Origin of the sequence: Bacillus sp. TH30, assembly GCF_016650875.1 — a bacterium.
Classification (GTDB): domain Bacteria; phylum Bacillota; class Bacilli; order Bacillales; family Bacillaceae_G; genus Bacillus_A; species Bacillus_A mycoides.
In genome coordinates, this window is sequence record NZ_JAEKEY010000002.1 from 3,779,568 (window position 1) to 3,836,528 (window position 56,961).

The following is a 56,961-nucleotide window of genomic DNA, read 5'->3' on the forward strand; positions in this document are numbered from 1 at the left end:
ATATGTTTATTTTCCGTATGGTAGCAGTTCTCGTATTTTTCTACCGGAAGAGCCTCGCCTGTTAAGGAAGACTGATTAACAAATAAATCTTTAGCCGATAAAATACGCACATCAGCTGGAACGATGTCACCGGCTGAAAGTGAAATAATATCGCCAGGTACAAGTTCTTCAATTGGAATTTCTATTGTATAATTTCGATTTAAATTCGTTACGTTTTTTGTTTCGTGTACAAATCCATCTATTCTAAAGACGCTCGCGGTTGTTCGAACCATAGCCTTTAACTTATCCGCGGCTTTTTGAGAGCGGAATTCTTGTAAAAAGCGAATTGTTGAACTTAGCAGTACCATTACAGATACGACAATTGTTCCTTGCATGTCATCTGTGAAAAAAGAGAGCGCTCCAAGAGCTAATAAAACAAAAATAAATGGATTTTTAAATGCCAGTAGAAATTGAATGTACCACGGCAATGTTTTATTATGAGCAATTTCGTTCGGACCGTATAAAGAAAGTCTACGAGACGCTTCTTGCTTAGAGAGTCCATCTTGTGTTGTTTGTAGAAGTTTTAACGCAGAGTTTACATCTTGTGTTGCAACTTCCACTAATAATTCGTTATTTGCTTTCATACTATCTTGATCGTAAGCATGCTTCGTTTCTTGTCTTTGTAAATTTAACATGGGTAGTTCCTCCTTTTTCATGAAGGAGGAAACAATCTGTTACTCGACTATTTAAAATTGGGAGGAACAGTTTCTTTCCTACCTACACGGTGAAATATTAACGTAAAACATATGGGTATCTGGGCCGAATCATCACTTGCCACTGTTCCTCACCTCCGTACAATTAGTAGTTTCTGAATATGCTATGTTTGTTTCATAGTAAGGTGCATAAAGACATAAAAAGACCTTTACTCAAAACGAGTAAAGGTCTGAATTCGTAGTCAAAAAGAGTCAACAACAAAGACTGTTATTAAACATAGATAAAAACAGTTTTTGTGTATGACAAAACATACGCACCTCTCCCTCGTTGAGTTTTAGCACTGTATAGCATAGGTACTGAAACCAGCTACGTTAAGAAAGGCCTTCATTCCGACCTTTCCTGTTGACCCATTGGCGTCTCTCGACATTTTTGGGCAGCAGCGTTTCTCTATACAGGAGCCTCACCTAACAGAGACCATATTCAATTACAAGTTGAATGTTAGCACTGTAAAATCGTAGTGTCAATATCTTTTTAATCTGTTTTTTTGAAAAATTAAATAGATTTATGATGGCTATATAGTAGGAAATAAGCGGAGTTTTTTTGAAATAAGGCGGGAAAATAAATACTTTAATGAACATAAATAAAAAGCACTGATTACAGTGCTTTTTATTATAGATTATGAGATTGTAGGATTTTCAAAAATAACAATTTCTGAGTTACTTGTTGTTGAAACGCGTTGTGCGTAATATGTTAAAGCTGAAGAAATATATGTTGGTAACGTCTCATTTGTATGTGATGTTGTATATTCATGGATTAATTCTTTTAAAGTCGTCCATTCTAATTGTGCTGGGTGATCAGAAACGAAAGAACTTACCCAGCGATCAAATGAAGATGAAAAATCAGTTTGTAAACGAAATACTTCTTTCATAATAAAACGCTCCCTTAAAATGTAGTACAATCATTTTATCACAAAATACGAACGATAGCTAAATTTTTTAAGTATAATGTTCGTGTTATATAGTTGTCTAGATGATTGGTTATGCAAATTCAATTTGCCATTTGAAATAACATTCCGTAAGATGAAAGATAGATTATATAAAGAGCTGGAGGAAAGAAAGTGGAATTTGTATTTTTAGGGACTGGTGCAGGTGTTCCTTCAAAAGGAAGGAATGTTTCAGCAATTGCTTTGCAGTTGTTAGAAGAACGAGGACAGACTTGGTTATTTGACTGTGGCGAGGCGACGCAACATCAAATACTACATACGTCTGTACGTCCACGCCGCATTGAAAAAATATTTATTACGCATTTACATGGCGATCATATTTTTGGATTGCCGGGTTTATTGGGTAGCCGTTCGTTTCAAGGTGGAACAACAAAATTAACAGTGTACGGACCAAAAGGAATTAAACAATTTATTGAAGTGGCATTATTAGTAAGTACGACACATGTTAAATATCCACTTGAAATCGTTGAGATTACGGAAGAAGGTATTGTGTTTGAGGATAATGAATTTTGTGTAGAAACAAAAAGGTTATCACATGGAATTGAATGCTTCGGATATCGAATTGTAGAGAAAGATATACAGGGAGCTCTTTTAGTGGATAAGTTACTGGGAATGGGTGTGAAACCTGGTCCAGTTTTTAAACGCTTAAAAGATGGTGAAGTAGTTGAATTAGAGAATGGCACAGTGTTAGATGGAAAAGATTTTATTGGCCCGCCTCAAAAAGGAAGAGTTATTACAATTTTAGGCGATACACGATATTGCGAAGCGAGTAGAGAGCTTGCGCAAGATGCTGACGTACTTGTTCATGAAGCGACTTTTGCGGCAGAAGATGAACAACAAGCGTATGATTATTTTCATTCCACATCTAAGCAAGCTGCGAGTATTGCACTTCAGGCAAATGCAAAACGCTTAATATTGACTCATATTAGTTCTCGTTATCAAGGAGATACATATAAGGAATTATTGAAAGAGGCAAGAGAACTATTTTCTAATACAGAAATAGCTACGGATTTAAAATCATTTCCAGTAGAAAGATAATAATGTTGTGAAAAAATGGTGACGATAGGTTGCCATTTTTTTATTTCTAAAAAAATTAAAAATAAAACTGTTATCATTTTATTTTTATATAGGATGACACAGAAAGTTTTAATGATGTGAAGATATAGGATAAAAATACATAATACCGATTATTTAGAAAAACTGTTATATAAGTCAGACGACATACGAGTGGTACAAGTAGCAAAAATGGATTTTTATTCAGAACTTTTAAAATTCATTAAAAGTAAGCGTTTTATTAAAAACAAGCTATAATGAGGGCAGATTATAATTTATTGTAGGCTACATGCGTTTTAGCCATTTGTCATAACAAGCGAAGTTGACTAAATCGTGAGAGAGCAACATGGAAATTATAATAGGAAGGATATTACTATTATTTGTACTAAGTCTTTTTTCACTTTTTAGCTTTAAAATATCAAAAGGTATGAAAGCAGTGGGAGTTTCACTTGTTTATGCTATGCTTGTAAGGGGTTCTGTGTTAAACTTTGGATTGCTACCAGACTTTATTGTGGGCTATCTTATATTATTTTTAAATGCAGGTAATGCTAAGTTTCTTATTTATTATTATAACTAGTATTATTTCAGGATATATTGCTTCACTGTTATTCAAAAACTATCCAATTCTTACAGCGGAACAAATTCGTGGTACGACTGGAACAGCAACCAATTCGGTAGCTTAATAGAATAGTAAATAATTTTTTCATAGAGGTTTAGGGGGAGTTATGATGAAGTATCGCTCAGTGTTTGATATTATTGGTCCGGTTATGATTGGTCCATCAAGTTCACATACAGCAGGCGCGGCAAGAATGGGGCAAGTTGCTCGTCAGCTGTTTCGTCATGAACCAGAGAGAGTTAGCATTTCATTATATGGTTCATTTGCAAAAACATACCGTGGTCACGGTACGGATGTAGCGCTAATCGGTGGAATACTAGGATTTGAAACAGATGATTTACGTATTCCAAGTGCGTTAGATATTGCAAAAGAACGCGGGATTGAAGTGGAATTCATTGAAGAAGATGCAAATGCTCCGCATCCAAATACAGCGAAAATTCGTCTGTATAAAGGTGAAGAGGAAATTGAAGTTGTTGCTTGCTCAATTGGTGGCGGTAAAATTGAAGTTGTAGAATTAAACGGATTCGATCTTCAATTAACAGGCACGAGTCCAGCACTACTTATTGTAAATAACGATCGCTTTGGTGCTATCGCAGCTGTAGCTTCAATCCTTGCTAAGCATGAGATTAACATAAGTACAATGAGTGTTTCTCGTAAAGAAAAAGGAAGAAGAGCGCTTATGGTCATTGAAACAGATGAATTATTAGCAGATGAAGTAATTGCGGAAATAAATGGGCAACAAAATATTTGTCAAGTAACTATTATGGATTAATTGCAGGGGGGACACACCATGTTTCGGAACGCAGCGGAACTAGTGGCGCAAGCTAAAGAGCAAAATGTAAAAATCGCAGAAATTATGATTCAATGTGAAATGAAAACAAGAAATATCTCACGTGAAGAAGTAATTGCTGGAATGGAAAAGAACTTAGTTGTGATGGAACAAGCAGTAGAACGCGGTATTCGTGGTGTAAAATCACCGACTGGTTTAACTGGCGGGGATGCTGTGAAAGTCCAAGCGTATATGCAGAGTGGAAAAGGCTTATCTGGAGATACGATTTTGGACGCAGTGAGTAAAGCTGTTGCGACAAATGAAGTAAATGCGGCGATGGGAATTATTTGTGCAACACCAACAGCAGGATCTGCTGGAACAGTGCCAGGTGTACTGTTTGCACTGCAAGAAAAATTACAGCCGACACGCGAAGAAATGATTGAATTTTTATTTACAGCAGGAGCTTTCGGTATGGTTGTTGCGAATAATGCTTGTATTTCTGGCGCGGCAGGAGGTTGCCAAGCTGAAGTAGGTTCAGCAAGTGGAATGGCAGCTGCAGCAGCAGTTGAGATGGCTGGTGGAACACAAGATCAAGCAGCTACAGCGATGGCGATTTCATTAAAGAATATGCTTGGTTTAGTATGTGATCCTGTTGCAGGGCTTGTAGAAGTACCTTGTGTAAAACGTAATGCAGCAGGAGCTGCGAATGCCATGATTTCAGCTGATTTATCATTAGCTGGTGTAACTAGTACAATTCCATGTGATGAAGTCATTGAGGCGATGTTTAGAATTGGACAAACGATGCCAGTAGCACTTCGTGAAACAGCAGAAGGTGGCCTTGCAGCAACACCGACAGGTCGTCGTTTGCAAGAAGAGATTTTTGGTAAGAGTAATAACTAAAAGCATATCATATGATTAAAGTAAAAACGGAGCTCAAATAAAGTTGAGCTCCGTTTTTTATTTTTCTTTTGCTATTTCTTCTAATGTTTTTCCAAGATCGTGTGATCGTTTCGTTGCTTGTGTAATACATGAGATTAATGCTTGTTGAAAATTATGCTCCTTTAATACTTCAATACCTGCTTCAGTTGTTCCGCCAGGAGAAGTAATTTCTTTTCGCAAAATAGAAGGGTGTTTTTCGCTTGCTTTTAGCATTTCAGCAGAACCAATCATCGTCTGAAGAATAAGAGATTTTGCAACATCTTCTTTTAAACCAATTTTTTTTGCTGCCTCTTCCAGTGCCTCTACCACGTAATAAATATAAGCTGGTCCACTTCCAGATAATGCAGTGATAGCATGCATATCTTCTTCTTCTACAACAGAGACGAGACCAATCGTTTCAAATAAAGATGTTGCAGTGCGAATATGTTCCTCCGTTGTGTGTTCTGAAGGTGAGATAGCGGTAGCGGATTTTAAAATGGCTGCAGATGTATTTGGCATTGCACGAATAATCGGAACGTCTTTTTGAAGTAGGTTTCTAATTGAATGAGTAGAAACACCTGCTAATAACGAAATAATAAGCAAGTCATTATTTATGTATTCTTTAAGAGGAATAACCGCTTCTGCGACATCTTTTGGCTTCATAGCTAGAAAAAGAATATTTGTATCAGCAAGTAATTCCTTTTTATTATGTGTACCTTTGACACCGTATTTTTTATGTAACTCCTGTAATCTTGTCTCGTTAGAACGATTACTTACAGTGACGTGTTCTCCCTTAACAACATTTGCGTTTAATAAGCCACTAATAATCGCTTCGGCAATAGAGCCTGCACCGAGAAAGGAAATGTTTTGCATAGACATGATGTGCCTCCTTTAAATTTGGTTAGAAATACTTATAAATGTACATACATTCGTTTTTTTATGGAAAAGACCTCTTTTTATCTGAAAATAATGACAAATTTATAGGGAAGTTGTAAACTGAAGAGGTATTCATTTTTGAACCGGAAAAAGACAGGGGGGGCTAAGCATGACGGCGATTCATCGAATGGAGATTCCTGTTCCATTTGCAGTTGAGACAGTGAATGTGTTTTTAGTTGAGGGAGAAACATTAACGTTAATTGATACAGGGACAAATACAGAAGAAGCAAAGAAAGCACTAGAAAGTCAATTAGGTGCATTAGGATATAAGATAGAAGATATTGAAACGGTAGTGATTACGCATCACCATGCGGATCATTGCGGACTTTTAAATACATTTTCTGAAAAAGTAAAGATTATCGGACATCCTTGGAATGAACCGTGGATTACACAGAATGCTGAATTTTTAAAGAGGTATCATGAATTTTTTAAAGAGACAGCCTTGCAGTTCGGCGTTCCAGCAGTATTTCTGAATGGTGAGGCGTTATTGACGACGAAGACACTTAAATATTCTTGTAATAGATCGTTAACACATACCGTGAGAGAGGGAGATCGTATAGATTCGTTACCTGGATTTACAGTGATTGAAACCCCGGGTCATGCTTCCACTCATATTTCATTATATAGAGAATCTGATGGAATATTAATTGGTGGGGATGCTCTCATTAGTCATATTTCTTCAAATCCAATATTAGAACCACCATATGAAGGGCAAACAGAAAGAGCGCATCCTTTATTGCAGTACAATCAAACGCTAAAACGTTTAAGTGAAATGAATATTTCACGGATTTTATCAGGGCATGGGGAAGATGTTCTGAATGTGAAACAACTTATTGAAACAAGATTACAAAAGCAAGAGACACGTGCTTTTAAAGTGCTTGAACTATTAAAGGAAAAGCCAATGACAGCATTTGAGGTGTGTGTAAAACTATTTCCGGTATTATATAAAGAGCAATTACCACTTACTATCTCAGAAACTGTTGGACAATTAGACTTTTTAGCATATAATCAACAGGTGATGATTGATGAATCTTCACAACAATTGATTTATTATGCAAAGTAGGTGACAGCAATGACGGGACGTTTACAAGAAAAAGTAATCGTCATTACAGGTGCTTCTAGTGGAATTGGAGAGCAAGTTGCAATGCAGGTTGCAGAGCAAGGGGCGACGCCGGTATTAATGGCTCGAACAGAAGAGAAGCTACAAGCATTAGCAGACAAAATTAAAGTAACTTATAATACGCCTTGCTATTACTATGTATTAGATGTAAGTGAAGAAACGAAAGTACAATCTGTTTTTTCAAAGGTATTACAAGAAGTAGGACGTATTGATATATTGGTAAATAATGCTGGGTTTGGTATTTTTAAAACGTTTGAAGATGCTTCAATGGATGAAGTAAAGGATATGTTTCAAGTAAATGTATTTGGATTAGTAGCTTGTACGAAAGCGGTATTACCTAATATGGTAAAAAGGAACGAAGGACAAATTATTAATATTGCTTCATTGGCTGGAAAAATTGCAACTCCGAAGTCGAGTGCTTATGCAGCAACAAAACACGCTGTATTAGGATTTACGAATAGTTTACGTATGGAGTTATCTAACACAAATGTATATGTAACAGCAATTAACCCAGGACCGATAGATACGAACTTTTTTGAAATAGCCGATCAATCAGGTACATATGTGAAAAATATGGGACGTTACATGTTAAAACCAACATATGTAGCAGAACAAATCGTAAAGGCGATGCAAACGAAAAAACGTGAAGTAAACTTGCCGAAGTGGATGGGAATGGGGCCAAAGCTCTACGCATTATTCCCAGGTTTATTTGAACGCGTTGCAGGCAAATCATTAAGTAAAAAATAGGAGATTTCCATATGGAAATCTCCTATTTTTTATTTTCCAGTCACATAATCGTAAACGATATCCTCAACAGCCTCGTATACATCAATTTCAGTATTTGAATGAATTATCATTTGAATATGTTTAATTAGCATTTCCTGATCCTCTTTTGAAACAGGATTACATTGATATTGCCGAAAACTTTTTATAATCATTTTCTCAATTAATTTTTTATTCATGTTTTTCCCCGCCTGTATGTATACATGTATTTTTTTATTGTACTTGAAGTGAAATGAAAATACTACTATGCACTATTTTTGCATAAAAATCCACTTGTATATATTGCTTTTATAGCGAGATTAATATTTTGAAGTTTTTAAAAATTATAAATATTTAATTGACTTTATAATTATGCAATATTATAATCAAACTTAATTTAAAGAATAGATATGAGGAGGAGCTTATGAAAGTCGCAATTATTGGAGCAACTGGATATGGAGGTATTGAGTTAATTCGGTTATTAGAGCAACATCCATATTTTTCGATAGCATCTCTCCATTCTTTTTCACAAGTTGGTGAATTTATAACAAATGTATACCCGCATTTTCGAAATGTTCTTGTCCATACGTTACAAGAAATTGATGCGGAGAAAATAGAGAAGGAAGCTGAAATTGTATTTTTAGCAACTCCAGCGGGAGTATCGGCAGAGTTAACACCAAAATTATTGGCAGTAGGTTTAAAAGTAATTGACCTATCTGGAGACTTTCGTATGATAGATCCCTCGTCATATGAATTGTGGTATAAAAGGCCAGCTGCACAGGAAGAACTTCTTAGGAAAGCAGTATATGGATTAAGTGAATGGAAAAGGCATGAGATCCAAAATGCAAATTTAATTGCAAACCCAGGATGTTTTGCTACAGCTGCATTATTAGCGGTAGCGCCGTTAGTACGTAGCGGCATGATTGAAGAAGCTTCGATTATTATTGATGCGAAATCAGGAGTATCTGGAGCGGGCAAAACGCCAACAACAATGACTCACTTTCCTGAGTTATACGATAACTTACACATTTATAAAGTTAATCAGCATCAGCACGTTCCTGAGATTGAGCAAATGCTTGCAGAGTGGAATCGTGAAACGAAGCCAATCACGTTTAGTACACATTTAATACCGATATCACGAGGGATTATGATTACACTTTATGCGAAAGTGAAAGAGGAAATGAAAATAGAGCAACTTCAAAAGTTGTATGAAGAAACGTATGAATACTCAGCTTTCGTTCGAGTTCGCTCGCAAGGAGAATTTCCAAGTCCGAAAGAAGTAAGAGGCTCAAATTATTGTGATATTGGGATAGCTTACGATGAAAGAACAGAAAGAGTTACGGTCGTTTCTGTTATAGACAATATGATGAAAGGTGCGGCAGGGCAAGCAGTTCAAAATGCAAATTTATTAGCGGGACTAGAAGAGACAACGGGTTTACAACATATGCCGCTTTATCCATAAGGGGGAAATTATGATTAAAGCATCGTCTATTACAAAATTAGCAAATGGTTCAATTGTTACACCAAAAGGCTTTTTGGCAATCGGTACTGCAAATGGTCTGAAAAAGGTGAAAAAGGATATGGGTGCAATCATTTGTGAGGTGCCAGCATCATGTGCCGCTGTGTATACAACAAATCAAATACAAGCAGCGCCGTTGCAAGTAACGAAGGATAGCATAGCAGCAGAAGGGAAATTACAAGCAATTGTTGTAAATAGCGGCAATGCAAATGCTTGTACGGGGATGAAAGGATTGCAAGATGCTTATGAGATGCGAACATTAGGAGCGGAACACTTTGGAGTAAAAGAAAAGTACGTCGCAGTCGCTTCGACAGGTGTAATTGGAGTGCCTTTACCGATGGATATCATTCGAAAGGGAATTGAATCTCTTGTGCCAACAAAGGAAGTAAGTGAAGCTTATTCTTTTTGTGAAGCAATTTTAACGACAGATCTTATAACGAAAGAAACTTGCTATGAGATGATAATTGATGGGGAAGCAGTGATCATTGCTGGGGTCGCAAAAGGATCAGGGATGATCAAACCGAATATGGCAACGATGCTTAGTTTTATTACAACAGACGCCAATATAGAGCATGAAGTACTGCAAACAGCATTATCACAAATTACGAATCATACGTTTAATCAAATTACGGTGGACGGAGATACTTCTACAAATGATATGGTCATCGTTATGGCAAGTGGATTATCAGAAACGAAAACGATGAATATGGAACATGAAGACTGGGAAACTTTCGTAGTTGCTTTACAAAAGGTATGTGAAGATTTAGCGAAAAAAATTGCACAAGATGGTGAAGGTGCTACGAAGTTAATAGAAGTAAACGTGTTAGGGGCTAGAACAAATGAAGAAGCAAAGAAAATTGCAAAACAAATAGTCGGTTCCAGTCTTGTGAAAACAGCGATATACGGTGAGGACCCAAATTGGGGACGAATTATTAGTAGTACTGGACAGAGTGAAGTAATTATTAACCCAAATACAATTGATATCACTCTTCAATCTATCGCCATATTAAAAAATAGTGAGCCTCAAATGTTTTCTGAAGAGGAAATGACAAAGAAATTACAAGAACATGAAATAAAAATTGATGTGTGTTTACATTTAGGAGATGAAACGGGATCAGCTTGGGGCTGCGACTTAAGTTATGAATATGTGAAAATAAATGCTTGTTATCGTACATAAGGAGAGAGAAGATGAGTGATTATATTGTAGTTAAATGTGGCGGTAGCATGTTGAATCGATTAAATAGTGTCTTTTTTGATTGTATAAAGAAATTGCAAAATAAGTATAAGGTTGTTATTGTCCATGGCGGTGGCCCAGAAATTGATGCCAAGTTAGAAGACTCTAATATCGAGATAGAAAAGAAAGATGGATTAAGAGTAACGCCGAAAGAGGTTATGGATGTTGTTCAAATGGTGCTATGCGGAAGTACGAATAAAAAATTCGTAATGAATTTACAAAAACATGATTTACTTGCGGTGGGGCTTTCAGGATGTGACGGTAATTTACTTCAAGTTCAACCTGTTGGCGAAGCGATAGGATATGTAGGAGAAGTAAGTTATGTAGAAACAGCCCTATTGAAAGGGTTGATAGATATGAATTATATTCCTGTCATTGCCCCAATTGGGATAAATGGTAATGAGGTTTATAACATAAATGCAGATACCGCTGCAGCTGGAATTGCAGCCGCACTATCTGCAAAAGAACTCATTTTTATAACGGACGTAGATGGAGTATTACACGAAGGAAGATTGGTAAAGAAAACGGATGAATATGAAATTCTTACTTTTATAGAACAAGGCGTCATCACAGGTGGAATGATTCCGAAAGTACAGGCGGCACTTACATCGTTAAAAATGGGAGTGAAAAAGGCTAGTATCGTAAATGGTACAAAGGATTTTACTGAGGTTACAGGAGAGTGTGTTGGAACTACGGTAACAAAAGGAGTGAGTATCGTATGACAAGCCATCTTTTTCAAACATATGGAAGAAGAGAAATTGAATTTCTAAAGGGTAATGGGGCGAAAGTTATTGATAAAAGTGGTGAGCAATATTTAGATTTCACTTCTGGTATTGGAGTATGTAACTTAGGACATTGTCATCCTACGGTTGTAAAGGCAGTAGAAAAGCAACTTAGAAATATATGGCATATATCTAACTTGTTTACGAACTCCTTACAAGAAGAGGTCGCATCATTATTAACAGAAGATACAGCATTAGATCATGTGTTTTTTTGTAATAGCGGGGCGGAGGCAAATGAAGCGGCTTTGAAACTAGCACGTAAGCATACTGGAAAATCTCTCGTAGTAACATGTGAGCAATCTTTCCACGGGAGGACATTTGGAACGATGAGTGCAACAGGGCAAGATAAAGTGAAAGAAGGATTCGGTCCATTACTTCCGTCTTTTTTACATATATCATTTAACGACATACGAGCATTAGAGGAAGTAATGAATGAAGAAGTTGCGGCGGTAATGGTAGAAGTTATTCAAGGAGAAGGAGGAGTAATATTAGCTGATCCATCCTTTTTGAAGGAAATTGAAAAACTATGTAATCAGTACAATGCTCTTTTTATTATAGATGAAGTACAAACTGGAATAGGCAGAACAGGAACACTATTCGCTTATGAGCAAATGGGAATAGTTCCTGATATCGTTACCATCGCAAAGGCGCTTGGGAATGGTATTCCAGTTGGAGCGATGATTGGCCGAAAAGAACTAGGCTCTTCTTTTACTGCCGGGTCACACGGTTCAACTTTCGGTGGGAATTATATTGCTATGACTGCAGCGAAAGAAGTATTGCAATTCATTAAGGAACAATCGTTTTTTAAAGAGGTACAGAAAAAGGGCGAGTACGTATTAAAGAAATTGCAAGAAGAATTACGACACGTTGAATGTGTTCAAAATATTCGTGGTAAGGGACTTATGATTGGAATCGAATGTAAGCATGAGGTTGCAAATGTCATAGAACAACTAGAAAAAGCAGGACTTCTCGTATTACAAGCAGGGCCTAATGTTATAAGACTATTACCACCACTTATTGTAACGAATGAAGAGCTAGAACAGGCAATATATATGATAAAAAGAGTGGTTTGTACAAAAAATGCATCAATAATATAAGGGGGAAATTTCATGTCAACTGTACAAGTACCGAAATTAAATACGAAAGATCTTTTAACGTTAGAAGAATTGACGCAAGAAGAAATCATTTCTTTAATTGAGTTCGCTATATATTTAAAAAAGAACAAGCAGGAGCCTTTATTACAAGGGAAAATATTAGGTCTCATTTTTGATAAACATTCAACCCGTACTCGCGTTTCTTTTGAAGCAGGAATGGTACAGCTCGGAGGACATGGAATGTTTTTAAGTGGAAAAGAGATGCAAATTGGCAGAGGAGAAACGGTGTCAGATACTGCGAAAGTACTATCTCATTATATTGATGGAATTATGATACGCACATTTTCGCATGCGGATGTAGAGGAGCTTGCAAAAGAGTCCAGTATCCCAGTTATTAACGGTTTAACTGATGATCATCATCCTTGCCAAGCATTGGCAGATTTAATGACGATATATGAAGAAGTTCATACGTTTAAAGGAGTTAAATTAGCTTATGTAGGTGATGGGAATAATGTATGCCATTCACTATTGCTAGCGAGTGCAAAAGTCGGAATGAATATGACTGTGGCAACGCCTGTGGGGTATGAGCCGAATGAAGAAATTGTTAAAAAAGCATTAGCGATTGCTGATGAAACAGGGGCTGAAATTGAAATTTTGCATAATCCTGAATTAGCGGTAAGTGGAGCAGATTTTATTTATACTGACGTTTGGATGAGTATGGGCCAAGAAGGAGAAGCAGAAAAATATACTTTATTCCAGCCTTTCCAAGTAAATAAAGAGCTTGTTATACATGCAAAGCAAACATATCGTTTCCTGCACTGCCTGCCTGCTCATCGTGAAGAAGAAGTAACTGGAGAGATTATAGATGGGCCACAGTCTATCGTTTTTGAGCAAGCTGGTAACAGGTTGCACGCGCAAAAAGCTTTATTAGTGAGTTTATTTAAAAATATAGAAGAGCCTTCCTAAAAGGGAGGTTTTTTTATATTGAAATGTCGGATGTATATTTAGTTAATTATCTCTATATCATTTATAATAAAAAGAGAAAATTAAATTTGTTTTTCATATCATGTAAGGACATACTAGATAAAAAAATATAGTTAAAGAGATGATGAATTTGAAAACAACTAAGAAAACATATTCGTTTTTTCAGCGGATGTGGAGAATATTAAAGTTTCAATATTTTAAGTTGCTTCGATCGCCAGAAGGAGCAAAGAAAGTGTCGCTAGGTTTTGCTATTGGATTTGGTTTAGAAATGTTGGTGATTTATACGGCATCGCTCATATATTTAATATTTTATCCAATTGTCAGGTTAGCAAAGGGATCTTTTCCAGCCGCAGTCATTGGTAATATTATTGGGAAAATATCGTTTCTCCCAGTATTTTTATTTCCGTTTGCTTATGCGCTAGGAAAAATGATTTACCCATTTCATGTACAGAAAATACATCATGAACCATTTACGATATCAGATTTGTTTTCGAGCCATATTTTTACGATGTTAAAGAGCTTATTACAGAGTGAAGTGTATGTATTAATTGGTATGACGATAATAGGAATTGTGTTTGGGGTAATTTCATATTTCGTTGTGCATTATTTATATGAAAAGAATCGTAAGTTACGTTTGAAGAAAAGAAAGAAACAAGTGAGAGAACCACTTGTTCAAATATAAAGAATGTCACATTCATTTTCTCCTTTGAATATGTTTAAGAAAAAGGGGGAGAGAATGAATGTATTATTACTATGTACCTCAAGCATATCCATATACAAATTATTATCCTGTAACTGGAGTGAGACAGCAATTCGGAGTATATCCGCAGCAACAAATACAGCAAATGCAACAGCCTGAGCAGCAACCTGTTCAAGAACGAAAACCGTATTTAATGACATGGCCGTATTCAAATGTATACTATGGTAATTATTACGAATCATAAAGCTGCTTCTATTTAGAAGCAGCTTTATGCGTTTGTTTTCAAAATTAAATTTTGAATGGTTTTAAGAGAATAAATGAGCTTTTCACGCTCTTCCTCAGATAATGTTTGAAAATTTTCTTTTAGTTTGCCTAAAATGAATTGCTGATACTGACTTACTAACATTTTCCCTTCAGTTGTTAGGGAAATTAAAATGACCCTTCGATCTTTTTCGCTATAATGACGCTCTATTAGCTCTTCTTGAATAAGTTTGTTTAATAGAGGGGTCATGTTAGGCCGTGAAATCGCTAGCCGCTTGCCAATTTCTGAAACTGCTAATGTACCATTTTCATGCAAAAGCAGTAACACTTGCGTATGCGATGGCGGCATATGTCTTTGAGAAGAAAACTCTCCAGGAAGCATAAATTTGCGATAAAAAAGAGGCACTAGCGAAAGAAGATGATCAACAATACGTTCCCACTCGCGTGATTCCATATAACGGCCCCCTTCCACTATCATTGTAACAAAAAAGACAAGGTATAAAAATAGAATTGTTTTATGGTAGCCTTAATATTTGTAGGATAACACTTGCTTTGTAAATGTATTGGCAATAATCGCATAACCGTTATCATTTGGGTGTACTTGGTCAAATAGTAACTCTTTTTTATCATTCGATATTAATTTGCGAATTGGTAAAACGATCGACGGTTGATGTGCTTTTGAAATAGAATAAATAGAATCATTCCAACCGTCTAAAAACATATCTGCATAACTTGCGATGGAGTCCTCTAGTTGTAAAGGGTTATAGAGTTCAGAGAGAATGAGTAAAGCATTCGGATTTTGATCTCGAACGGTCTTTACAATATTTTTTACATCCGTTTCAAAACGGGCTTTTTCTTTATTTAACATTTTAATACCATCTATAACACCTACATCACGATTTAAGCGGAATAAATTATTTCCTCCAATACTAATAGTAATGATATTTGCTTCCCTAATTTTTTGATGAACTTCTTCTGACTGGACTTTCTTAACGAGACGATCTGTAGTGAGACCATTTACACCGAGGTTTTCTACCGTAATTGGTTTATGAATTTGTCCTTCTAATTGTCTAGAAGCTAATTCGGCAAATCCCCCTTGTGTAGATCCATATCCTTTTGCAAGTGAATCACCTAATACGAGGTGATAAAAAGAGTCATTCGTTTGCTTATAAATCCAACTCGGAGCAGATGTTTTTTCTGCTTTTCCTTCAGTTTCTTTTTGTTCTATCTCATCGTTCTTTTCAAAATTAGAACAAGAAATGATTAGAAGGAGGAGACAAACAATTGTTAAGATGACTTTTTTCATAAATTCATCCTCCTTGTAATTGGTAATTGTATCATATTCAGCAGTATAAGCAATGTAAGGGCATATTATATATGTATGAAAAATTCACAATAACTTTACAGAAAATTTGTAGAAGTATGTCAAAAAATATTGACGGTATGAAAGAACTTTAGATATGATAATGTCAGATAAGGTGAAAATCATCGCTCTAATAGAAGAAAAAGGTATGTGATTAGGGACTGATAGAGATTCATTTCATTATTTTGGGGTAATTGTATAAGGGGGATCTTTTGTGAAAAAGTCAAAAAAAATGCTAGCTGGAGCAACTCTTGCTATGGGCGTTATAGCGCCACAAGTCTTGCCAACACCAGCTCATGCGGTTGAGAATACTGGGGAGAGTACAGTTAACTTACGAATTTTAGAAACATCAGATATTCACGTTAACTTAATGAATTACGATTATTATCAAACGAAAACAGATAATAAAGTAGGTCTTGTGCAAACTGCAACACTTGTTAATAAAGCGCGTGAAGAAGCGAAGAACTCTGTCCTATTTGATGATGGGGATGCATTACAAGGGACACCGCTTGGAGATTACGTAGCGAATAAAATAAATGATCCGAAAAATCCTGTGGATCCTAGTTATACACATCCATTATATCGTTTAATGAATTTAATGAAGTATGACGTCATCTCTCTGGGGAATCATGAATTTAACTACGGTTTAGATTATTTAAACAAAGTGATTAGTAAAACAGAATTCCCAGTTATTAACTCGAATGTTTATACAGATGATCATGATGGTATTGAAGAGAATGATAAGCATTACTTTGAACCATATCATATTTTTGAAAAAGAAGTAGAGGATGAATTTGGCCAAAAACAAAAAGTGAAAATTGGTGTAATGGGATTTGTTCCACCGCAAGTTATGAACTGGGATAAAGCAAATTTAGAAGGAAAAGTAAAAGCGAAAGATATTGTTCAAACAGCGGAAAAGTTAGTTCCAGAAATGAAAGCAAAAGGTGCGGACGTTATCGTTGCACTAGCTCATTCAGGTGTTGATAAGAGTGGATACAATGTTGGAATGGAAAACGCATCATATTATTTAACAGGAGTTGCTGGTGTTGATGCAGTATTAATGGGACATTCACATACTGAAGTGAAGGATGTATTTAATGGTGTTCCTGTTGTAATGCCTGGTGTTTTTGGAAGTAACTTAGGTATTATTGATATGCAATTGAAAAAGGTAAACGGAAAATGGGAAGTACAAAAAGAGCAATCGAAGCCGCAACTTCGTCCGATTGCTGATAGTAAAGGTAACCCATTAGTAGAATCAGATCAAAAATTAGTTAATGAAATTAAAGATGATCATAAAGCGACAATTGATTATGTGAATACAGATGTAGGAAAAACGACAGCGCCAATTAATAGTTATTTCTCATTAGTACAAGATGATCCTTCTGTACAACTTGTGACAAATGCACAAAAATGGTATGTAGAAAAGCTATTCGCTGAAAACGGACAATATAGTAAATATAAAGGAATTCCAGTGTTATCTGCAGGAGCACCATTTAAAGCAGGTGGCCGAAACGGCGCTACATATTATACAGATATTCCAGCAGGGACGTTAGCAATTAAAAACGTAGCGGATTTATATGTATATCCAAATACATTATATGCTGTAAAAGTAAACGGGGCACAAGTGAAAGAATGGCTTGAAATGTCTGCTGGTCAATTTAATCAAATTGATTCAAAGAAAACAGAAGAACAGCCACTAGTAAATATAGGTTATCCTACATATAATTTTGATGTTTTAGATGGCTTAAAATACGAAATTGACGTAACGCAACCAGCGAAATACGATAAAGATGGCAAAGTTGTAAATGAAAATACGAATCGTATTGTAAATATGACGTATGAAGGTAAGCAGGTAGCTGACAATCAAGAGTTCATTGTAGCTACAAATAACTATCGTGGAAGTAGCCAAACGTTCCCTGGTGTAAGTAAAGGCGAAGTTGTATACCAATCGCAAGATGAAACACGTCAAATTATTGTGAAGTACATGCAAGAAACACCAGTTATTAATCCAGCAGCAGATCAAAATTGGGCGTTTAAACCGATTATTGCAGATAAATTAAATACAACATTTGATTCTTCACCAAATGCACAAAAATATATAAAGAAAGATGGAAAAATATCATATGTTGGACCATCTGAAAATGAATTCGCTAAATATGCAATTGATATAACGAAGAAGAATGATGATAAGGAAACTGGTGGAGAGAATCCAACGACACCGCCAACAGGTGAAGGCAATAATGGAGAGAATCCAACGACACCACCAACAGGTGAAGGCAATAATGGAGAGAATCCAACGGCACCGCCAACAGGTGAAGGTAATAACGGAGGAAATCCAACGACACCACCAACGGATGAAGGTAATACTGTTAATGAACCAAAACAAGATGGAAACAACGCGGGATCTGGACAAACTACAACAGATAATCAAAATGAAAAAGAAACAACGAAAGTAAGTGAAGGTAAAGAAGAACGTGATTTACCGAAAACAGGTACAAGTGTTGCTTCTACAATTGGAGCAGGTCTGGCGTTTGTTGGAGCGGGATTACTTATGTTATTTAGAAGAAAGAAAGCGAATAGATAGTACAGTATTGTAAAAAGGATTACCGTAATCGGTAATCCTTTTTTTCGTATATATTATGAAACTGGTACTGTTTTTTCTTTCTTCCATGAAAGACCAAATCCAGTGAAACCAACAATAATTGTTAAGACCGGGCAAGCTAAACAGAAGATTGCGAATGGAACGTAATCAAATGTCGGAACGCCAAGGACGTTCGATAAGAATACGCCACTTACTCCCCATGGTACGAGCGGGTTAATAACTGTACCTGCATCTTCTAATACTCGTGATAAATTACGACGTTCTAAACCGACTTCATCGTATTTGTTAGCGAATGCTTGTCCTGTTAAAACGATTGATAAGTATTGTTCGCCAAGTAAGAAGTTTACACCAATTGCAGTTGAAGCAGTAGAAATAATTAAGCGTGTACTATTTTTTACGAAGCTAGAGATGATATTCATCAGCTGCGTGATAATGCCCATTCCTTGTAGTAATCCTCCCATACAAAGAGCTAGGAAAATAAGAGCAATCGACATCATCATACTTTGTAGACCACCGCGAGATAGTAAGCTATCAATGTCTTTAATACCAGTTTTAGAAACGTAGCCGTCTTGCATAATTTTCATTAAATCAGCTAAAGAAGTGCTAGGTTTAAAAATAAAGAGAATAATAATTCCTACCACAATTCCTGCAAGCAATGTTGGAACTGCTGGAACTTTTTTAAATGCGAATAGGAACAGTAATAAAATTGGAATAAGTGTAACGATAGAAATCGTTGTGTTTTTTTCTAACGTGCTAATAAAGTTAGTGAAGTCAACGTCTCCACTAATACCGCTTCCTAAAATGAAAAATGCGATAAAAGCAATAATGAAAGCAGGAACTGTTGTCCAAAGCATGTTGCGAATATGCTCAAATAAATCTACACCCGTTACAGCAGGAGCTAAGTTTGTTGTATCAGATAAAGGAGACATTTTATCTCCAAAGAATGCACCAGAAATAATTGCACCAGCGATCAGAGCTGGATCGTATCCGAGAGCACTACCCATTCCCATAAAGGCAAGCCCTACTGTTGCTGCAGTTGTAAAGGCACTACCGATACTTGTTCCAACAATTGCACAAACAACAAAAACAGTTGGGACGAAAATTTTAGGAGATACAAGCTGGAAGCCGTATACCATTAAAGTTGGAATTGTTCCAGCAGCGATCCAAACACTAATTAATACGCCCACAAGTAAGAAAATAAAAATAGATGGAATACCAGCTGAAATACTACTGATCATCCCTTTTTCCATAGTAGACCAAGATATTTTTTTCATAAATCCAAATGCTAATAAAAGAACGATACCAAATAAAATTGGGATGTGTGGTGAAACTTCTAATTTGATAACACTAAAGCCAATACAGAAAAAAATAAAAATTGTTAAAAGAACAGATTCAATTTTTGAAACCATTGTTTTTCCCTCCTAAGTAATTTAAAATAGCTCTTTTTTATATAAAATTCGCCAATATTGTATATTTCCTTCTAAAATTTAGAATTTTGTGACAAATTACCGGTAATTGTCAACATCTCAATATGATACGGAAATGATTGGATAAAAAAACGCCCCTGCATATAATTATGCAGGGACGAAGAAATCGCGGTACCACCCTAGCTTGTGAAAGGAATGTATCACAAAATAAAGGGTCATATGATATGCGCTCATAAAATAAAAACGCCCCTGCAATATATGCAGGGACGAAAAATTCGCGGTACCACCCTAAATTGTGAAACAGTTTCATTTCACCACTCTTTAGACATAACGGTCTAAACCGTCTTTCACTACTCCTCACGTTTCGTAAAAGAAGCTCCAGGGGGTAATTCATAAATCGCTCTGTACTGGTTCGCACCGACCACCAGCTCTCTGAAATCAGAAAACGAAATACTACTAAATCCTATCAACGCCGATTCATATGATGTTAGTTAAATTTTTATCATATATTCATCATACATGTCAATAAAAACATTCGATATTTTTTTAGGGAAATAAAGGAGAAATGTTTTTTATACTGTGAAAATGTGCGTTATAATGAATTTGAAAGGGGAGGAAAGAGTGAAGAAAAAAATAATTCTTTTTACCACCTTACTAGTCGTTGGCGGAAGTGCTGGAATTTACACAGCTTTTGCAGCTGAAGCAGAGCAGTCGAAACAAAAGCAAATACAGCAGTCAGAAGTGAAGAAAGTGAAAGAAACTGAAGAGAAGAAATCGATGGAAAAAGCAGCTACTAAACTAGGAGTTTCTACTGAGGGGAAAACAAAAGAAGAGGTTACAAAAGAAGTAGATACCGCTAGATTTGAGCAGCGCCATGATTTGTTAATTGAGCATGCTAAGCAACTTGGAATTGATACAGAAGGAAAAAAAGATGAAGAGATTATTTTAGAAATTGGAAAGATACAACATGGAAAGTAGAACAACTTATCGTATGATAAGTTGTTCTTTTTTGAGAACTGTTTGATTTAAAAATAATTGACAGTCATTTGTTTTTAATGTTAACTATATTTATAAAAGAGTTAACATTAGGGGTGAAAATTGTGGCTATTAATAGTAACACGAGTGAAAAATCGTCTTATACATATGAAGAATTATCGAAGAAGAATAAAGATTACGTATGGCACCCATTTACACAAATGAAAGATTATTTAGAAGAAGATCCTGTCATTATTGAACGTGGAGAGGGAAGAAAGCTATACGATGTAAATGGAAATGAATATTGGGACGGTGTTTCATCTATTTGGTTAAATGTTCATGGGCATCAAGTACCAGAACTAGATGAGGCAATTCGTGAGCAATTAAATAAAATTGCTCATTCTACTATGCTAGGACTTGCAAACGTGCCATCTATTTTATTAGCAGAAAAAATAATTGAAGTTGTACCAGAAGGTTTGAAGAAAGTATTCTATTCAGACTCTGGTTCTAGCGCCGTTGAAATTGCAATTAAGATGGCCTTTCAATATTGGCAGCATAAAGGAAAACCGAAAAAACAAAGATTTGTTACATTAAAAGAAGCATATCACGGTGATACGATAGGTGCTGTTTCAGTAGGAGCAATAGACTTGTTTCACCAAGTGTATAGTTCACTATTATTTGAGGCAATTAAAATGCCGTATCCATATACATATCGTTCTCCTTATGGAGATAATAAGGAACAAATTGTAAAGAAACATTTAGAAGAAATGGAAGAAATGCTACAAGAAAAACATGAAGAAGTAGCAGCTATTATTGTGGAGCCATTAATGCAAGGTGCTGGTGGGATGATTACAATGCCAAAAGGATACTTAAAAGGGCTTCGCGATTTATGTACAAAATACAATGTATTATTTATTACAGACGAGGTAGCGACTGGATTTGGGCGTACCGGGAAAATGTTTGCATGTGAACACGAGGATGTGACGCCAGACATTTTAACAGCCGGAAAAGGTTTAACAGGTGGTTATTTACCGGTGGCAATTACGGTAACGACAGATGAAATTTATAATGCCTTTTTAGGAGGCTATGAAGAACAAAAAACGTTTTTCCATGGTCATAGTTATACAGGGAATCCGTTAGGGTGTGCCGTAGCAATTGCAAATTTAGAACTATATGAAAAAACTAATTTAATAGAAGATGTTGCGCATAAAGCAGAATATGTAGCGGCACAATTAGAAGCTCTTAATGAATATAAGCACGTAGGAGATATTCGTCAGTGTGGGCTAATGGTTGGTATTGAACTTGTGAAGAATAAGGAAATGAAAGAATCGTTTGAATGGACAGAAAGAGTCGGCGTTCAAGTATGTAAACGTTCAAGAGAGCTGGGCATGATTTTGCGACCACTCGGTAATACGATTGTATTTATGCCTCCTCTTGCATCTACGGTGGCTGAGATTGATGAGATGTTACGCATTTTATATAAAGCAATCTCGGATGTTACGGAGGGAGAGTAATGAGTGGTTTCTTTATAGCAGCAACGGATACAGAAGTTGGCAAAACGGTAGTGACAGGAGCATTGGCAGGTATATTTCGAGAGCGTGGACATAATGTTGGTGTATATAAACCGTTGCAAAGTGGACATGTTGCATCAAATCCTGAGGGTGATGCAGCAAGATTAAAAGCATTATCGGGTGTACCGACAAAAGAAGATAAAATTTGTCCTTATTCCATTGAAGAACCACTTGCTCCGAGACTTGCTATGAAAAGAGCTGGAAGGACGGTAATGTTAAAAGAAATTACTGCTCACTATAATGAACTACTAAAAGAGTTTAATAGCCTATTGGTAGAAGGAGCTGGTGGGCTTGCCGTCCCATATACAAAAGACGCTTTAGTGATTGATTTTGCAAAAGAATTAGAGCTCCCTCTTATTGTAGTAGCGCGTCCGACACTAGGGACAGTTAATCATACTGTCTTAACAATTTCTTATGCAAAGGCACACGGTTTAACAGTAGCGGGTGTAATTTTGTCTGGTTGTAAAGAATGTGAAAAAGAAAGAGTGCAAGAAAACAAAGAAATGATTGAGGAGTTAAGTGGAGTACCTGTTTTAGGTTTATTACCATTCCTTGAAGGTGAGTTTACAAGGGAAGAATTATTGGAATCGGTAAAAGAACATATTATGATTTCAAAATTAGAGGAGCTCATCCAAAATGAATCAAATGTGGCGCACGCATCTTCAATCTAAAGTAGAACAATTAAAGGAGCAAGGGCAGTATCGTAATTTACATGTAACAGAGAAAGCGGAAGAGACATGGCTTATTCGAAATGAGAAAAGGATGCTAAATTTAGCATCAAATAATTATTTAGGGTTAGCTGGAGATGAAAGGTTGAAAGAAGCTGCTATTGTCTGCACAAAAAAATATGGAACTGGAGCGACTGCCTCTCGTCTCGTTGTAGGAAATTATCCACTGTATGAAGAGGTTGAGAGAAGTATATGTGATTGGAAAGGTACTGAAAGAGCATTAATCGTAAATAGCGGGTATACAGCAAATGTAGGTGCTATATCTGCTTTAGCCTGTCGTCACGATATGGTTTTTAGTGATAAATTAAATCACGCAAGTATTGTTGATGGAATTATATTAAGCGGAGCAGAGCATAAAAGATATCGTCATAATAATTTGGATCATTTAGAAAAGATGTTGCAAATAGCGTCACCAGAAAAGAGAAAATTAATCGTAACAGATACGATTTTTAGTATGGATGGAGATATTGCATATTTGAGAGGTTTAGTTCAGCTGAAAGAGAAATACGGGGCGATCATTATAGTTGATGAAGCACATGCAAGTGGAATATATGGAATCGGTGGAGCAGGATTATCTCATGTAGAAAAAGATATTGCTCAAAAAATTGATATACATATGGGGACGTTTAGTAAGGCTTTAGGGTGTTATGGTGCGTATTTAACGGGTGATTCCATTTATATAGAGTATTTACAAAATATGATGAGAAGCTTGATTTTTACTACAGCTTTACCACCAGGAACATTAGGGGCGATCCGAAAAGCAATTGAAATTGTGAAAGAAGATAACGAAAGAAGAGAGCGACTTATAGAGAATGGTGCATATTTCAGGACGCATTTACAAGAAGCTGGTTTTGATATTGGGAATAGCTCAACTCATATTGTACCGATTGTAGTTGGGTCAAATGAAAATACTTTACGGTTTAGTGAAAGGTTACAAGAGGTAGGTATCGCAGCCATTGCAATTCGTCCGCCGACTGTTCCGGTTGGTAGTTCTCGAGTCCGTTTTGCAGTTACGTCACAACATACAATAGCCGATTTAAAATGGGCTATTCAGCATATTATACGCATTGGTAAAGAAGAGAGGTTTTTAGTATGAAAGAGCTAAAGCTTATTTTTATTCCAGGATGGGGAATGGAAGAAGGTGTTTGGACTTTGGTTCTGCCGTATTTTAAAGGATATTCTGTTCAATGTATAGATTGGCGTAACGTGAAAGAACAAAGTGAATTTGCGGGGCGAATAATAGATGTAGCGCAGGATGAAAATGTAATTTTAGTTGGATGGTCACTAGGAGCGTTAGCGGCAGTACAAGCTTATAAAAAGATTAAGACCCAAGGTATGGTACTAATTGGTGGTACCGCTAAATTTACCAATACAAGTGACTATACAAGTGGATGGAATTCCTTGCATGTAGAACGTATGAAAAAGAATTTAACGAGAAAAAAAGAAGATACTTTGAAGCGTTTCTATGAAAATATGTTTACAAAAAGTGAGCTGAGGGAGAATACGAGTTTTGAAGAGATTGCGCAGAAGTTTAAAGGAGACTCGATTCAGTCTTTACAATTAGGCTTAGATTATTTAATAGAAACAGATATGAGAAATGAAGTAATAGATATGAAAGCCCCGCTGTTACTCCTTCATGGAGAGCAGGATGTAATATGTCCATTGTCTGCAGCCCATAGTATGGCGAATAATACGAATGCCAATCTAAAAGTAGTAAGCGGTGCTGGGCATGCATTATGTGTAACGAATTTTGAATATTGCGCAAATGAAATTATTCAATTTGTAGAGGGGATACGACATGATCAACAAAACGTTACTGCAAAAACGGTTTAACGGGGCGGCTGTATCCTACGATCAATATGCAAATGTACAAAAAAAGATGGCGCATTCGTTACTTTCTACATTGAAGGAACGATATAGTGAAACATCATCGATACGTATTTTAGAACTTGGATGCGGGACAGGATATGTAACAGAGCAATTATCAAATTTATTTCCGAAAGCTCATATTACAGCTGTGGATTTTGCTGATGAGATGATTGCAGTCGCGAAAACTAGAAAAAGTTTGGGAAATGTGATGTTTCGATGTGAAGATATTGAACAATTAAAATTAGAAAATCCATATGATGTCATCATTTCAAATGCTACATTTCAATGGCTTAATGATTTAAAAGAGACAGTGAAAAATTTATTTAACTATTTGTCTGAAGAAGGAATATTATTATTTTCCACGTTTGGTAATACGACTTTTCAAGAATTGCATACGTCTTTTCAGCGTGCTAAGAAAGAAAAGGGGATACACAATTGTACTTCAATAGGACAACGATTCGTTTCGAAAGAACAGTTAGTGAATATATGCAAAAATCCATTAGGAAATGTACATGTTTCTGAAACATGTTACATAGAAAGCTTTACAGAAGTTAGGGAGTTTCTACATTCTATTCGAAAAGTAGGGGCAACCAATAGTAATGAAGAGTCTTACTGTCAAAGCCCTTCACTCTTTCGTACGATGCTTCGTATATACGAAAGAGACTTCACGGGAAAAGAAGGGATAATGGCAACATATCATGCTTTATTTACGTATATAACAAAAGAGGGGAAGAGATGAAATGAAACAAGTACAAACAAAAAGGGATTGGAAAAAACTTGCATACGACGTAGTAGAAGAGAAAATGATTACGAAAGAAGATGCAATTGCAATATTAGAAGCTGATGATACAGAGGTTTTAGAAATTATGAATGCAGCTTACATCATTCGCCATCATCATTTTGGTAAGAAAGTAAAGTTGAACATGATTATAAATACGAAATCTGGATTATGTCCTGAAGATTGCGGGTATTGTTCACAGTCTATTATTTCAGAAGCACCGATTGATAAGTATGCATGGTTAACACAAGAGAAAATTGTTGAAGGAGCGCACGAAGCAATTCGTCGTAAAGCAGGTACATATTGTATTGTTGCATCTGGTCGTCGTCCGACGAATAAAGAAGTAAATCACGTTATTGGAGCAGTTAAGGAAATTCGTGAAACGACAGATTTAAAAATTTGCTGTTGTTTAGGATTTTTAAATGAAGATCAAGCAGGTCAGTTAGCAGAAGCTGGTGTGCATCGTTATAATCACAATTTAAATACGCATGCCAACAATTATGATAGCATTTGTTCAACGCATACGTATGACGATCGTGTTGATACAGTCCAAAAAGCGAAGCAAGCCGGTATTTCTCCATGCTCTGGAGCAATTTTCGGAATGGGAGAAACGATTGAACAGCGCGCTGAAATTGCATTTGAATTACAACGTTTAGATGCGGATTCTATTCCATGTAATTTCCTTGTTGCTGTAAAGGGTACTCCGCTTGAAGGACAAAAAGAATTAACACCTGTAGAATGTTTAAAAGTGCTGGCGATGATGCGTTTTGTAAATCCAACAAAAGAAATTCGTATTTCAGGTGGTCGAGAACTTAATTTACGTTCTGTACAGCCACTTGGTTTATTTGCAGCAAACTCTATCTTTGTCGGGGACTATTTAACAACAGCTGGACAAGAGCCGACTGCGGACTGGGGTATGATTGAAGATTTAGGATTTGAGATTGAAGAATGTGCGCTATAAGATAGATGAAAAGCAAACTCTTTAAAGGGTTTGCTTTTTTTGTAAATAAAATGTAATAAAAGTCCATTAACGCTTGATAGTAGTCACTTTTGGACGAGAAAAATAATTTTGTGGACGAATTTTCCAAGCCCTAATTGTACATAGTAAAAATGTAATTTATATCGGGTTGGAGGATTTTACATGTACAAATACATATTAACTATTATGACCTGTCTGATTCTAATAAAAGCGATAAGTGCTGATCCAGTTAAGGCGGCTGAAAATCCTGAACAAAAAGAAATGCAACAAAGAATTGAACAGCATTTTCGAACGAAAGCTGAACATTTTGGGCTTGAAACAGAAGGAAAAGATTTAAAAGAAGTGAGGAAGGAAATTTCTATTATAGAAGAAGCGGAAAAGAGAGAAAATGTGTGGAGAACAGCACAAGCTCTTCGTATAAAAACAGAAGGAAAAACGATGGATGAATTAATAGAAGATGTACGAAAAAAGGTGAGAAAATAAAAAAAGAGGCCGTAGCCTCTTTTTTAAGCCCATTGTTTTGATAAATGAGCCATTTCGATCGCAGCAACTGCCGATTCATATCCTTTATTACCAGCTTTTGTACCTGCACGTTCAATCGCTTGTTCAATTGTTTCTGTCGTTAATACACCGAAAATAACTGGAATGTCCGTTTGTAGTGATAAAGACGCAACACCTTTTGCTACTTCATTACAAACGTAATCGTAATGTGTTGTAGCACCGCGAATTACTGTACCTAATGTAATAACAGCATCATATTTTCCGCTATTGGCCATCTTTTTAGCGATTAAAGGAATTTCAAATGCACCAGGAACCCATGCAACATCAATATCATTCTCTTCTACACCGTGACGCTTTAATCCATCTAAAGCTCCGCCAAGTAACTTACTTGTAATAAACTCATTAAAACGTCCAACAACAACCCCAACTTTTAATCCTGTACCAACTAAATGACCTTCGAATACCATAATGTATCTCTCCCTTAATTATAAGTTTAGTAAATGTCCTAATTTGCTTGCTTTCGTTTGTAAATACGTTTTATTTTCTTCTTTTGTTGGCATTTGCAAAGGTACACGCTCGGTTACTTCTAAATCGTAACCTTGTAAGCCAGCAATTTTTCGTGGATTATTCGTTAATAATCGTAAACTTTGTAAGCCTAAATCTTTTAAAATTTGAGCGCCAATACCGTAATCACGAAGATCAGCTGGGAACCCAAGTTTTTCATTTGCTTCTACAGTATCTAACCCTTCTTCTTGTAACTTATAAGCGCGAAGCTTATTCAGAAGGCCAATGCCTCGTCCTTCTTGTCTCATATAGAGAAGAACACCTTTTCCTTCACGCTCAATTTGAGCAAGTGCAGCATGTAGCTGTGGTCCGCAATCACAGCGGCACGAACCAAATACATCTCCTGTTAAGCATTCTGAATGAACGCGTACAAGTACAGGTTCGCCTGTTGAAATATCACCTTTTACGAGCGCGATATGTTCTTTCATATCTAATGAGTTAGAATAGCCAATTGCATGGAAAGTACCGAAATCTGTAGGTAATGTAATTTCCACTTCTCTCGTCACAAGTGTTTCGTGATGGCTGCGATAAGCAATTAAATCTTCTATTGTAATCATTTTTATATCAAATTGTTTTGCGCACTCTAGTAAATCAGGTACACGTGCCATCGTACCGTCCTCATTAATAATTTCGCAAATGACTCCAGCTGGTTCTGCTCCGCAAAGTTTGGCTAAATCGACAGCGGCTTCTGTATGACCAGCACGGCGCAGTACACCGCCTTCTTTCGCAATTAATGGAAAGATATGTCCAGGGCGATTGAAATCAGCGCCTTTTGATGCAGGGTTTAACAATTCTTGTATCGTAGTTGCACGTTCATGAGCGCTAATCCCTGTTGTTGTAGAAACATGATCAATGCTCACTGTAAACGCAGTGTGATGTGAATCTGTATTATGAGATACCATTGGTTCTAACTGTAGACGTTCTGCGTACTCCTCCGTAATGGGTACACAAACGAGACCACGACCGTGTGTAATCATAAAATTAATCGTTTCTGGTGTAATGTACTCTGCTAAAGCAATAAAATCGCCTTCATTTTCTCGGTTTTCATCATCACATACGATAACAACTTTTCCTTGTTTTAAATCTTCTAGAGCTTCTTCAATACGATGAAACATTGTGCTTCCTCCTTATAGAAATCCGTTTTCTTGTAAAAAGCTTTCGGTCATTGAACCAGTTCTTTTTGCGGGCTTTGAAATAAAGCGTTCAATATATTTTCCAATCATGTCACACTCAATGTTTACGATGTCCCCGGCTTTTTTTTCTCCGATTATAGACTCGCTTACTGTGTGGGGGATGAGTGAAATTGTAATTGAAGATTCATCTATATCAAATATTGTTAAGCTAGTGCCATCAACAGCAACGGATCCTTTATGCAAACAATAGCGTAGTAATTCATCAGAAATTGCTATTTTGTAATAGATGGCATTGTAATGTTGTTTTTTAGTTAAAATCGTACCGATGCCATCGATATGTCCGGTGACGAAATGTCCACCGAATCGTCCGTTTGCAGCCATCGCCCGTTCTAAATTCACTTTGGCACTGGGCTTTAGCATACGAAGTGATGTTGCTTTCATTGTTTCAGGCATTGCGTCGACAGTGAATGAAGTAGTCGTAAAAGTAGTTACTGTTAAGCAAATGCCGTTAATTGCGATACTATCACCTAATTTGACATCCGATAAAATTTGATTTGCGCTAATAGTTAGCTTCATTGCTTCACCACTTTGAGTCATGCTTGATATCGTTCCTAACTCTTCTACGATTCCTGTAAACATTCCGTCACCTCGCTTTTTAAGGTTGCAACAATTTTTATATCATTACCGATTTGTTTCATCTCTTGAATTGTTAAGGAAAGTGCATCTTGTAACTTCGAAAAACCAGCTCCGCCAAATAAGGTGGGTGCATCTTTTCCACCAATTAATTTCGGGCTTATATAGGTCACGATTTCATTAAAACTATTTGTTTTTAAGAAGTTTGCATGCACCGTTTGACCACCTTCAACGAACAGAGAAAGAATTTGTTTCTCACCGAGTAGGGATAGGACATCTTGTATTTCAATTTGCTGTGTTTTCATTTGGAATACAGCTATATTGTTAGATTCATAAGACGCTATTTTCTCTTTGTTTACATCCTTACCGACAATAATCCATGTCGGAGTTAAGCCATCTGTTATGACATGAGAAGATGGCGGCGTTCGTAAGTGGGTATCTAAAATAACGCGTATAGGATGTTTACCACCGTTTGGAATTCGTGTTGTTAAGTGTGGATTATCAGTTAGAACTGTATTCACACCGACTAGGATAGCATCATGTATATGACGATATTGGTGAACGTCAGCGCGTGCTTCTTCGCCTGTAATCCACTTACTTTCACCGGTTACAGTTGCTGTTTTTCCATCTAAGCTCATTGCTGTTTTTATTGTTACAAAGGGACGTTTCGTTTTCATATAGTGAAAAAAGTATCGATTTAATAAAGTGGCTTCCGCATCAAGAACACCAGTAGTTACCTCGATTCCAACTTCTTCTAATCTCCTTTTTCCATTTCCGGAAACGAGTGGATTGCAATCAAGAGTAGCAATTACAACACGCTGAACTCCTTTTTCAATGAGTAATTCACAGCAAGGGGGTGTTTTTCCAAAATGGCTACACGGTTCAAGTGTTACATAAACGGTAGCGTCTTTTGCTCTTTCACCAGCCATGTGAAGAGCATGAACTTCAGCATGTTCTTCACCAGCACGCATGTGGGCACCCATTCCAACGATTTTCCCATCTTTAACAACAACGGCACCAACCATAGGATTTGGGCTTGTTTGTCCCGATGTTCCTTGTGCTAACTGCAAGGCGATCCTCATATATTCTTGATCTGTCATTCTTTTCACCTCTCCTGAAAAAATCAAAAAACCCCAAGGATTTTATATCCTTGGGGTTTGGGAGACGTGATTTCTAGAAATATAGTTCGAATACGAAAGTATAGGAAAGAAACCTAACGATGACTGATATTTTGGCATAAGGAAAAAAAACTAGCAAAATATCAAATTCTTTCAACGCTAGTCGTATCTTTTTATTTCAGTATAGAAACATAAGTATACAAAATAAAACATATATAAAGATTCAAAATGAAACTTTAAAAATATGCATACTGAAATAAAAGTGTATTCGCTATATAAAATTACTAGAAAACATATCCTTCTCCCATCCAGACTATACTGTCGGCCCTAGAGTTTCACTAGATCCACCGTTTTCGCGTTGAAAACGGGTCACGGACTTAGAAGCTATCGCTTCATCACCGCCGGTTGGGAATTTCACCCGACCCCGAAGGATGTTGTTTGCTCACATTATAGCACAAAAAAGAAAAAAGCATAGTAAAAAATGTTCGAATGTGAAGAATTGTTTGAAAATATATACCGATTTGAATGGGGAAGAAAGTAATAGAAATGTTGAAAGGGGAAGGGCTGTATAGGCTTTGATCAAAAGAAAAAACATACACAAATAAATGTGCATGCTCTTTAAATATTTATTCTGCCTCTGGTGCTCTAACAACAGACTCGAATTTTCCTTTATGCGAAGCATCGCAATAAGGCATGTTTTTTGATAAACCACAACGACATAAAGAAAATGCTGGTTTTGCTGGGAATACATTCCCTTGTGAGTCAACTAATTCCACGTCCCCTGTAACGCGAAAAGAGCCATTATCATTCACTTTAATTTGTACTTTTGCCAACGTTATCCCTCCTTTCCAAACGCTTACTCTCATCATATAATTAGGGAGAGTACTTGACAATATAAAAAGAGCACTTTGTTTGAGAGAGAAGAGAGTGTTATAATAGTTTTTATAACTGACTAGAGTAAGGTGACGAAAGATGGATAAAAAATTACACACACTACAAAATATTGCAAATGAGCGCACATGGGCATCATTTTTGAATGATAATCATCCATATAGTTTACTTCATTGGTCAATCGCAGGTGTAGGACAAGAACCGAAAGATGTTTGGTTACTTCAAGATGAGGTAACTTTTCAAACGACGGAATTCCCAACGCTAGACGAGGCAGTAAAGTGGATTTCTGAAAATATGGAACAAGTTACAGACGTTTTAGCGCAGTAAAAAAACAGGCTTATGCAAGCCTGTTTTTTGTTTCTTTTACATATGTGTTTAAAAATTGATCGATGGCATCTTCGTACTCTTCTTTATTTTCATTATAAGAGCAAGCGTGTGCACCATGTTCTGCAATATAAAGCTGTTTATTATTTTCTTTCGCTTCATAAAGTGATTTCGTCATATCAGATAAAATATAGTCATCATCTTTACTATGAATAAAGAGAACCGGATTGTTAATGTTTTTTATACAATCAATTGGTGAAACTTCACGAATTGTATAGCCATCACGAACTTTTAAAAAGGCATTTGCTAAAGGTAACAAAGGCCATTTTGGCAAATGAAACTCAACTTTCAAACGATGTTGTAACTGTCCATAAAAATCAGAGAAAGGACAATCAGCAATATAAAAATCAGCACCATCTTCTACAAGTCCTGCATATTGAAGAAGAGTTGCAGCACCCATAGATTCACCATGAATTCCGAGTGTAATATTCGTTCCGAAACGATCTTTTAGCCAGTCAACTACTGACTTTAAATCATGTTTTTCATAATAGCCATAACTTGTTGTTTTACCACCGGTTTTACCATGACGGCGATGATCATAAATAAATACGTTATATCCTCTATTTAAAAATAAGTTTGCATATTTAACGGAATTCATTTTATTTACAGTCACACCGTGGCAAAAAATCATAAATTTATTGGAATGACCAGCTGGCATGTAATATCCGTGAAGTTCGTATCCGAATTGAGAAGGGATGTGAACCTCTTCTTTTTGAATAGCCTTAAAATCGTCCAAATGAAAATGCTTTTTCGTTTCGCGTTCTAAAACTTCTTCCTCTGTTTTTTTCTTCAAGTACATAACTTTATTTGTAAAGAAAATCCCAATCGCAGTTAGTGCACCTAGTATAGTAAACAATGCTGTAAAAAAACGTTTCATACTTTACCTCATCCTCCAAATACCTCTACATGTGATACACTAACATTGTATCACAATGATATGAAAAGGGGAGAAATCGTGTATGGTTCATATACAAAAAATCACACCAGAAATGAAAGAAGCAATTCAGGATTTTATGTGTGAAAACTGGGGAAGCTCAATGATGGTCTCGCGAGGCAGAGTACATCAATTAGAAGAATTACCTGGTTTTATTGCGCTTAGAAATAACAGAATAGTGGGAATTATAACATGTAAAGTGATAGAAAACATGTGTGAAATTGTATCGTTAAATAGTTTTGAGGAAGGGAAGGGGATTGGTACAAAACTGGTGGATTATGTATTGCGAGTGGCAAAAGAGAACGAATGTAAAAAAGTGTGGCTTATTACGACGAATGATAATATGAACGCACTTCGTTTTTATCAAAAACGTAACTTCATGATGACGAACTTGTATATTGATGCGGTAAAGGAAGCACGAAAAATAAAGAAAGAAATTCCGTTTATTGGTTATGATAATATCGCGATTTCACATGAAATTCAGCTGGAGTATATTTTCTCCCGCATTAACGGGCAGTAAAACTCCCACCTCAAAATTCAGTTGGAGCAAAGAAGTTAGGTGGGAGATCCACTGCCCGTAAACGCCCGATTGGTTCAACTAATAATCAGTGGGGGATGAACAAAACCCCCACTGATTAAAGTTTCACTTTATGAGTAGAGTGGAAATTGTGTAACAATTTTCAGAAATATAAAACAATAACCTTGACGAATGTTATATTTTGGTTTAATTTAAAATTGTAATCTATTACCATATTAAGGGGTGACGATGTGGCAACTATACGTGATGTTGCAAAATTGGCCGGTGTTTCAGTCGCAACCGTTTCAAGAGTCATTAACGAAAAAGGATATGTCCATGAAGATACGGTGAAACAAGTAAAAAAAGCAATTGAAGAATTACATTATAGACCGAATGCTACAGCAAAGCCTTTATTTAAACAGCCTTCAACGGTGATTGCATTACTTGTAGATAATTTGCATAATCCATCATACATCACTTTGCTCCGTTTCGTTGAGGAAATAGCATACAAAGAAGGGTATCAAGTAATAGTTTGTAATATAGAAAATAAGAATAGATACATAGATATGTTGGAACAAAATAACATTGCAGGCGTTATAATGACGAAATCTGTTTTTCGAAGTATAGGAGAAATCTCACTTCCTTTCGCTGTGCTTGAAGAACGACAATCTCTTATGAGCTATTATGAAAGTGGACAGAAAGCTGTTTCTTTATTAAAAGAGAAAGGCTGCCAGTTTCTTGCTTATATCGGTGAGGGAGTAGAGAGTGAAGAAATGGAAGAGCATGTGGCAGGATTTCTAGATACTGCTTGGAAAGAAGGACTTTCTTATCGAGAGGAAATTGTACAAGGGTATACGAATCAACAGTTTCTTGAATTGTTACAAAAGCATCCATACATAGATGGGGTTGTAGCTTCAAGTGATAAGGTCGCTATTGAGCTAATCAGGGCGGCGAAAACTCTTAATATTCATATACCAGGTAAGTTACAAATCATTGGATTTAACGGGAGTGTAGAGGGTGAATGGATAAGTCCATCATTAACGACGATTGGAAGTTATATCGAAGAAAATGGGGAAATAGCTTTTCAACAGTTAATAGGAAAAATAAAGAAGAAACAAGTGCGACAAGAAGAAGTGGAAACAGAATTTAGGTGCATTGAGAGAGAAACAACAAAGTAAAAGGTGCGTTTTTAAAACGCACCTTTTATAGTGTAATTGCGGCAATAAAGCCGAATATAAGTAACGGTATATTATAGTGTAGAAATGTTGGGACACATGTATCCCATATATGATGGTGCTGACCATCAGCATTTAAACCGGACGTTGGTCCAAGTGTACTATCAGATGCTGGAGAACCTGCATCACCAAGTGCACCGGCTGTACCGATAATTGCGATTGTAGCCATGGGACTAAATCCGAGCTGGACGCATAATGGTACGAAAATTGTTGTTAAGATTGGGATGGTTGAAAAGGAAGAGCCAATTCCCATCGTAACGAGAAGTCCAATAATGAGCATAAGAAATGCAGCAAGCGGTTTATTATTTCCGATTATATGTGCACTCGTTTGCACAAGAGATTCAACATGTCCAGTTTTTCGAAGAACAGCTCCAAATCCAGCGGCAGAAATCATAACAAATCCGATAAAGGACATCATACGCATTCCACTCGTTAAAATAGCATCGGCTTCTTTAAGAGGGAGGCTACCGCTAACTGATAAGACGATAATACCTGCTAAAGCACCAAAAATCATTGATTCTGTTGCTAATTGCACAGTTAATGTAGCGAGTATTGATAATAAACCCAAAGTAATGCTTCTTTTCGTATAGGGAACGATTTCATTCTGTGCAGAATGAATTTGTTCTGTCTCATATGTACGTGGTTTTCGGTATGTAATGAAAACCGCTACACATAATCCGATAATCATACCGATTGCTGGAATAGTCATCGCTTTTGGAATAAGTGCGACATCAAATGTAAGACCGCTTTGCGCAGCATTTGTTTGCAATACGTCATGATAAATTTTTCCGAACCCTGCTGGAACCCACATGTAAGGGGTAATTAACCCAAATGTAATAAGACATGTTACAAGCCTACGATCCACCCTCAGCTCATTTAATACTTTTAAAAGTGCTGGAATTAAGATTGGGATGAAGGCGATATGAACAGGGATAATATTTTGTGAGAAACAAGCCATTGTTAAAATGATAAATAATATAAGTATTTTAGAATAGACTTGTTTTTTCGTGTCTTGTTCGTTGCCGATCCATTTTAAAGCTGATTGGATCATTGCATCAGGAAGTCCTGTTTTTGAAAGGGAAATAGCAAATCCACCGAGCATTGCGTAGCTTAATGCGATAGGAGCACTGTTCCCAAGACCGGCTGTAAAAGTACTAATTGTTTCTGAAATACCGAGTCCGCCGATAAGTCCGCCTGTTAAAGCTCCAACGATAATGGCGACAATGACTTGGACACGTAACAAACTAAGCAGTAGCATGACTGCTACTGCGATGAGTACAGCGTTCATAATAAATGTAATCTCCCTAATTTTTATTCTGTTAAGGCAAGCAAGTGTTTGTAGTGACATATACTTGCGACATATCATTATAAAATGTTTTCTATGAAATGTAAAAGCGCCTTTTGTTATTAATGTTGAAAAGATAGTTCTTGTTTAATTGATTGTAAAGATTTAGCGAATAACTCAGGCTCTTCTAAATCTGGAGAATGTGCCGAGTTTGGAAACCAAATCATCTTTTTAATAGGAGCTTGAATGATATCGCAATATTGTTGAACGAGTGCATAAGGAGTTTGATAATCATAGCGACCAGAACAAAAATAAACAGGAATAGATAAACTTGAAATAGATGAAAAGAAATCGATTGTCAGCATCTCTTCCCATAAAACTCCGGATTTTAAATTTCCTGCGAGAAATTTGAACCAATCTAATAGCGTATATTCAGGAGAAAAGAAGCCTTTTCGTATGAAAGAAAAGGAAGATCCATTTTGGATTGCTCCTCCGAATGTACCAAGCCACTTTCTTTGAATAATGAGGCGTCTCGTATCTAAAAAGGGTGGTTTCCCTAATTTTAAAAGAGAAGCTAATGCCTTTTTATGGTCATGTTTTTTGGCAGAGCTAATTAAATGTTGATATAGTAATTCTTCATTTTGCTTCATATGTACGATTTGACCGATGCCGATGTATGCTTCTATATATTCGGGACATTGATTAGCGATTTGTAGTCCGATAATACTTCCCCAAGAATGACCAGCGAGAAATAGTTTTTGCTTATTAAAGCGCTTGAGAAGATATTGAATAACCTTTTTTGCATCTGAAAAAAATTGATCAATCGTAAGATTTGTTTGGATGTCCCGCCATAAAAAGGATTTACCTGCCCCTCGCTGATCCCAATTAATAACGATAAAGTGCTTTTCTAACTCTTTTTGAAAATGGCGAATAAAGCCGATTTGTGCCATACCAGGACCGCCGTGACAGCATAATAAAATAGGCTGTTCCACGTTTTGGCCGCGTATAAGGAGAGATTGTTTCCGGTCATTAATCATAACGCTTTCTATCGTAGCGATACTGTTAGAGATTAGTTGCTTCTTTTCGTTGTAAAACTGAGGGGTATGGCTACGAAAAAGCATATGTAAACCTCCTTTTCTTAAATGGTATGAATCGCACAGGCTCTTTCTTTTGCATATACTACTAGAAAATCATTGTATCATAACATACTGGTTTGATTTCAAGTTTAGGCGATTAAGAGAGGAGGGAGAATGTGACGATTGGAGAAATTATTGATTCTTTAAATAGACGCGAATCAATCGCTATTATAGCGAAACGGCTTGAAATGAGCCCATATACATTATCAAAGAAATTAAGGGTGATTGGATATGAATATGATGGAGAGCAGAAAAAACGTATCTTTATAGGTGATGGCGAAGAGCCACGTCATTTGCAAATCCAAGAAGCTACTGCCCTTCAATATGCAAAAACAGACTATCAATTACTAATTTATGAACAATTACAAAGCATTTATGAATTGCTAAGAAAAAGAGAAGAAGTAAGTGTTCAAATTATAAGTAAGAGCACAGAGAAAAAGAAACGAACCTTTTCGATTAATATAGAAGTATTAGCAAGACTAGATGTTATATCGGAATCAAAAGGGATTCAAAAGTCTAAAATTGTAGAAGAAGCACTACAGGAATTTTTGCAACGGTATGATGTTAATCATGAAACGTATCCAGAGAAATAAAAGAAAGGATACTATGTTCCATATAAGAGCGTGTATCCTTTCTTTTATTTCATTTTTTATTTTGTTTCGAAAAGTAATATAGGAACCAAACGGCATGATTTTGTTCATTAGCTGCTGCGCGCCGAAATGTTTCTTTCACTTGTTGATTTGTCGTTTCGTCAGCAATTTCTAAGTAAAAATCAACTGTTCGTTGCTCATCTTGCCGAATTTCAAGGATTTGAGTTCGTTCATTTATGTCTGGAGCTAAAGTAGCTAATCTAGCATGAAAATGAATGGCGCTATATTCTCCGTTAATTGCTTTCTCAATACTACGAATGTGTTTGTCGATACAATGTATCGTCATTGTTTGATAGAAATACATACAAATTTCCCCATTATATAGTTTTCTATATACTACGAAGAAACAAGGGGCTATGTGCGTATCCTTTACTGCACTAGAAGAATGACAATACGTATGACTCTAAAAGAAGAAGCTCCTTGCATATAAAAGGAGCTTCTTCTTTCGAGTGTCACGCACTAGTTTGAATAGTATTTAATTGTTTTTTTGAATACGTCCATCAATAATCGGCTGAATTGGTTCTTTCACTTGTTTTACATAATCGACTAATGCTTCAAAATCGTTTGGACCAGTTTCAGCATTTTTTCCATTTTTAAAGGATACGAATCCATCACCGCCAGAAGCTAGGAAAGCATTTGCAACTACGCTATACGTTTTAGAGGGAACTAATTCTTCACCATTTGTTAAACGGATATTCGTAACCTTTTCGTTATTTGGTTTGTTTGCATCCCAAGTGTATTGAATACCTGAAATTTGAAGCATTCTCGTTGCTCCTTTTTGCCATTGTTGATTTAATATATCACGAATATCTTGACCTGTTAGATCTACTTTAATTAATTGGTTTCCGAAAGGCTGAATGCCGTATAATTCGCCCCATGTAATATCTCCAGCGTCTAGATCATTACGAATTCCACCAGGATTCATAAGAGCGATTTGTGTTTGCATTATTTGGCGCTGGGCATCCGCAACTAAATTTCCAAGTGTAGATTCACCAGCATCGTTTTGTTTACGGTCGATAGGTGCTGTAGATTTTCCGACTACTTCATTTACAAGAGGTGCGATTTTTTCTTTATATTGATCTAACTTTTGTTTTACTTGTTTATCAGGCTCTACACCTTCATGGTACGTTGTAATAACTTCAGCTTTTTTCTTCACAATATCTTTTGTTTTTCTATCAATCGTTACATCTACATCAGAGAAAGCCATCCCGTAAGAGTTCGCTTGCACGATAAGTTTATTATTTACAGTACCATTTACATACGTATGACTATGTCCACCAAAAATAACATCGACTTCTGGATCTGTTTCATTTGCAATTCGAGTGAGGTCTCCATTTGTTACACCAGACTCATCAGTTGTTCCGCCGACATGTGCAAGGACTACGATAGATTTAACGCCGAGACGTTTTAATTGTTGTGTGGATTTATTAATAGCCTCTACTTCATCAGTGATTTCTACATTTTTAAGCATAGTAGGCATAACGACATTCGGTGTATCCGTTGTAACAACTCCAATGAACCCTACAGGAACTCCGTCAACTATTTTTACAGTGAATGGTGGTAAAAATAAGCGGCCAGTTGATTTATTATAGAAGTTTGCAGCGACATAAGGGAAGTTTGCTCCTTTGAAATTCCCTGTTTTTTCGTGATATCCACCGTAAATGAGGCGTTTCATTTCATCGATACCTTCATCAAATTCATGGTTTCCGATTGTACCAACATCAAACTTTAAGTCATTTAAAAATTCAATTGTTGGTTCGTCTTGTAATAATGCGGAAACTGGTGGGCTGGCTCCGACAATATCACCGGCATGTACGAGAAGTGTATTAGGGTTTTGTTTTTTGCGTTCTTTTAAATACGTAGCTAAATAATCAGCGCCACCAGCTTCTTTATTGTTAACTTTTTTTACAGTATCTAGTTGACCATGTAAATCATTAATACCAAGCATTTGTACGTCTATGTATCGGTTTTGTTCGGCAGGAGTCTGAGATGGAGGAGCGGCGAATACGCTTGAAAAAGTAATAGTACTTAAAACAGCAACAGCAGGAATAATTTTTTTCCACATAATTAATTTCTCCTTTTTTTATAATCTGACATCATACGACATAATTTTAATAGATTAATAGGATTATATCTATAGTTAAATTTAGTTTTTTCGAAAAATTAACATATTTACAAAAAATGAATAATAGAGAATGCGAGAGTAATGAACCTTTTTTATTGTCGATTTCGCCGTGTATCCTCTATAATGGAGAAAAAAGTAAAAGGTGAGTAGTATGAAGAAAAAGAAGCAAAGACAAACACAAAGACACTCTCAAATGAATCAACCAGAGAAAGAATCACTTACACTAGGTGATCAATTGAACGATTCGTTAATGCAACAATTAAAGAATAAGAAAAAAGAGTTGCAAGTGAGAGAAGAGAAAAAAGAGGCAGCAGAACAAGAAAGAAAGCGTAAGGAACAAAAAGAACGTGAAAAGAATAAATCATTTGAAGAACTGTTAAGTGAAAGTAGCCTTACTTGGAAAGACTTTAAATAATAAAAAGATGATCAGTGAAATGCCACTGATCATCTTTTTGACGAGTTTGTAAGAAAAGGGGAGTTAGAATGAGGAAAATTGTAGTCGTTCCGTATGAAAATCATTGGAGTGAGAAATTTCAAATGGAGGCCGAAAGATTAAAATCGGCGATGCCAGAAACGGTAAAAATCCATCATATTGGAAGTACGTCAGTGCCAGGACTAGCAGCTAAACCTATTATTGATATGATCATGGAAGTGGAAAGTATCGACAGAGTAGATCATTGGAATGAACGATTTAAAGAGCTTGGTTACATCGTGAAAGGGGAAAATGGTATTTCAGGTCGTCGTTTTTTTATTCATGGAACTGAGGAGAAACGCTCGTATCATTTGCACGTATTTGAAAAAGGGAATCCTGAGATTACAAGGCATTTATCGTTTCGTGATTACATGATGGCTCATTGCGAAGAAGCAGAGGCATATGCAAATTTAAAGAAAGAACTAGCGGAAAAATATACATATGATGGCACGATGTATACGGAAGGAAAAAATGAGTTTGTACGTAATGTTGATGAAAAAGCGAAAGAATGGAAAGGAAATAAAGTGAATGACTGAGTTCACTTTATTTTTTTAAATGTGTATAAAAGTATTATGTAAACTGTACGTATGTTTTGACTTTTTGGATGAATCTTGTTGAAATAAAGTGGTGGTTTATAAAAAATGTAACATTGAAAGGGAGAACGAGTGTGCATATTCCAACAACTACACTTCATAATGGCGTGAAAATGCCGATGATTGGTCTAGGCGTTTATAAAGCGAAAGAAGGCGACGAAGTTAAACAAGCAGTAAAAACAGCGTTAGAAGTTGGATACCGTTCGATTGATACAGCAACTGTATATGAAAATGAAAGCGGTGTCGGAGAAGCGGTTCGTGAATCTGGGATCCCGCGAGAAGACTTGTTTATTACAACAAAAGTTTGGAACGACGATCAAGGGTACGAGGAGACGCTCGAGGCGTTTGAAAAAAGTTTAAAGAAATTACAAATGGACTATGTAGATTTATATTTAATCCATTGGCCGATAAGAGGAAAGTATGTTGATACGTACCGTGCTCTAGAAAAGCTATATGAAGAAGGTAAAGTGCGTGCTATAGGTGTTTCTAATTTTCATAAACATCATTTAGAACTGTTATTACCAAATTGCAAAGTGAAGCCGATGGTAAACCAAGTTGAACTTCATCCAATGCTAGCGCAATTTGAATTGCGTGATTTCTGTCAAGGTGAGCAAATTCAAATGGAAGCATGGAGTCCTTTAATGAGAGGCGGCGAAGTATTCCAGCATCCAATTATTCAGGCTATTTCTAAAAAATATGAAAAGTCACCTGCACAAGTTATATTAAGGTGGGATATTCAAAGTGGGATTGTGACTATTCCTAAATCTGTTACGCCATCTCGTATTAAAGAGAACTTTACTATTTTTGATTTCTCATTAACTGAAGAAGAGATGGATCAAATTAATACGTTAAATCGTAATTTACATGTAGGAACGAATCCTGATAAATATGATACGTTATAAAAAAAGACTGCCGCCTAGTGTTGGGGGGCAGTCTTTTGCTTTTATCGGTATCAATATTTTAGCGATGCAAAGCATATGAATCGTACTTAACAATCTTTTGAAGTTGTACATATTCTTCTTTTGTTAAAGATAACTGTTGGCTAGCTTGTATATTTTCTTGCAATTGTTGAATAGAGCTTGCACCAGGTATAACAGCTGCAACAGTTTCGTTATGTAAGCAATATTGAATAGCTGTTCCTGTTAAAGAGCTTTCTCCGATTATTTCTTTTACACTCGCGAGTGTCGAATATAACTCATCGTAAGAATAAGAGAGGTAATCTTTTTCTTTTACTCTTTCTATCTTTCTTGCATTATTGTTAGTTAAAATCCCTTTTGCAAGTGGTCCGCGAGCAATAACGCTAATTTGCTGTTCATTAAGAAGCGGGAACCATTCTTCAGGGCGACGATTTAAAAGGCTGTATTCCATTAATATGCTAACGATATTTGATCGTTTTGCATACTCACGAATGACATTTGGACGTATAGAAGAGATACCATAATGACGAATAATCCCTTCTTTTTTTAATTCTTCAAAGGCTTCAACTGTTTCATCTATAGGATCTTCAATCGTCCCGCCATGCAGTTGATATAAATCAATATAATCTGTTTGAAGTCTACGTAAACTCTCTTTTACTTCGGCCTTTATATAAGCTTTAGAAGGATCCCAAGACCAACCGTTTTTTTCTTCTGTCCATCGATTTCCAACCTTTGTTGTAAGAACAATTTGGTCGCGTTTTCCTTTCAGAGCTTTTCCAACAAATTCTTCATTTAATCCATAATCGTATAAGTCCGCTGTATCAAAAAAATTAATTCCTAAATCGATTGCCTCATCGATAATACGCATAGCTTCAGCCTCAGATGCACCGAGAGACATACAGCCAAATCCAATTTCCGTAACATATAAATCTGAGTTTCCTAATTGACGTTTTTTCATAGGTCAACCTCCTTACCTCTATTGTACGAAAGGGGAAGGAGGTTGACAAACGTTTACTTTTTGCCCCGCTATTTGCGGGCATAAGACTCCCGCCTTAAACTTCGGCATATGCGAGGAAGTTAGGTGGGAGATTAACTGCCCGTAAAAGCCCGATTGGTGTGGGCTAATAATCAGAGGGGATGCCCCCCTCTGATTAAAGTTTCACTTTATTTGCTGTAATCCACTCTTGTACAGTTGTATACTCTTTGCCATATTGTTTTAGCTTATGACGAATTTGCCATGCTTTGCCGACTAAAGTGACGCGATTTGGTAAAATGTAAACTTTCATTTCTATCACGCTCCTTTCAATGTGGTAAAATGTATGAAGAACGATTAGGAAATAGAACAGGGAGATGAAGTAGTATGAGTAATCTTGCAGAAAGAACAGTAAAAACTGAACCGATTTTTGATGGTAGAGTTATAAAAGTTCGTGTTGATGATGTAGTATTACCAAATGGAGAAATGAGTAAACGTGAAATCGTAAATCACCCTGGGGCAGTTGCTATTATTGCTATTACTGATGAGGGGAAAATTGTACTCGTTGAGCAGTATCGTAAAGCTCTCGAAAAGGCAATTGTGGAAATTCCTGCTGGGAAGTTAGAACCTGGGGAAAAGCCAGAGGTAACAGCAGTTCGTGAATTAGAAGAAGAAACAGGATATGTATGTGAAAATATGGAGCTTATTACATCTTTCTATACATCACCTGGTTTTGCAGATGAGATTTTATATGTATATAAAGCGACAGGATTAAAACAAAAAGAAAATAAAGCGGCTTTAGATGAAGATGAATTTGTGGAATTAATGGAAGTGTCATTAGAAGAAGCGATTGATCTTATGAAAGACCTTCGCATACATGATGCTAAGACGATGTTTGCAGTACAATATTTACAATTACAAAAATAAACACTCGCCTAAGGCGAGTGTTTTTAGTTGATTTTTGCATATACACGTGCATCGCGTAAGCTGCCATCGGGTGCTAGGAAATCATTTTCCATTGTACCTTCTAAAATAAATTCTAGACGTTCTGCTAAGTTACATGCGTTTATATTTGTTGCATCAGTACGAATTTCAATTCTTCTAGCACCTAGTTTATCAAATGCAAATTGAATTGCACCTTTAATGGCTTCTGTCATATAGCCATGCTTTGTATAAGCGCTATGTAGCCAAAAGTGAAGTGAAAACTTTGGAATATCCCAGTTTTCAGGCTTGAGCGTAATAGCTCCGATGAATGTACCAGATACTTTATCGTATAAGTGGAAATCAAGTGTTTCACGAAGTAAAAACTGTCCGTGAGCTTCGCGAACAATTTCTTCAGCACGTTCTTCTGTTTCAGCTGTAATTGGCATCCATGGTAATAAGTCTTCTAGCGAAGCTTGGATTGCTTCATATACTTCTGTTCCATCACCTGGAAACGGCTTACGTACTTGCAAGCGCTCAGTTTGAAATAATGTTGGAAAATCTAATAATAATGGTTTCAAGAGAAATCCCTCCTATTCTCTACTTTTTAGTTTAGCAAAGTAGAGCGGAATTTCAATGCTAATTCGTCATACTTTTTTTCTTTCTTTCATACATTTTTAGTAAGAGTGTGAACGGAGGGAAGGAAAATGTGGCGAAAAACGTGGCAAGACCGTGTAATGTCTCACATACAGGAAAATTCTTCACTATATATATTTAATGCGGTTTTATTACTGATGGGAGTAATATTTGGAGCGATTCTTGTGAATAGTTTACAAATAAACCAAAAGCAAGATTTATCATTTTATTTACAGCGTTTTTTTGGACAAGTTTCTAAAGGAGAGTTTGCTGTCGCAGGCGAAATGTTTCGAGAAAGTTACTTTTCGCAATTAAAATATATCGGCTTTATTTGGATTTTGGGGATTTCAATTATTGGGTTGCCGCTCATTTTTATCTTACTATTTTTAAAAGGGGTAGTTGTTGGATTTACAGTAGGTTTTTTAGTAAGTCAGCACGGATGGAATGGACTATTATTAGCATTTGTATCTGTATTGCCACAAAATTTAATTATAATTCCTGTATTTCTCGTAATGACAACAATTGCTGCAAGCTTTTCCTTACGCATGATTAGGCATCAATTTATTCGGAAAATAACTGAGCCACTATTACCGTTATTAATTCGCTATACATGCTTTTTTCTCGTGATTGGAGCGGTATTAGCTATTGCTTCCAGTGTCGAAGTGTATGCATCACCAGTTTTAATGAAAGAAGTTGTGGAGGCTATTAACAAACAATAAATATTTTTTGAGAATAATTATCAATTTGTTTTTATTGTTTTTCTTTTGACAGGAGCCCTTCTTCTGATATAATGGTGTAAGAGTGGCGAGGAGGGAGTAGTACCGAATGGAAGAAAGAATTGAACGAATTAAGAAGCAATTACATGCAGCGAGCTATAAATTGACACCACAACGTGAAGCAACAGTTCGTGTGCTGCTAGAAAATGAAGAAGATCATTTAAGCGCAGAAGATGTATACCTCCTTGTAAAAGAAAAGTCGCCAGAGATCGGATTAGCAACCGTTTATCGAACTTTAGAGTTATTGTCTGAGTTGAAAGTTGTCGATAAAATTAACTTTGGAGACGGTGTTTCGCGTTATGACTTACGCCAAGAAGGTGCACAGCGTTTCCATCATCATTTAATCTGTACACAATGCGGTGCTGTACAAGAAATACAAGAAGATTTACTTGGTGAAGTGGAGAATAAAGTGGAACGAGACTGGAGCTTTAAGGTGAAAGATCATCGTTTAACATTCCATGGGATTTGTAAAAATTGTCAAGAAAATGAAACGGATGAAAAATAACCTTTTCCTATTTAACTAGGAAGAGGTTTTTTATTTGAATAAGGTATAAATTGGTGAAAGCTTGGCATATGTTGTAATAACTTATATTTTGGAGGAATTTACAATGCGCCGAGCTTTAAAATTAACTTTTGATGGGATGAAAGTATTTTTATTATTTACAAGTTGTACGATTTTGTTTTATTTCGCTATACTATGGATAAATGAAGAATATGAAAGTTACCATCGTTATGAAAAGCCAAAAGAAGAGACTGTAGAAAAAGTATCAGGGAATGAGGAGCCGGAAAAGGATGCTTTCGTAAATAGAATGATGTTTTTCTATGAAAATGGGGAGTAGTGTAGATTGGAAGATCAATTAAAAGATTTTATTCATTATATGATTGTTGAAAAAGGTTTAGCGAAAAATACAGTTGTATCTTATGAACGCGATTTAAAAAGCTATGTGAAGTATTTGCAAAATGTAGAACAAACGAAGACGTTTCATGAAGTGACACGTTTGCATATTGTTAACTTTTTGCAGCATTTAAAAGAAAACGGGAAATCTTCAAAAACATTGGCGCGTCATATTGCATCGATTCGTTCGTTTCATCAATTTTTACTTCGTGAACGAGCAGTGGAGCATGACCCATCGGTACATATTGAAACGCCACAAGGGGAACGAAAATTACCAAAAGTATTATCAATCGACGAAGTGGAAGCATTGCTTCAAACACCGAAAACGGCAAGTGCTTTTGGGATTCGTGATAAGGCAATGTTAGAGTTGTTGTATGCAACAGGACTTCGTGTTTCAGAATTAATTGCATTAAATTTAGAAGATGTGCACTTAACGATGGGATTTGTTCGCTGTATCGGGAAAGGGAACAAAGAAAGAATTATTCCACTAGGAAGCTTAGCGACAGAAGCGATTCAAAAGTATATTGAAAAAGGAAGAAGAGAATTGATGGGTAAAAAAGCAGTAGATGCGCTCTTTTTAAACCATCATGGTAATCGATTATCGAGACAGGGATTTTGGAAAATTTTAAAACGGCTAGCGAAAGAAGCGAATATTGCAAAAGAGCTTACACCGCATACGTTGCGTCACTCTTTTGCTACGCATCTATTAGAAAATGGGGCAGACTTACGTGCTGTACAGGAAATGCTTGGACATGCAGATATTTCGACGACACAAATTTATACGCACGTTTCAAAAACTAGATTAAAAGATGTATATAAACAGTTTCACCCGAGAGCATAGTCACTATGCTCTTTTTTCATAGATTAAGAAGAGTGAACCATTTCACAGAAACTTCACAAACATTTCGTACATTGTTTTCAGCAGAAGACTAGAATATTACAATGTATTTCCTCTATACTAAGGAAAGTATGAAGGAGGAAATGAAGATGAAAAAACTTATTATTACATTATTTATCGCGATGCTAGCATTGGCTGGCTGTAATACAAACAAAGAAGAACCGAAAAAAGAACAGAAACTTGAAGGTATAGACGTAGCGGTTCAAACGAATCCGAAAGAAATTAAACCTGGTGAAAAAACAGAAGTACAAGCACTTGTTACACAAGGAAAAGAAAGAGTAACGGATGCTGATGACGTAAAGTTTGAGATTTGGAAAGATGGCGACGAGAAACACGAGATGTTAGATGGTAAGCATAAAGGAAAAGGTGTTTATGCAGTAGAGAAAACATTTGAAACTGATGGAGTATATCATATTATTCCTCATACAAATGCACGTGATATACACGTTATGCCAGAACACAAAGTTGCTGTAGGTAATGCGAAAGTAGAAGATGCGAAAAAAGAAAGTGGTGATCATAGTGCAGGACACGGTGATCATAAAAGTGACACAATGATTCATCTTATGGCCGGTGACATAAAAGCAAATGCTGAATCAACAATGAAAGTCCATTTAAAACAAAAAGAAGAAGCGTTAACTGGTGCTGAAGTACAACTTGAGATTTGGAAAGACGGCGTTGAAAAACACGAATTTATTCCGGCGAAAGAAGGGAATAAAGGGGAGTATGAAAGTAAACATACTTTCAAAGAGAATGGTGCTTATAAAGTGAAAGTTCATGTAAGAAAAGGTGAACTACATGAACATAAAGAAGAAACAGTAGAAGTAAAATAAAAAGTAGCTCTTTAGAGCTGCTTTTTATTTTTATATTAGGAAATATGTTATAAAATGATTAGCACTTCTTTGCAGAATGGATTACAATAGAAGGGTAAAGAAAATGAAGAATTCTACGAAAATGTATTAAAAAGAAAGCGTAAACATGGTATGATATCAATATCAGATGTCTGACATCTGACTTAGAAAAAACTAGAAATTTTTTTGATTCGTTTGAAAGTAAAACGAAAAAGTTAGGGACTGGTTTAAAGCAGTACTGTTTGATAATGAGGACGAAAGATAATTCCCATTGATAACAGTTTCACTTTATAGCGTTTTGAACATACTACAAGAAGTAGAACTGAACATATAGGAGGTTGCAGTTATGAATAAATATAAACGTATTTTCCTAGTCGTAATGGACTCTGTGGGAATCGGTGAAGCACCAGATGCTGAGCAGTTTGGTGATTTAGGTTCTGATACAATTGGTCATATCGCTGAACATATGAATGGATTACACATGCCAAACATGGTGAAATTAGGCCTTGGTAATATTCGTGAAATGAAAGGAATCTCTAAAGTAGAGAAACCGCTTGGATATTATACAAAAATGCAAGAGAAATCTACAGGTAAAGATACAATGACAGGTCACTGGGAAATCATGGGCCTTTACATTGATACACCATTCCAAGTGTTTCCTGAAGGATTCCCGAAAGAATTACTTGATGAATTAGAAGAAAAGACAGGTCGTAAAATTATCGGCAATAAACCAGCTTCTGGAACTGAGGTACTTGTTGAGCTTGGTCAAGAACAAATGGAAACAGGTTCTTTAATTGTTTACACTTCTGCTGATAGTGTATTACAGATCGCAGCTCATGAAGAAGTAGTACCACTTGAAGAGCTATATAAAATTTGTAAAATCGCACGTGAATTAACATTAGATGAGAAGTACATGGTAGGGCGTGTTATTGCTCGTCCGTTCGTTGGAGAGCCAGGAAACTTCACACGTACACCAAATCGTCATGACTATGCGTTAAAACCATTTGGTCGCACAGTAATGAATGAACTTAAAGATAGCGATTATGATGTAATTGCTATTGGTAAAATTGCTGACATTTATGATGGAGAAGGTGTAACTGAATCACTTCGTACGAAATCAAATATGGATGGAATGGACAAGCTTGTAGATACATTAAATATGGACTTTACAGGTATTAGCTTCTTAAACTTAGTTGACTTTGATGCCTTATTTGGTCATCGTCGTGACCCACAAGGGTACGGAGAAGCTCTACAAGAATATGACGCACGTCTTCCAGAAGTATTCGAAAAACTAAAAGAAGATGATCTATTATTAATTACAGCAGACCATGGTAATGATCCAGTACATCCTGGTACTGATCATACACGTGAATATGTACCGTTATTAGCATATAGCCCAAGCATGAAAGAAGGCGGACAAGAGTTATCACTTCGTCAAACATTTGCTGATATTGGTGCAACTGTAGCAGAAAACTTTAATGTTAAAATGCCAGAACATGGAACAAGCTTCTTAAACGAGCTAAAGAAATAGGGGGATAAACAGATGAATCGTGAACTAATTACAAAATCAGCTTCATACTTAAAAGAGAAATTTCAAGAGACACCACAAGTAGGACTAATCCTTGGATCTGGACTAGGTGTATTAGCAGATGAAATCGAGAACGCAGTAACAGTACCATACAGTGAAATCCCTGAATTCCCAGTTTCAACTGTAGAAGGACATGCAGGTCAACTTGTATTCGGTACACTTCAAGGTGTAACAGTAGTAGCAATGCAAGGACGTTTCCATTTCTACGAAGGATACGATATGCAAAAAGTAACATTCCCAGTTCGTGTTATGAAAGAACTAGGTGTAGAAACAGTTGTTGTAACGAACGCAGCTGGTGGTGTAAATACATCATTTGAACCAGGCGATCTTATGTTAATTTCAGACCATATTAACTTCATGGGTACGAACCCATTAATCGGACCAAATGATTCTGAAATGGGTGTACGTTTCCCTGATATGTCTACATCATATACGCCAGAACTTCGCGAAATGGCGAAACAAGTTGCAGCAGATTTAAATATTAAAGTACAAGAAGGTGTATATGTTGGAATGACAGGTCCTGTATATGAAACACCTGCTGAAATTCGTATGCTTCGTACACTTGGCGGAGATGCAGTTGGTATGTCAACAGTACCAGAAGTAATTGTAGCTCGTCATGCAGGTATGAAAGTACTAGGTATTTCTTGTATTTCAAATATGGCAGCTGGTATTTTAGATCAACCACTTCACCACGATGAAGTAATTGAAACGACAGAACGTGTTAAAGCTAATTTCTTAGCATTAGTAAAAGCAATTGTAAAACAAATGAAGGGGTGACTTCACAATGAGAATGGTGGACCTAATTGCAAAAAAACGTGATGGACATGCATTAACGACAGAAGAAATTAACTTTATCGTTGAAGGATACACAAATGGTAGTATTCCAGATTATCAAATGAGTTCACTTGCAATGGCAATTTTCTTCCAAGATATGAATGATCAAGAACGTGCAGATTTAACGATGGCAATGGTAAATAGCGGTGATACAATTGACTTATCAGCCATTGAAGGGGTAAAAGTAGATAAGCATTCAACGGGTGGAGTCGGTGATACAACGACACTTGTATTAGGTCCATTAGTAGCTGCTTTAGGTGTACCAGTTGCGAAAATGTCTGGACGAGGTCTAGGACATACGGGTGGTACAATTGATAAATTAGAAGCAGTACCAGGATTCCATGTGGAAATTGAAAATGATGAATTCATGCGTCTTGTAAATGAAAATAAAATCGCTGTTATTGGTCAAAGTGGAAACTTAACACCTGCTGATAAAAAGTTATATGCGCTTCGTGATGTAACTGCAACAGTAAATTCAATTCCTCTTATCGCTAGCTCAATTATGAGTAAGAAAATTGCTGCTGGTGCAGATGCAATTGTTCTTGATGTAAAAACTGGAGCAGGCGCGTTTATGAAAACGGATGAAGATGCAAAGCGTTTAGCAGAAGCAATGGTACGCATCGGTAATAACGTGGGTCGTAATACGATGGCGGTTATTTCTGATATGAGTCAGCCGCTTGGTGAAGCAATTGGTAATGCATTAGAAGTACAAGAAGCAATTGATACATTACAAGGTAAGGGACCGAAAGATTTAGAAGAGTTATGTTTAACACTTGGAAGTCAGATGGTGTACCTTGCTGGACAAGCTTCATCTTTAGAAGATGCACGTGAAAAGTTAATTGAAGTAATGAACAATGGTAAAGCGCTAGAATCATTTAAAACGTTCTTATCCGCGCAAGGCGGCGATGCATCTGTTGTTGATGATCCTTCTAAATTGCCACAAGCACAATTTAAAATTGAAGTGGAAGCGAAAGAAGACGGTTACGTATCGGAAATCGTTGCAGATGAAATCGGAACAGCAGCAATGCTTTTAGGAGCAGGGCGTGCAACGAAAGAGTCTGAAATTGATTTAGCAGTTGGTCTAATGCTTCGCAAAAAAGTAGGCGATAGCGTGAAAAAAGGTGACTCTCTTGTTACAATTTACGCAAACCGCGAAAATGTTGAAGACGTAAAAGCGAAAATTTATGAGAACATGAAAATCGCTAAAGATCACGTAGATGCACCAACTTTAGTACACGGTATTGTAACGAAGTAATAAAGTGAAACTTTAATCAGTGGGGGCTTTATCCCCACTGATTATTAGCCTTCACCAATCGGGCATTTACGGGCAGCCCGACCCAGACCTAACTTCTTTGCTTTCGCTGAATTTTGAGGTAGGGGTCTTACTGCCCGCAAATAGCGGGATAAAAAAAGCTGAGGAGATTTCTCCTTGGCTTTTTTTACTATTTTTTGTTTATAATAGTAATGGGTGAAATTATGATTAGAATTTGTGCAATAACGAAAAAAAATGAAGTTTTATATGATGTTTCGCTAGAAGAAACGAAAAAAGAGAACATCATATGGTATTGGCTTGATTTATATAAGCCAACGAAAGAGGAGTATACATATATTTTACAAGATCACTTCAAGTTCCATCCCCTTGCAATTGAAGATTGTGTAGAGTATGTACAGAGACCAAAGGTAGATTTTTATGATGGATATAACTTTTTAGTTCTTCATGCATTCGGAGAAGACGGATTAGAACCGCATGAAATCGATTTATTTATTAGTGATCGATATATAGTCTCTTTCCATTTCTCTCATAACAATGCGATTGAAAGAGTATGGAAAACGCTCGGTGAAAAGAAACGTATTAAGAAGAGCCCTTTGCATGTAGCACATACAATTATTGACCAAATTGTAGATGATTATTTCGCACCTGTTTATTACATTGAAGACCATTTAAATGCAATTGATGATAATTTAACGGGTGAGACAGCAGGAAGTGTGCTAGAAGAAGTATTTGATATTCGTGCAGATTTATCTAAGCTAAGGCGTACGATTATTCCGATGCGTGATTTATTGTATCGTATATTAAATTCAACACGTTTTTACGGTATAAGCGATCATGAAATTTATTTTAAAGATATACATGATCATTTGCTTAAACTGACAGAGATGATTGAAGCGAGCCGTGAATTAACAGCAGATATTCGAGATAGTTACTTTTCGTTGAATTCCCACCATATGAACAATATTATGAAAACATTAACTGTTTTCTCAACTATTTTCATGCCGTTAACATTTATTGCAGGGGTATACGGCATGAACTTTGCACATATGCCAGAGCTTGGCGGGAAGTATAGTTATTTTATTTGCTTAATTTTAATGGCATTAATTGGCGGCGGAATGATGGCTTGGTTTTATAAAAAAGGTTGGTTTAAGTAAAAAAACACCGAGGATTTCCTCGGTGTTTTTTTCTTAGCCAATAGCGTGTAATACGAACATGGCTAAGAATAAGCATGTAATAATATACATGGACGGTGCGACTTCTTTACGCTTTCCAAGTGCAACTTTCAAGATAGGATAAGCAATAAATCCGAACGCAATGCCATCAGCGATACTATATGTGAGCGGGATCATAACGATAATTAAAAACGCTGGAAATCCTTCTGAAAAGTCGTTCAGAGGAATTTGTTGAATGCTTGTAATCATCAGCCCGCCAATAATAATTAAGATTGGTGCAATGGCACTGTCAGGAATTATTTTGACAAACGGAAGCGCAAACAGTGATGCGAAGAATAACAACCCTGTAACGATAGACGTCAGACCTGTCTTTCCGCCTGCAGTAATACCTGCGGCACTCTCTACTGTTGAAACGGTAGGGCTTGTGCCAAATAGACCACATGTCATTGCTGAAATTGCATTTGCTTGGTAAGCACGTGGGAATTTACGATCATCTTCTAATAAACCATGTAAAAGTCCCATGTTCTCAAAAATAAGCACCATGCTTAAGGAGAATGTTGCAATCCAAAATGGCAAGGAAGAAAGTTTCCCAAATGACATAGCTCCAAACACATCGCCATAATTAGCGAATGAAAACGAACTATTTCCCATTTGACTCGTATCAACAAGACCAAACAGCCATGCAATACCAGTTCCAATTGCAATCGTCCATAAAAAGCTTCCACGTACGTTACGCGCAAATAGTACAAGTGCGACAATAAGAGTAAGTAGTGTGGCAAGAACGACAGGACTACTTAATTTTCCCATTGCAACAGCAGTATTAGGATGCGAAACGACTAAACCACCTTTTTGCAAGCCGATGAAAGCTAAAAACAACCCGATACCGACAGTGATCGCTTCCTTTAATGACTTTGGAATCGATACCGAAAGCACGCGAGCAATCGGTGTAAAAGCAGCAATTGCAAAAATAATACCGGCGATAAAAACAGCTGCCAATGCTTCTTGCCAAGTTAAACCGAGCGTATGCACAGCAGTGTACGTGAAGAATGCATTTACACCCATACCAGGGACAAGAATAGCAGGTGCATTTGCCCAAAATGCCATGAGTAGACATCCGACAAATGAACTAAAAACAGTTGCCAAAATTCCTGCCTCAAGAGGAATGCCGGCATCTGATAAGATTGACGCATTTACAATCATAATATAAACAATTGTGAAAAATGACGTGACTCCAGCTAAAACTTCTTGTTTTGGTGATGTTTGGTGTAAGTCTAATTTAAATGTTCTTTCAAGTATTCCTTTCATGTTAAACCTTCTTTTTCATATCCCTCTCCCACCCGTGATATCTCTTATGTAAGAGCTCACCGTCCTTTATTATATCAGAACATCATGTTTTTACAACAACGAAAATGATAACGGTTACTTATAAATGAGTTTATTTATAAATACGTAAAAATTGCCCGGATAGATGAAATGATTTCTAGTTCTCCTGATTGAATGGGCGGAGCTGCTTGCGCATGCAAAGTAGCATATGATGAGATCTCCCGTGGTAATTGGGCAGATTCTTCAACGAGTGAGAGGGGAACAGGATTAATATTTAAATTGTAGGTACTCGCAATTGTACGAGCTTTGTCTACTGCTTGTTGCAGAGCTTGAATGAGAGCTTGCTCATAATATTTATTTGGATGAGATATTCGAAAACGTAATCCTTTTGCTACGTTTGCACCATTTGTAACGGCTATATCATATACTTCCCCTGCTTTTTGCACATTTAAAACGGTAATTTCATACAAATGCTCCACACGGTAGCCTTGTAGTAATGCTTTATCATTTACATATTCGTATTGAGGAGTAATTGTATAAGAAATGGTTTCTATATCTTTATCGGCAATACCTAGCTGTTTGAGTGCATCAAGCAATTGTTTCGATTGCACTGCATTTTCTTCTTGCGCCTGTTTTACATTTTTACTATCTGTTCGAATGCCCAGTGTTAATATGACAACATTTGGTTTTGCCTTTATAATGCCTTCTCCTTGTACAGTAATAGTAGCTTCTTTACCAGTATTTGTCGTACGGATATTATGTAAATAAGGATTCATTCCACTTTGCATTTATGCTCACCATCCTTTTTTATATGTATATGTGTGAACAAAAAAGAAAATCTTATGAAAAAAGTTACATAAATGAGAATGTTGAGGGAAGAAAGCATATACAATATAGGTATTTATAGATTATAATATGTGTAAATATGATAAAAAAGGGACGAGGCTAGTGAACGAAAATAGAGAAACACTGATTTTAGATTTATCTGCATCATTTCGAAAGATGATACGTTTATTACAAAATGATATTAATACACGTTTTTCAGAGCATATGCCATATAATGAATTCTCTGTATTACGTGCGTTATTTTTAAAAAGTCCACAGATGGCTTCGCAAATTGCGAGTGAAGTAAACGTAACCTCCAGTCATATTACAGCTGTAACAGATCGTCTCGTGCGAAAAGGGTTTGTTGAAAGAAAACGTTCAAATTCGGACCGTCGTATCGTATACTTAGAAATTACTGAAAACGGACGAGAAGTAACTGAAAAGCTTGAAGCTGTGCGTAAAGAATATTATAAAGAGAAATTTAAAGGTTGGAGCGACCAAGAGATAGAAATGGTTTTAGAACTATTTGGCCGCGTATTATAATAAATGAGGATAGGAAGCGAGAGCTTTCCTATCCTTTTTCTTTTGAATAAAAATATTTTGAAACTCCGATACTTTAATTAAACAGATCGGAGGAAAGATTATGAAATATATTGCTGCACTTACCATTTTACTTGGAAGTTTTTTCTGCTTTCATACATTCATGTACGCTGATACCCCTATCCAAGTGGTGCAAAAAGAAGTGAAGTACATTGAGAATGATAATACCGTCTTGTATTCGAAATTATGGGTTCGTTCTATGCAAAACGCAGTATTATTTCATCATAGCGATAATGTTCGTAATCAGGACACTTTGCGTAATGTAACAAGTTCATCGCTCGTTAAAGCGAAGCAATTACCATTTAAGAAAGCATCAATGTACATTCCAAGATTATCGCAATACGTATCAAAAGCAGGGAAAGAAAATATTCAAGTGCACTACATTGCGGTGCACTATAATGTGAAAAAAGAAAATGCGTATCAATTAAATGGCATGAACTATTTTCTGCAAGTATTTGTGAAAGAGCGCGGCGAATGGAAAATTGCTGAAAGTGTAGTCGCGCCGACAGAGCAAATTGTGCAAAATGGTGATGGGTTCGGGATGAAAGAAGAGATGGTGTATGGGGATAGGAGAGAGAATGTGAAATAACCTCCTCTTAGTGAGGAGGTTATTTTATTTGAAATTCCAAGAGACCTTCAATCTCAATATTTTAGATAGAAGAAAATAGCTAATTATGCTTGTTCCGAACAAACCAACGTAAAAATTAAGCAATGAATGGGTCCCACCAATTATTAAACCGCCGCTAATTCCAATACAGAAAATAGCGCAGACCATAAATGTTTTTTGAAGCTTTGGATATAGTAAGAAACTACCATTCCGCTCATTGACTGAACGAACATATAAATATATACCGAGTGGTAATAGAATAATTATATTTACAATAGGTCCAATCAATGTTTTTACTGAAGGGATTTCTGTAAAGTTTGGTTCATTATGACGCACTCCATCATTATCGGTATAAGCACTTTGTGGATTATAATCAAATCTAATATGAAAATTTTCTGCTGGACCCGAAATGCGTATGTTTTCCATAACACGATGAATATAGCCATTGTCCTCATGAAAGTCAGTATTCGAGTGAACAGCGATGACCGCTGAGATAAGGGATGGAAATAACAATGGAAACATGAATATAGCTGCAGTAAGAAGTCCCTGCGAGAGAATATTCCCAGTAATTGTTCCTATACATAATGCAAGCGTATAAATAGCGATTAACACAATTAACATGTATAGAAAATAAGTATGAAATGGTGAAAATATTTGATATTTATTATGAAAAGTTGTTTTTTTCATAATGGCGAATAGTCCCCAGTTTAATACGATGATTGCTGCAATGTTACAGATCCCAAACAACCACTTTGTTATATAGATGTGTGAACGTTTAAATGGCATAGACCATAGCAAGTCACTAGAGTTATTTTGTCTTTCCCAACCAATTAATGTACAAGCTAGAACGATAAGTACACCACCTAACAGTATGACAGGGTCTATAAGTGTTAAATCAAAGTGGTAGTGATATACATAGTTCCACTTTTTATTGTCATTTAGAAAGTATAGCTGTTGAATAGAAGCCA

Annotated in this window: 64 protein-coding genes, 2 riboswitches and 1 other annotated feature (2 of these 67 running past the window's edge); of the genes, 41 read left to right on the forward strand and 23 right to left on the reverse strand. The window is 36.4% G+C overall.

What is annotated here, in order from left to right; all coding sequences use genetic code 11:
• Both mgtA and JFU20_RS21730 read right to left on the reverse strand, forming a co-directional pair.
• A protein-coding gene (gene mgtA, locus JFU20_RS21725) for a magnesium-translocating P-type ATPase (protein WP_002165091.1) crosses the window boundary here: on the reverse strand, window positions 1–674 show its start. Its footprint begins 2,032 nt before the window's first position; the window shows 674 of its 2,706 coding nt (coding positions 1–674); its start codon is at window positions 672–674; the stop codon falls past the left edge of the window.
• A gap of 330 nt (window positions 675–1,004) precedes the next feature.
• A riboswitch (M-box (ykoK) riboswitch) is annotated at window positions 1,005–1,172 on the reverse strand.
• Between the two features lie 197 nt (window positions 1,173–1,369).
• Window positions 1,370–1,621: a DUF3932 family protein gene (locus tag JFU20_RS21730; protein WP_000665712.1), complete on the reverse strand. Its 252-nt coding sequence runs from the start codon at window positions 1,619–1,621 to the stop codon at window positions 1,370–1,372.
• A 189-nt stretch (window positions 1,622–1,810) separates the two neighbouring features.
• Between JFU20_RS21730 and rnz the strand changes: the two genes are divergently transcribed.
• The 4 genes from rnz to sdaAA all read left to right on the forward strand — a co-directional run bounded on the left by rnz (window position 1,811) and on the right by sdaAA (window position 5,034).
• Window positions 1,811–2,734, forward strand: coding sequence for a ribonuclease Z (rnz, locus tag JFU20_RS21735; protein ID WP_002014952.1), 924 nt, complete (start codon window positions 1,811–1,813; stop codon window positions 2,732–2,734).
• A 551-nt stretch (window positions 2,735–3,285) separates the two neighbouring features.
• Complete coding sequence (locus tag JFU20_RS21740) at window positions 3,286–3,432, forward strand: hypothetical protein (protein ID WP_207198983.1); 147 nt, start codon at window positions 3,286–3,288, stop codon at window positions 3,430–3,432.
• Between the two features lie 45 nt (window positions 3,433–3,477).
• A complete protein-coding gene (gene sdaAB / locus JFU20_RS21745) occupies window positions 3,478–4,137 on the forward strand; it encodes an L-serine ammonia-lyase, iron-sulfur-dependent subunit beta (protein WP_002088527.1) in 660 nt (219 codons plus the stop codon).
• Window positions 4,138–4,155: 18 nt separating this feature from the next.
• Window positions 4,156–5,034, forward strand: coding sequence for an L-serine ammonia-lyase, iron-sulfur-dependent, subunit alpha (gene sdaAA / locus JFU20_RS21750; RefSeq protein WP_002014955.1), 879 nt, complete (start codon window positions 4,156–4,158; stop codon window positions 5,032–5,034).
• Between the two features lie 57 nt (window positions 5,035–5,091).
• On the opposite strand, the gene proI is transcribed toward sdaAA, so the two are convergent.
• Complete coding sequence (gene proI / locus JFU20_RS21755; protein ID WP_002014956.1) at window positions 5,092–5,931, reverse strand: pyrroline-5-carboxylate reductase ProI; 840 nt, start codon at window positions 5,929–5,931, stop codon at window positions 5,092–5,094.
• A 166-nt stretch (window positions 5,932–6,097) separates the two neighbouring features.
• Here proI and JFU20_RS21760 point away from each other — a divergent pair, with 166 nt between their 5' ends.
• Both JFU20_RS21760 and JFU20_RS21765 read left to right on the forward strand, forming a co-directional pair.
• The gene (locus tag JFU20_RS21760) at window positions 6,098–7,051 is read left to right on the forward strand and encodes an MBL fold metallo-hydrolase (RefSeq protein ID WP_002014957.1); all 954 of its coding nucleotides are present in this window, start codon (window positions 6,098–6,100) and stop codon (window positions 7,049–7,051) included.
• A 9-nt stretch (window positions 7,052–7,060) separates the two neighbouring features.
• Entirely contained in the window at window positions 7,061–7,855 is a 795-nt protein-coding gene (locus tag JFU20_RS21765; protein ID WP_002143077.1) for an SDR family oxidoreductase, read from the forward strand.
• 29 nt (window positions 7,856–7,884) lie between these two features.
• Here the strand turns inward: JFU20_RS21765 and JFU20_RS21770 are convergent, their stop codons facing one another.
• Window positions 7,885–8,070 carry a YqzH family protein gene (locus JFU20_RS21770; RefSeq protein WP_002014960.1) on the reverse strand — a complete coding sequence of 62 codons (186 nt, stop codon included), beginning with the start codon at window positions 8,068–8,070 and terminating at the stop codon, window positions 7,885–7,887.
• A gap of 224 nt (window positions 8,071–8,294) precedes the next feature.
• Here JFU20_RS21770 and argC point away from each other — a divergent pair, with 224 nt between their 5' ends.
• From argC to JFU20_RS21805, 7 genes are all read left to right on the forward strand, one after another.
• Window positions 8,295–9,332, forward strand: coding sequence for an N-acetyl-gamma-glutamyl-phosphate reductase (gene argC, locus JFU20_RS21775; protein ID WP_002088517.1), 1,038 nt, complete (start codon window positions 8,295–8,297; stop codon window positions 9,330–9,332).
• A 10-nt stretch (window positions 9,333–9,342) separates the two neighbouring features.
• Window positions 9,343–10,566 carry a bifunctional glutamate N-acetyltransferase/amino-acid acetyltransferase ArgJ gene (argJ, locus tag JFU20_RS21780; RefSeq protein ID WP_201038893.1) on the forward strand — a complete coding sequence of 408 codons (1,224 nt, stop codon included), beginning with the start codon at window positions 9,343–9,345 and terminating at the stop codon, window positions 10,564–10,566.
• 11 nt (window positions 10,567–10,577) lie between these two features.
• On the forward strand, window positions 10,578–11,345 hold the full coding sequence (gene argB, locus JFU20_RS21785; protein ID WP_002143074.1) for an acetylglutamate kinase: 768 nt from the start codon (window positions 10,578–10,580) through the stop codon (window positions 11,343–11,345).
• Window positions 11,342–12,502 (forward strand): acetylornithine transaminase, encoded by a 1,161-nt coding sequence (locus tag JFU20_RS21790; protein ID WP_201038894.1) that lies wholly within the window; start codon window positions 11,342–11,344, stop codon window positions 12,500–12,502. The genes argB and JFU20_RS21790 overlap by 4 nt, the downstream gene beginning before the upstream one ends.
• A gap of 12 nt (window positions 12,503–12,514) precedes the next feature.
• The gene (argF, locus tag JFU20_RS21795) at window positions 12,515–13,465 is read left to right on the forward strand and encodes an ornithine carbamoyltransferase (protein ID WP_002014968.1); all 951 of its coding nucleotides are present in this window, start codon (window positions 12,515–12,517) and stop codon (window positions 13,463–13,465) included.
• 148 nt (window positions 13,466–13,613) lie between these two features.
• Window positions 13,614–14,165: a DUF2062 domain-containing protein gene (locus JFU20_RS21800; RefSeq protein ID WP_033710033.1), complete on the forward strand. Its 552-nt coding sequence runs from the start codon at window positions 13,614–13,616 to the stop codon at window positions 14,163–14,165.
• Window positions 14,166–14,223: 58 nt separating this feature from the next.
• Entirely contained in the window at window positions 14,224–14,427 is a 204-nt protein-coding gene (locus JFU20_RS21805) for a hypothetical protein (protein ID WP_201038895.1), read from the forward strand.
• Between the two features lie 24 nt (window positions 14,428–14,451).
• Here the strand turns inward: JFU20_RS21805 and JFU20_RS21810 are convergent, their stop codons facing one another.
• Both JFU20_RS21810 and JFU20_RS21815 read right to left on the reverse strand, forming a co-directional pair.
• The gene (locus tag JFU20_RS21810) at window positions 14,452–14,898 is read right to left on the reverse strand and encodes a MarR family winged helix-turn-helix transcriptional regulator (RefSeq protein WP_002088507.1); all 447 of its coding nucleotides are present in this window, start codon (window positions 14,896–14,898) and stop codon (window positions 14,452–14,454) included.
• 72 nt (window positions 14,899–14,970) lie between these two features.
• Window positions 14,971–15,750, reverse strand: a complete 780-nt coding sequence (locus JFU20_RS21815) for a GDSL-type esterase/lipase family protein (RefSeq protein WP_002014976.1) — start codon at window positions 15,748–15,750, stop codon at window positions 14,971–14,973.
• 271 nt (window positions 15,751–16,021) lie between these two features.
• Between JFU20_RS21815 and cpdB the strand changes: the two genes are divergently transcribed.
• Window positions 16,022–18,391 carry a bifunctional 2',3'-cyclic-nucleotide 2'-phosphodiesterase/3'-nucleotidase gene (gene cpdB / locus JFU20_RS21820; protein WP_201038896.1) on the forward strand — a complete coding sequence of 790 codons (2,370 nt, stop codon included), beginning with the start codon at window positions 16,022–16,024 and terminating at the stop codon, window positions 18,389–18,391.
• 53 nt (window positions 18,392–18,444) lie between these two features.
• Here cpdB and nhaC read toward each other — a convergent pair whose 3' ends face one another.
• Window positions 18,445–19,818 (reverse strand): Na+/H+ antiporter NhaC, encoded by a 1,374-nt coding sequence (nhaC, locus tag JFU20_RS21825; protein ID WP_002014978.1) that lies wholly within the window; start codon window positions 19,816–19,818, stop codon window positions 18,445–18,447.
• Window positions 19,819–20,095: 277 nt separating this feature from the next.
• Window positions 20,096–20,315, reverse strand: a binding site (T-box leader).
• 142 nt (window positions 20,316–20,457) lie between these two features.
• On the opposite strand from nhaC, the gene JFU20_RS21830 reads away from it, so the two are divergent.
• The 8 genes from JFU20_RS21830 (at window position 20,458) to JFU20_RS21865 (ending at window position 27,219) form a co-directional block, all read left to right on the forward strand.
• Window positions 20,458–20,814: a hypothetical protein gene (locus JFU20_RS21830; RefSeq protein ID WP_002165096.1), complete on the forward strand. Its 357-nt coding sequence runs from the start codon at window positions 20,458–20,460 to the stop codon at window positions 20,812–20,814.
• A gap of 77 nt (window positions 20,815–20,891) precedes the next feature.
• The gene (bioA, locus tag JFU20_RS21835; RefSeq protein ID WP_201038897.1) at window positions 20,892–22,325 is read left to right on the forward strand and encodes an adenosylmethionine--8-amino-7-oxononanoate transaminase; all 1,434 of its coding nucleotides are present in this window, start codon (window positions 20,892–20,894) and stop codon (window positions 22,323–22,325) included.
• A complete protein-coding gene (gene bioD / locus JFU20_RS21840; protein ID WP_201038898.1) occupies window positions 22,325–23,053 on the forward strand; it encodes a dethiobiotin synthase in 729 nt (242 codons plus the stop codon). The genes bioA and bioD overlap by 1 nt, the downstream gene beginning before the upstream one ends.
• Complete coding sequence (bioF, locus tag JFU20_RS21845) at window positions 23,019–24,206, forward strand: 8-amino-7-oxononanoate synthase (protein WP_201038899.1); 1,188 nt, start codon at window positions 23,019–23,021, stop codon at window positions 24,204–24,206. The genes bioD and bioF overlap by 35 nt, the downstream gene beginning before the upstream one ends.
• A complete protein-coding gene (locus JFU20_RS21850; protein WP_002088496.1) occupies window positions 24,203–24,943 on the forward strand; it encodes an alpha/beta fold hydrolase in 741 nt (246 codons plus the stop codon). The genes bioF and JFU20_RS21850 overlap by 4 nt, the downstream gene beginning before the upstream one ends.
• Window positions 24,909–25,718: a malonyl-ACP O-methyltransferase BioC gene (gene bioC, locus JFU20_RS21855; protein ID WP_012261666.1), complete on the forward strand. Its 810-nt coding sequence runs from the start codon at window positions 24,909–24,911 to the stop codon at window positions 25,716–25,718. The genes JFU20_RS21850 and bioC overlap by 35 nt, the downstream gene beginning before the upstream one ends.
• Before the next feature lies 1 nt (window position 25,719).
• Window positions 25,720–26,718 carry a biotin synthase gene (gene bioB / locus JFU20_RS21860; protein WP_002014986.1) on the forward strand — a complete coding sequence of 333 codons (999 nt, stop codon included), beginning with the start codon at window positions 25,720–25,722 and terminating at the stop codon, window positions 26,716–26,718.
• A gap of 180 nt (window positions 26,719–26,898) precedes the next feature.
• The gene (locus JFU20_RS21865; protein ID WP_002088493.1) at window positions 26,899–27,219 is read left to right on the forward strand and encodes a hypothetical protein; all 321 of its coding nucleotides are present in this window, start codon (window positions 26,899–26,901) and stop codon (window positions 27,217–27,219) included.
• A 23-nt stretch (window positions 27,220–27,242) separates the two neighbouring features.
• On the opposite strand, the gene ribH is transcribed toward JFU20_RS21865, so the two are convergent.
• From ribH to JFU20_RS21890, 5 genes are all read right to left on the reverse strand, one after another.
• Complete coding sequence (gene ribH, locus JFU20_RS21870) at window positions 27,243–27,704, reverse strand: 6,7-dimethyl-8-ribityllumazine synthase (RefSeq protein WP_000230892.1); 462 nt, start codon at window positions 27,702–27,704, stop codon at window positions 27,243–27,245.
• An 18-nt stretch (window positions 27,705–27,722) separates the two neighbouring features.
• Window positions 27,723–28,916 carry a bifunctional 3,4-dihydroxy-2-butanone 4-phosphate synthase/GTP cyclohydrolase II gene (ribBA, locus tag JFU20_RS21875; protein ID WP_002014989.1) on the reverse strand — a complete coding sequence of 398 codons (1,194 nt, stop codon included), beginning with the start codon at window positions 28,914–28,916 and terminating at the stop codon, window positions 27,723–27,725.
• Between the two features lie 12 nt (window positions 28,917–28,928).
• Window positions 28,929–29,573, reverse strand: coding sequence for a riboflavin synthase (ribE, locus tag JFU20_RS21880; RefSeq protein ID WP_002165099.1), 645 nt, complete (start codon window positions 29,571–29,573; stop codon window positions 28,929–28,931).
• Window positions 29,555–30,667 carry a bifunctional diaminohydroxyphosphoribosylaminopyrimidine deaminase/5-amino-6-(5-phosphoribosylamino)uracil reductase RibD gene (gene ribD, locus JFU20_RS21885; RefSeq protein WP_002165100.1) on the reverse strand — a complete coding sequence of 371 codons (1,113 nt, stop codon included), beginning with the start codon at window positions 30,665–30,667 and terminating at the stop codon, window positions 29,555–29,557. Before ribD ends, ribE begins: the two co-directional genes overlap by 19 nt.
• A gap of 310 nt (window positions 30,668–30,977) precedes the next feature.
• A riboswitch (FMN riboswitch) is annotated at window positions 30,978–31,121 on the reverse strand.
• 190 nt (window positions 31,122–31,311) lie between these two features.
• Window positions 31,312–31,518, reverse strand: a complete 207-nt coding sequence (locus JFU20_RS21890; RefSeq protein ID WP_001151582.1) for a CDGSH iron-sulfur domain-containing protein — start codon at window positions 31,516–31,518, stop codon at window positions 31,312–31,314.
• A gap of 139 nt (window positions 31,519–31,657) precedes the next feature.
• Here JFU20_RS21890 and JFU20_RS21895 point away from each other — a divergent pair, with 139 nt between their 5' ends.
• Window positions 31,658–31,903, forward strand: a complete 246-nt coding sequence (locus JFU20_RS21895; protein WP_002014992.1) for a DUF2552 family protein — start codon at window positions 31,658–31,660, stop codon at window positions 31,901–31,903.
• 10 nt (window positions 31,904–31,913) lie between these two features.
• Here JFU20_RS21895 and JFU20_RS21900 read toward each other — a convergent pair whose 3' ends face one another.
• A complete protein-coding gene (locus tag JFU20_RS21900; RefSeq protein WP_002014993.1) occupies window positions 31,914–32,837 on the reverse strand; it encodes an alpha/beta hydrolase in 924 nt (307 codons plus the stop codon).
• 82 nt (window positions 32,838–32,919) lie between these two features.
• Here JFU20_RS21900 and JFU20_RS21905 point away from each other — a divergent pair, with 82 nt between their 5' ends.
• Both JFU20_RS21905 and JFU20_RS21910 read left to right on the forward strand, forming a co-directional pair.
• Window positions 32,920–33,414, forward strand: a complete 495-nt coding sequence (locus tag JFU20_RS21905; protein WP_002014994.1) for a GNAT family N-acetyltransferase — start codon at window positions 32,920–32,922, stop codon at window positions 33,412–33,414.
• A 248-nt stretch (window positions 33,415–33,662) separates the two neighbouring features.
• Entirely contained in the window at window positions 33,663–34,589 is a 927-nt protein-coding gene (locus JFU20_RS21910; RefSeq protein ID WP_002014951.1) for a LacI family DNA-binding transcriptional regulator, read from the forward strand.
• 25 nt (window positions 34,590–34,614) lie between these two features.
• On the opposite strand, the gene JFU20_RS21915 is transcribed toward JFU20_RS21910, so the two are convergent.
• Together JFU20_RS21915 and JFU20_RS21920 are read right to left on the reverse strand one after the other, a co-directional pair.
• The gene (locus tag JFU20_RS21915) at window positions 34,615–35,934 is read right to left on the reverse strand and encodes a Na+/H+ antiporter family protein (RefSeq protein WP_002014950.1); all 1,320 of its coding nucleotides are present in this window, start codon (window positions 35,932–35,934) and stop codon (window positions 34,615–34,617) included.
• A 119-nt stretch (window positions 35,935–36,053) separates the two neighbouring features.
• The gene (locus JFU20_RS21920; protein WP_002165101.1) at window positions 36,054–37,052 is read right to left on the reverse strand and encodes an alpha/beta fold hydrolase; all 999 of its coding nucleotides are present in this window, start codon (window positions 37,050–37,052) and stop codon (window positions 36,054–36,056) included.
• A gap of 131 nt (window positions 37,053–37,183) precedes the next feature.
• Here JFU20_RS21920 and JFU20_RS21925 point away from each other — a divergent pair, with 131 nt between their 5' ends.
• Window positions 37,184–37,660 (forward strand): ribbon-helix-helix domain-containing protein, encoded by a 477-nt coding sequence (locus tag JFU20_RS21925; protein WP_002014948.1) that lies wholly within the window; start codon window positions 37,184–37,186, stop codon window positions 37,658–37,660.
• Window positions 37,661–37,709: 49 nt separating this feature from the next.
• Here JFU20_RS21925 and JFU20_RS21930 read toward each other — a convergent pair whose 3' ends face one another.
• Both JFU20_RS21930 and JFU20_RS21935 read right to left on the reverse strand, forming a co-directional pair.
• A complete protein-coding gene (locus JFU20_RS21930; RefSeq protein WP_002165103.1) occupies window positions 37,710–38,021 on the reverse strand; it encodes a ferritin-like domain-containing protein in 312 nt (103 codons plus the stop codon).
• Window positions 38,022–38,192: 171 nt separating this feature from the next.
• Window positions 38,193–39,782: a bifunctional metallophosphatase/5'-nucleotidase gene (locus tag JFU20_RS21935; RefSeq protein WP_201038900.1), complete on the reverse strand. Its 1,590-nt coding sequence runs from the start codon at window positions 39,780–39,782 to the stop codon at window positions 38,193–38,195.
• Between the two features lie 211 nt (window positions 39,783–39,993).
• On the opposite strand from JFU20_RS21935, the gene JFU20_RS21940 reads away from it, so the two are divergent.
• From JFU20_RS21940 to JFU20_RS21950, 3 genes are all read left to right on the forward strand, one after another.
• Window positions 39,994–40,257, forward strand: a complete 264-nt coding sequence (locus JFU20_RS21940) for a YqkE family protein (protein ID WP_002014945.1) — start codon at window positions 39,994–39,996, stop codon at window positions 40,255–40,257.
• Window positions 40,258–40,325: 68 nt separating this feature from the next.
• The gene (locus JFU20_RS21945; protein WP_201038901.1) at window positions 40,326–40,850 is read left to right on the forward strand and encodes a GrpB family protein; all 525 of its coding nucleotides are present in this window, start codon (window positions 40,326–40,328) and stop codon (window positions 40,848–40,850) included.
• Between the two features lie 131 nt (window positions 40,851–40,981).
• The gene (locus JFU20_RS21950) at window positions 40,982–41,809 is read left to right on the forward strand and encodes an aldo/keto reductase (RefSeq protein WP_012261661.1); all 828 of its coding nucleotides are present in this window, start codon (window positions 40,982–40,984) and stop codon (window positions 41,807–41,809) included.
• Between the two features lie 58 nt (window positions 41,810–41,867).
• On the opposite strand, the gene JFU20_RS21955 is transcribed toward JFU20_RS21950, so the two are convergent.
• Both JFU20_RS21955 and mciZ read right to left on the reverse strand, forming a co-directional pair.
• Entirely contained in the window at window positions 41,868–42,782 is a 915-nt protein-coding gene (locus JFU20_RS21955) for an aldo/keto reductase (protein ID WP_002088476.1), read from the reverse strand.
• Window positions 42,783–42,975: 193 nt separating this feature from the next.
• Complete coding sequence (gene mciZ / locus JFU20_RS21960) at window positions 42,976–43,110, reverse strand: Z-ring formation inhibitor MciZ (RefSeq protein WP_000870297.1); 135 nt, start codon at window positions 43,108–43,110, stop codon at window positions 42,976–42,978.
• Between the two features lie 74 nt (window positions 43,111–43,184).
• Here mciZ and JFU20_RS21965 point away from each other — a divergent pair, with 74 nt between their 5' ends.
• Entirely contained in the window at window positions 43,185–43,724 is a 540-nt protein-coding gene (locus JFU20_RS21965) for an NUDIX domain-containing protein (RefSeq protein ID WP_002014941.1), read from the forward strand.
• Window positions 43,725–43,747: 23 nt separating this feature from the next.
• Here JFU20_RS21965 and JFU20_RS21970 read toward each other — a convergent pair whose 3' ends face one another.
• The gene (locus JFU20_RS21970; protein ID WP_002033881.1) at window positions 43,748–44,299 is read right to left on the reverse strand and encodes a GNAT family N-acetyltransferase; all 552 of its coding nucleotides are present in this window, start codon (window positions 44,297–44,299) and stop codon (window positions 43,748–43,750) included.
• Window positions 44,300–44,425: 126 nt separating this feature from the next.
• Between JFU20_RS21970 and spoIIM the strand changes: the two genes are divergently transcribed.
• From spoIIM to corA, 9 genes are all read left to right on the forward strand, one after another.
• Window positions 44,426–45,073 (forward strand): stage II sporulation protein M, encoded by a 648-nt coding sequence (gene spoIIM / locus JFU20_RS21975; protein ID WP_002014939.1) that lies wholly within the window; start codon window positions 44,426–44,428, stop codon window positions 45,071–45,073.
• A 106-nt stretch (window positions 45,074–45,179) separates the two neighbouring features.
• The gene (gene fur, locus JFU20_RS21980; protein ID WP_000392654.1) at window positions 45,180–45,635 is read left to right on the forward strand and encodes a ferric iron uptake transcriptional regulator; all 456 of its coding nucleotides are present in this window, start codon (window positions 45,180–45,182) and stop codon (window positions 45,633–45,635) included.
• Between the two features lie 103 nt (window positions 45,636–45,738).
• Complete coding sequence (locus JFU20_RS21985) at window positions 45,739–45,969, forward strand: YqzK family protein (protein WP_002088473.1); 231 nt, start codon at window positions 45,739–45,741, stop codon at window positions 45,967–45,969.
• A 6-nt stretch (window positions 45,970–45,975) separates the two neighbouring features.
• Complete coding sequence (gene xerD / locus JFU20_RS21990; protein WP_002067028.1) at window positions 45,976–46,866, forward strand: site-specific tyrosine recombinase XerD; 891 nt, start codon at window positions 45,976–45,978, stop codon at window positions 46,864–46,866.
• A 146-nt stretch (window positions 46,867–47,012) separates the two neighbouring features.
• The gene (locus JFU20_RS21995) at window positions 47,013–47,753 is read left to right on the forward strand and encodes a FixH family protein (RefSeq protein WP_201038902.1); all 741 of its coding nucleotides are present in this window, start codon (window positions 47,013–47,015) and stop codon (window positions 47,751–47,753) included.
• A gap of 364 nt (window positions 47,754–48,117) precedes the next feature.
• A complete protein-coding gene (deoB, locus tag JFU20_RS22000) occupies window positions 48,118–49,302 on the forward strand; it encodes a phosphopentomutase (RefSeq protein WP_002014935.1) in 1,185 nt (394 codons plus the stop codon).
• A gap of 12 nt (window positions 49,303–49,314) precedes the next feature.
• Window positions 49,315–50,136, forward strand: coding sequence for a purine-nucleoside phosphorylase (locus tag JFU20_RS22005; RefSeq protein WP_001078443.1), 822 nt, complete (start codon window positions 49,315–49,317; stop codon window positions 50,134–50,136).
• 7 nt (window positions 50,137–50,143) lie between these two features.
• Window positions 50,144–51,448 (forward strand): pyrimidine-nucleoside phosphorylase, encoded by a 1,305-nt coding sequence (locus JFU20_RS22010; RefSeq protein ID WP_002067030.1) that lies wholly within the window; start codon window positions 50,144–50,146, stop codon window positions 51,446–51,448.
• 209 nt (window positions 51,449–51,657) lie between these two features.
• Window positions 51,658–52,620, forward strand: coding sequence for a magnesium/cobalt transporter CorA (corA, locus tag JFU20_RS22015; protein WP_002067031.1), 963 nt, complete (start codon window positions 51,658–51,660; stop codon window positions 52,618–52,620).
• Between the two features lie 33 nt (window positions 52,621–52,653).
• Here the strand turns inward: corA and JFU20_RS22020 are convergent, their stop codons facing one another.
• Entirely contained in the window at window positions 52,654–53,943 is a 1,290-nt protein-coding gene (locus JFU20_RS22020) for an NCS2 family permease (RefSeq protein WP_002033892.1), read from the reverse strand.
• Window positions 53,944–54,077: 134 nt separating this feature from the next.
• Complete coding sequence (locus tag JFU20_RS22025; RefSeq protein WP_002033894.1) at window positions 54,078–54,749, reverse strand: SIMPL domain-containing protein; 672 nt, start codon at window positions 54,747–54,749, stop codon at window positions 54,078–54,080.
• Between the two features lie 160 nt (window positions 54,750–54,909).
• Between JFU20_RS22025 and JFU20_RS22030 the strand changes: the two genes are divergently transcribed.
• Both JFU20_RS22030 and JFU20_RS22035 read left to right on the forward strand, forming a co-directional pair.
• Window positions 54,910–55,329 (forward strand): MarR family winged helix-turn-helix transcriptional regulator, encoded by a 420-nt coding sequence (locus JFU20_RS22030; protein WP_002088468.1) that lies wholly within the window; start codon window positions 54,910–54,912, stop codon window positions 55,327–55,329.
• Window positions 55,330–55,429: 100 nt separating this feature from the next.
• Window positions 55,430–55,975 (forward strand): hypothetical protein, encoded by a 546-nt coding sequence (locus JFU20_RS22035; RefSeq protein WP_002138207.1) that lies wholly within the window; start codon window positions 55,430–55,432, stop codon window positions 55,973–55,975.
• A gap of 24 nt (window positions 55,976–55,999) precedes the next feature.
• Here JFU20_RS22035 and JFU20_RS22040 read toward each other — a convergent pair whose 3' ends face one another.
• Window positions 56,000–56,961, reverse strand: the 3' portion of a protein-coding gene (locus JFU20_RS22040) for an ABC transporter permease subunit (protein ID WP_201038903.1). It continues 103 nt past the right edge of the window; 962 of the gene's 1,065 nt are visible here — the last part of the coding sequence; its start codon lies off the right edge, out of view; it ends in the stop codon at window positions 56,000–56,002.

Bases quoted from the DNA above. Each gene is read 5' to 3' on its own strand.
- JFU20_RS21730 (WP_000665712.1), bottom strand. From the start codon at position 1,621: ATGAAAGAAGTATTTCGTTTACAAACTGATTTTTCATCTTCATTTGAT.
- JFU20_RS21740 (WP_207198983.1), top strand. From the start codon at position 3,286: ATGCAGGTAATGCTAAGTTTCTTATTTATTATTATAACTAGTATTATT.
- sdaAB (WP_002088527.1), top strand. From the start codon at position 3,478: ATGAAGTATCGCTCAGTGTTTGATATTATTGGTCCGGTTATGATTGGT.
- sdaAA (WP_002014955.1), top strand. From the start codon at position 4,156: ATGTTTCGGAACGCAGCGGAACTAGTGGCGCAAGCTAAAGAGCAAAAT.
- proI (WP_002014956.1), bottom strand. From the start codon at position 5,931: ATGTCTATGCAAAACATTTCCTTTCTCGGTGCAGGCTCTATTGCCGAA.
- JFU20_RS21760 (WP_002014957.1), top strand. From the start codon at position 6,098: ATGACGGCGATTCATCGAATGGAGATTCCTGTTCCATTTGCAGTTGAG.
- JFU20_RS21765 (WP_002143077.1), top strand. From the start codon at position 7,061: ATGACGGGACGTTTACAAGAAAAAGTAATCGTCATTACAGGTGCTTCT.
- JFU20_RS21770 (WP_002014960.1), bottom strand. From the start codon at position 8,070: ATGAATAAAAAATTAATTGAGAAAATGATTATAAAAAGTTTTCGGCAA.
- argC (WP_002088517.1), top strand. From the start codon at position 8,295: ATGAAAGTCGCAATTATTGGAGCAACTGGATATGGAGGTATTGAGTTA.
- argJ (WP_201038893.1), top strand. From the start codon at position 9,343: ATGATTAAAGCATCGTCTATTACAAAATTAGCAAATGGTTCAATTGTT.
- argB (WP_002143074.1), top strand. From the start codon at position 10,578: ATGAGTGATTATATTGTAGTTAAATGTGGCGGTAGCATGTTGAATCGA.
- JFU20_RS21790 (WP_201038894.1), top strand. From the start codon at position 11,342: ATGACAAGCCATCTTTTTCAAACATATGGAAGAAGAGAAATTGAATTT.
- argF (WP_002014968.1), top strand. From the start codon at position 12,515: ATGTCAACTGTACAAGTACCGAAATTAAATACGAAAGATCTTTTAACG.
- JFU20_RS21805 (WP_201038895.1), top strand. From the start codon at position 14,224: ATGTATTATTACTATGTACCTCAAGCATATCCATATACAAATTATTAT.
- JFU20_RS21810 (WP_002088507.1), bottom strand. From the start codon at position 14,898: ATGGAATCACGCGAGTGGGAACGTATTGTTGATCATCTTCTTTCGCTA.
- JFU20_RS21815 (WP_002014976.1), bottom strand. From the start codon at position 15,750: ATGAAAAAAGTCATCTTAACAATTGTTTGTCTCCTCCTTCTAATCATT.
- nhaC (WP_002014978.1), bottom strand. From the start codon at position 19,818: ATGGTTTCAAAAATTGAATCTGTTCTTTTAACAATTTTTATTTTTTTC.
- bioA (WP_201038897.1), top strand. From the start codon at position 20,892: ATGTTAACTATATTTATAAAAGAGTTAACATTAGGGGTGAAAATTGTG.
- bioD (WP_201038898.1), top strand. From the start codon at position 22,325: ATGAGTGGTTTCTTTATAGCAGCAACGGATACAGAAGTTGGCAAAACG.
- bioF (WP_201038899.1), top strand. From the start codon at position 23,019: ATGAATCAAATGTGGCGCACGCATCTTCAATCTAAAGTAGAACAATTA.
- JFU20_RS21850 (WP_002088496.1), top strand. From the start codon at position 24,203: ATGAAAGAGCTAAAGCTTATTTTTATTCCAGGATGGGGAATGGAAGAA.
- bioC (WP_012261666.1), top strand. From the start codon at position 24,909: ATGATCAACAAAACGTTACTGCAAAAACGGTTTAACGGGGCGGCTGTA.
- bioB (WP_002014986.1), top strand. From the start codon at position 25,720: ATGAAACAAGTACAAACAAAAAGGGATTGGAAAAAACTTGCATACGAC.
- JFU20_RS21865 (WP_002088493.1), top strand. From the start codon at position 26,899: ATGTACAAATACATATTAACTATTATGACCTGTCTGATTCTAATAAAA.
- ribH (WP_000230892.1), bottom strand. From the start codon at position 27,704: ATGGTATTCGAAGGTCATTTAGTTGGTACAGGATTAAAAGTTGGGGTT.
- ribBA (WP_002014989.1), bottom strand. From the start codon at position 28,916: ATGTTTCATCGTATTGAAGAAGCTCTAGAAGATTTAAAACAAGGAAAA.
- ribE (WP_002165099.1), bottom strand. From the start codon at position 29,573: ATGTTTACAGGAATCGTAGAAGAGTTAGGAACGATATCAAGCATGACT.
- ribD (WP_002165100.1), bottom strand. From the start codon at position 30,667: ATGACAGATCAAGAATATATGAGGATCGCCTTGCAGTTAGCACAAGGA.
- JFU20_RS21895 (WP_002014992.1), top strand. From the start codon at position 31,658: ATGGATAAAAAATTACACACACTACAAAATATTGCAAATGAGCGCACA.
- JFU20_RS21900 (WP_002014993.1), bottom strand. From the start codon at position 32,837: ATGAAACGTTTTTTTACAGCATTGTTTACTATACTAGGTGCACTAACT.
- JFU20_RS21905 (WP_002014994.1), top strand. From the start codon at position 32,920: ATGGTTCATATACAAAAAATCACACCAGAAATGAAAGAAGCAATTCAG.
- JFU20_RS21915 (WP_002014950.1), bottom strand. From the start codon at position 35,934: ATGAACGCTGTACTCATCGCAGTAGCAGTCATGCTACTGCTTAGTTTG.
- JFU20_RS21920 (WP_002165101.1), bottom strand. From the start codon at position 37,052: ATGCTTTTTCGTAGCCATACCCCTCAGTTTTACAACGAAAAGAAGCAA.
- JFU20_RS21930 (WP_002165103.1), bottom strand. From the start codon at position 38,021: ATGTATTTCTATCAAACAATGACGATACATTGTATCGACAAACACATT.
- JFU20_RS21935 (WP_201038900.1), bottom strand. From the start codon at position 39,782: ATGTGGAAAAAAATTATTCCTGCTGTTGCTGTTTTAAGTACTATTACT.
- JFU20_RS21940 (WP_002014945.1), top strand. From the start codon at position 39,994: ATGAAGAAAAAGAAGCAAAGACAAACACAAAGACACTCTCAAATGAAT.
- JFU20_RS21945 (WP_201038901.1), top strand. From the start codon at position 40,326: ATGAGGAAAATTGTAGTCGTTCCGTATGAAAATCATTGGAGTGAGAAA.
- JFU20_RS21955 (WP_002088476.1), bottom strand. From the start codon at position 42,782: ATGAAAAAACGTCAATTAGGAAACTCAGATTTATATGTTACGGAAATT.
- mciZ (WP_000870297.1), bottom strand. From the start codon at position 43,110: ATGAAAGTTTACATTTTACCAAATCGCGTCACTTTAGTCGGCAAAGCA.
- JFU20_RS21965 (WP_002014941.1), top strand. From the start codon at position 43,185: ATGAGTAATCTTGCAGAAAGAACAGTAAAAACTGAACCGATTTTTGAT.
- spoIIM (WP_002014939.1), top strand. From the start codon at position 44,426: ATGTGGCGAAAAACGTGGCAAGACCGTGTAATGTCTCACATACAGGAA.
- fur (WP_000392654.1), top strand. From the start codon at position 45,180: ATGGAAGAAAGAATTGAACGAATTAAGAAGCAATTACATGCAGCGAGC.
- JFU20_RS21985 (WP_002088473.1), top strand. From the start codon at position 45,739: ATGCGCCGAGCTTTAAAATTAACTTTTGATGGGATGAAAGTATTTTTA.
- JFU20_RS21995 (WP_201038902.1), top strand. From the start codon at position 47,013: ATGAAAAAACTTATTATTACATTATTTATCGCGATGCTAGCATTGGCT.
- deoB (WP_002014935.1), top strand. From the start codon at position 48,118: ATGAATAAATATAAACGTATTTTCCTAGTCGTAATGGACTCTGTGGGA.
- JFU20_RS22005 (WP_001078443.1), top strand. From the start codon at position 49,315: ATGAATCGTGAACTAATTACAAAATCAGCTTCATACTTAAAAGAGAAA.
- JFU20_RS22010 (WP_002067030.1), top strand. From the start codon at position 50,144: ATGAGAATGGTGGACCTAATTGCAAAAAAACGTGATGGACATGCATTA.
- corA (WP_002067031.1), top strand. From the start codon at position 51,658: ATGGGTGAAATTATGATTAGAATTTGTGCAATAACGAAAAAAAATGAA.
- JFU20_RS22020 (WP_002033892.1), bottom strand. From the start codon at position 53,943: ATGAAAGGAATACTTGAAAGAACATTTAAATTAGACTTACACCAAACA.
- JFU20_RS22025 (WP_002033894.1), bottom strand. From the start codon at position 54,749: ATGCAAAGTGGAATGAATCCTTATTTACATAATATCCGTACGACAAAT.
- JFU20_RS22035 (WP_002138207.1), top strand. From the start codon at position 55,430: ATGAAATATATTGCTGCACTTACCATTTTACTTGGAAGTTTTTTCTGC.